This is a genomic window from Mesorhizobium sp. Primo-A, assembly GCF_003997175.1.
Classification (GTDB): domain Bacteria; phylum Pseudomonadota; class Alphaproteobacteria; order Rhizobiales; family Rhizobiaceae; genus Mesorhizobium; species Mesorhizobium ciceri.
Genome location: NZ_RZTG01000008.1, coordinates 56500 through 111596, shown reverse-complemented (window position 1 = coordinate 111596; position 55097 = coordinate 56500). Strand labels below are relative to the sequence as shown.

At 62.9% G+C, this 55097-nt stretch carries 56 protein-coding genes, 1 other RNA gene and 1 pseudogene (2 of these 58 only partly in view); 41 read left to right on the top strand and 17 right to left on the bottom strand.

Going from position 1 to position 55097, the window contains the following annotated elements; genetic code table 11:
• On the top strand, positions 1–1187 hold the 3' portion of the coding sequence (locus EOC83_RS16075) for a chloride channel protein (protein WP_013531013.1). The gene continues 616 nt to the left of window position 1, outside the view; 1187 of the gene's 1803 nt are visible here — the last part of the coding sequence; its start codon lies off the left edge, out of view; it ends in the stop codon at positions 1185–1187.
• On the opposite strand, the gene EOC83_RS16070 is transcribed toward EOC83_RS16075, so the two are convergent.
• From EOC83_RS16070 to EOC83_RS16055, 4 genes are all read right to left on the bottom strand, one after another.
• On the bottom strand, positions 1184–1408 hold the full coding sequence (locus tag EOC83_RS16070; RefSeq protein ID WP_013531014.1) for a ribbon-helix-helix domain-containing protein: 225 nt from the start codon (positions 1406–1408) through the stop codon (positions 1184–1186). The genes EOC83_RS16075 and EOC83_RS16070 overlap by 4 nt on opposite strands.
• A complete protein-coding gene (locus EOC83_RS16065; protein ID WP_024501426.1) occupies positions 1405–1602 on the bottom strand; it encodes a DUF4169 family protein in 198 nt (65 codons plus the stop codon). Before EOC83_RS16065 ends, EOC83_RS16070 begins: the two co-directional genes overlap by 4 nt.
• Positions 1603–1618: 16 nt before the next feature.
• Positions 1619–2155, bottom strand: a complete 537-nt coding sequence (locus EOC83_RS16060; RefSeq protein ID WP_013531016.1) for an SspB family protein — start codon at positions 2153–2155, stop codon at positions 1619–1621.
• Between the two features lie 118 nt (positions 2156–2273).
• Positions 2274–2963 carry a TetR/AcrR family transcriptional regulator gene (locus EOC83_RS16055; RefSeq protein ID WP_013531017.1) on the bottom strand — a complete coding sequence of 230 codons (690 nt, stop codon included), beginning with the start codon at positions 2961–2963 and terminating at the stop codon, positions 2274–2276.
• Positions 2964–3151: 188 nt separating this feature from the next.
• Between EOC83_RS16055 and EOC83_RS16050 the strand changes: the two genes are divergently transcribed.
• Together EOC83_RS16050 and EOC83_RS16045 are read left to right on the top strand one after the other, a co-directional pair.
• Entirely contained in the window at positions 3152–4357 is a 1206-nt protein-coding gene (locus EOC83_RS16050) for a multidrug effflux MFS transporter (protein ID WP_063168284.1), read from the top strand.
• A gap of 297 nt (positions 4358–4654) precedes the next feature.
• On the top strand, positions 4655–6439 hold the full coding sequence (locus EOC83_RS16045) for an acetolactate synthase 3 large subunit (RefSeq protein WP_063168283.1): 1785 nt from the start codon (positions 4655–4657) through the stop codon (positions 6437–6439).
• Positions 6440–6503: 64 nt separating this feature from the next.
• On the opposite strand, the gene EOC83_RS16040 is transcribed toward EOC83_RS16045, so the two are convergent.
• Together EOC83_RS16040 and ssrA are read right to left on the bottom strand one after the other, a co-directional pair.
• Positions 6504–7055: an AAA family ATPase gene (locus tag EOC83_RS16040; protein WP_199489657.1), complete on the bottom strand. Its 552-nt coding sequence runs from the start codon at positions 7053–7055 to the stop codon at positions 6504–6506.
• Between the two features lie 86 nt (positions 7056–7141).
• Positions 7142–7501: a transfer-messenger RNA gene (gene ssrA, locus EOC83_RS16035) on the bottom strand.
• Between the two features lie 170 nt (positions 7502–7671).
• Between ssrA and EOC83_RS16030 the strand changes: the two genes are divergently transcribed.
• On the top strand, positions 7672–7983 hold the full coding sequence (locus tag EOC83_RS16030; protein WP_013531020.1) for a DUF2853 family protein: 312 nt from the start codon (positions 7672–7674) through the stop codon (positions 7981–7983).
• A 160-nt stretch (positions 7984–8143) separates the two neighbouring features.
• The gene (locus EOC83_RS16025; RefSeq protein ID WP_024501420.1) at positions 8144–8938 is read left to right on the top strand and encodes a thymidylate synthase; all 795 of its coding nucleotides are present in this window, start codon (positions 8144–8146) and stop codon (positions 8936–8938) included.
• Between the two features lie 11 nt (positions 8939–8949).
• On the opposite strand, the gene EOC83_RS16020 is transcribed toward EOC83_RS16025, so the two are convergent.
• On the bottom strand, positions 8950–9159 hold the full coding sequence (locus tag EOC83_RS16020; protein WP_024501417.1) for a molybdopterin-binding protein: 210 nt from the start codon (positions 9157–9159) through the stop codon (positions 8950–8952).
• A 161-nt stretch (positions 9160–9320) separates the two neighbouring features.
• Here EOC83_RS16020 and modA point away from each other — a divergent pair, with 161 nt between their 5' ends.
• The 4 genes from modA (at position 9321) to EOC83_RS16000 (ending at position 12366) form a co-directional block, all read left to right on the top strand.
• Positions 9321–10115: a molybdate ABC transporter substrate-binding protein gene (gene modA, locus EOC83_RS16015; protein WP_063168281.1), complete on the top strand. Its 795-nt coding sequence runs from the start codon at positions 9321–9323 to the stop codon at positions 10113–10115.
• A 15-nt stretch (positions 10116–10130) separates the two neighbouring features.
• Positions 10131–10835, top strand: a complete 705-nt coding sequence (modB, locus tag EOC83_RS16010) for a molybdate ABC transporter permease subunit (protein ID WP_063168280.1) — start codon at positions 10131–10133, stop codon at positions 10833–10835.
• Positions 10832–11944: a molybdenum ABC transporter ATP-binding protein gene (modC, locus tag EOC83_RS16005; protein ID WP_063168279.1), complete on the top strand. Its 1113-nt coding sequence runs from the start codon at positions 10832–10834 to the stop codon at positions 11942–11944. The genes modB and modC overlap by 4 nt, the downstream gene beginning before the upstream one ends.
• Positions 11945–12024: 80 nt before the next feature.
• Positions 12025–12366: a winged helix-turn-helix domain-containing protein gene (locus tag EOC83_RS16000; protein ID WP_063168278.1), complete on the top strand. Its 342-nt coding sequence runs from the start codon at positions 12025–12027 to the stop codon at positions 12364–12366.
• 126 nt (positions 12367–12492) lie between these two features.
• On the opposite strand, the gene cobF is transcribed toward EOC83_RS16000, so the two are convergent.
• Positions 12493–13269, bottom strand: coding sequence for a precorrin-6A synthase (deacetylating) (cobF, locus tag EOC83_RS15995; protein ID WP_013531027.1), 777 nt, complete (start codon positions 13267–13269; stop codon positions 12493–12495).
• Positions 13270–13473: 204 nt separating this feature from the next.
• On the opposite strand from cobF, the gene EOC83_RS15985 reads away from it, so the two are divergent.
• From EOC83_RS15985 to EOC83_RS15960, 6 genes are all read left to right on the top strand, one after another.
• Positions 13474–14475, top strand: a complete 1002-nt coding sequence (locus EOC83_RS15985; protein ID WP_063168277.1) for a DUF4424 domain-containing protein — start codon at positions 13474–13476, stop codon at positions 14473–14475.
• Entirely contained in the window at positions 14475–14993 is a 519-nt protein-coding gene (locus tag EOC83_RS15980; RefSeq protein ID WP_013531029.1) for a dihydrofolate reductase, read from the top strand. Before EOC83_RS15985 ends, EOC83_RS15980 begins: the two co-directional genes overlap by 1 nt.
• Positions 14994–15162: 169 nt before the next feature.
• Positions 15163–16281, top strand: coding sequence for an FtsH protease activity modulator HflK (gene hflK / locus EOC83_RS15975; protein ID WP_013531030.1), 1119 nt, complete (start codon positions 15163–15165; stop codon positions 16279–16281).
• Positions 16281–17249 carry a protease modulator HflC gene (locus EOC83_RS15970; RefSeq protein WP_063168276.1) on the top strand — a complete coding sequence of 323 codons (969 nt, stop codon included), beginning with the start codon at positions 16281–16283 and terminating at the stop codon, positions 17247–17249. Before hflK ends, EOC83_RS15970 begins: the two co-directional genes overlap by 1 nt.
• Positions 17250–17255: 6 nt before the next feature.
• Positions 17256–17444, top strand: a complete 189-nt coding sequence (locus EOC83_RS15965; protein WP_013531032.1) for a DUF2065 domain-containing protein — start codon at positions 17256–17258, stop codon at positions 17442–17444.
• 127 nt (positions 17445–17571) lie between these two features.
• A complete protein-coding gene (locus EOC83_RS15960; protein WP_013531033.1) occupies positions 17572–19086 on the top strand; it encodes a DegQ family serine endoprotease in 1515 nt (504 codons plus the stop codon).
• 43 nt (positions 19087–19129) lie between these two features.
• Here EOC83_RS15960 and EOC83_RS15955 read toward each other — a convergent pair whose 3' ends face one another.
• Both EOC83_RS15955 and serB read right to left on the bottom strand, forming a co-directional pair.
• Complete coding sequence (locus EOC83_RS15955) at positions 19130–19702, bottom strand: GNAT family N-acetyltransferase (protein ID WP_063168275.1); 573 nt, start codon at positions 19700–19702, stop codon at positions 19130–19132.
• On the bottom strand, positions 19699–20586 hold the full coding sequence (gene serB / locus EOC83_RS15950; protein WP_082826478.1) for a phosphoserine phosphatase SerB: 888 nt from the start codon (positions 20584–20586) through the stop codon (positions 19699–19701). Before serB ends, EOC83_RS15955 begins: the two co-directional genes overlap by 4 nt.
• Between serB and miaA the strand changes: the two genes are divergently transcribed.
• Together miaA and EOC83_RS15940 are read left to right on the top strand one after the other, a co-directional pair.
• Complete coding sequence (gene miaA, locus EOC83_RS15945; RefSeq protein ID WP_063168274.1) at positions 20576–21544, top strand: tRNA (adenosine(37)-N6)-dimethylallyltransferase MiaA; 969 nt, start codon at positions 20576–20578, stop codon at positions 21542–21544. The two genes, serB and miaA, sit on opposite strands and share 11 nt — an antisense overlap.
• Positions 21545–21649: 105 nt before the next feature.
• Positions 21650–22441 carry a GGDEF domain-containing protein gene (locus EOC83_RS15940; protein WP_013531037.1) on the top strand — a complete coding sequence of 264 codons (792 nt, stop codon included), beginning with the start codon at positions 21650–21652 and terminating at the stop codon, positions 22439–22441.
• A gap of 217 nt (positions 22442–22658) precedes the next feature.
• Here the strand turns inward: EOC83_RS15940 and EOC83_RS15930 are convergent, their stop codons facing one another.
• Positions 22659–24488, bottom strand: a complete 1830-nt coding sequence (locus EOC83_RS15930) for an ATP-binding protein (RefSeq protein ID WP_024501408.1) — start codon at positions 24486–24488, stop codon at positions 22659–22661.
• Between the two features lie 154 nt (positions 24489–24642).
• Here EOC83_RS15930 and EOC83_RS15925 point away from each other — a divergent pair, with 154 nt between their 5' ends.
• Genes EOC83_RS15925 through EOC83_RS15915 form a run of 3 tightly spaced genes read left to right on the top strand, consistent with a single transcriptional unit; the run spans position 24643 to position 26091 of the window.
• The gene (locus tag EOC83_RS15925) at positions 24643–25206 is read left to right on the top strand and encodes an XRE family transcriptional regulator (RefSeq protein WP_027160588.1); all 564 of its coding nucleotides are present in this window, start codon (positions 24643–24645) and stop codon (positions 25204–25206) included.
• A gap of 4 nt (positions 25207–25210) precedes the next feature.
• On the top strand, positions 25211–25519 hold the full coding sequence (locus tag EOC83_RS15920) for a hypothetical protein (protein WP_013531040.1): 309 nt from the start codon (positions 25211–25213) through the stop codon (positions 25517–25519).
• A gap of 44 nt (positions 25520–25563) precedes the next feature.
• Positions 25564–26091, top strand: a complete 528-nt coding sequence (locus tag EOC83_RS15915; protein ID WP_127325963.1) for a GNAT family N-acetyltransferase — start codon at positions 25564–25566, stop codon at positions 26089–26091.
• A gap of 4 nt (positions 26092–26095) precedes the next feature.
• On the opposite strand, the gene EOC83_RS15910 is transcribed toward EOC83_RS15915, so the two are convergent.
• Complete coding sequence (locus EOC83_RS15910; RefSeq protein WP_024501405.1) at positions 26096–26971, bottom strand: LysR family transcriptional regulator; 876 nt, start codon at positions 26969–26971, stop codon at positions 26096–26098.
• Positions 26972–27092: 121 nt separating this feature from the next.
• On the opposite strand from EOC83_RS15910, the gene EOC83_RS15905 reads away from it, so the two are divergent.
• Both EOC83_RS15905 and EOC83_RS15900 read left to right on the top strand, forming a co-directional pair.
• Entirely contained in the window at positions 27093–28244 is a 1152-nt protein-coding gene (locus tag EOC83_RS15905) for a gamma-butyrobetaine dioxygenase (protein WP_063168273.1), read from the top strand.
• Complete coding sequence (locus EOC83_RS15900) at positions 28241–28831, top strand: HD domain-containing protein (protein ID WP_063168272.1); 591 nt, start codon at positions 28241–28243, stop codon at positions 28829–28831. The genes EOC83_RS15905 and EOC83_RS15900 overlap by 4 nt, the downstream gene beginning before the upstream one ends.
• A gap of 71 nt (positions 28832–28902) precedes the next feature.
• On the opposite strand, the gene EOC83_RS15895 is transcribed toward EOC83_RS15900, so the two are convergent.
• Positions 28903–30705 (bottom strand): NAD(P)/FAD-dependent oxidoreductase, encoded by a 1803-nt coding sequence (locus EOC83_RS15895; protein ID WP_063168271.1) that lies wholly within the window; start codon positions 30703–30705, stop codon positions 28903–28905.
• A 420-nt stretch (positions 30706–31125) separates the two neighbouring features.
• Here EOC83_RS15895 and EOC83_RS15890 point away from each other — a divergent pair, with 420 nt between their 5' ends.
• The 11 genes and pseudogenes from EOC83_RS15890 to EOC83_RS15840 all read left to right on the top strand — a co-directional run bounded on the left by EOC83_RS15890 (position 31126) and on the right by EOC83_RS15840 (position 44374).
• Positions 31126–32307, top strand: a complete 1182-nt coding sequence (locus EOC83_RS15890) for a DUF6600 domain-containing protein (RefSeq protein ID WP_063168270.1) — start codon at positions 31126–31128, stop codon at positions 32305–32307.
• A 257-nt stretch (positions 32308–32564) separates the two neighbouring features.
• Positions 32565–34346, top strand: coding sequence for an acetolactate synthase 3 large subunit (locus EOC83_RS15885; protein WP_082826477.1), 1782 nt, complete (start codon positions 32565–32567; stop codon positions 34344–34346).
• A gap of 85 nt (positions 34347–34431) precedes the next feature.
• Complete coding sequence (gene ilvN, locus EOC83_RS15880; RefSeq protein ID WP_013531048.1) at positions 34432–35004, top strand: acetolactate synthase small subunit; 573 nt, start codon at positions 34432–34434, stop codon at positions 35002–35004.
• 132 nt (positions 35005–35136) lie between these two features.
• A complete protein-coding gene (locus EOC83_RS15875; RefSeq protein WP_024501399.1) occupies positions 35137–35733 on the top strand; it encodes a LysE family translocator in 597 nt (198 codons plus the stop codon).
• 247 nt (positions 35734–35980) lie between these two features.
• Positions 35981–37255: an efflux RND transporter periplasmic adaptor subunit gene (locus tag EOC83_RS15870; protein WP_063168269.1), complete on the top strand. Its 1275-nt coding sequence runs from the start codon at positions 35981–35983 to the stop codon at positions 37253–37255.
• Complete coding sequence (locus EOC83_RS15865; protein WP_063168268.1) at positions 37252–40413, top strand: efflux RND transporter permease subunit; 3162 nt, start codon at positions 37252–37254, stop codon at positions 40411–40413. The genes EOC83_RS15870 and EOC83_RS15865 overlap by 4 nt, the downstream gene beginning before the upstream one ends.
• A 79-nt stretch (positions 40414–40492) precedes the next feature.
• The gene (gene nthA, locus EOC83_RS15860) at positions 40493–41098 is read left to right on the top strand and encodes a nitrile hydratase subunit alpha (RefSeq protein ID WP_063168267.1); all 606 of its coding nucleotides are present in this window, start codon (positions 40493–40495) and stop codon (positions 41096–41098) included.
• On the top strand, positions 41095–41754 hold the full coding sequence (gene nthB, locus EOC83_RS15855; RefSeq protein WP_063168266.1) for a nitrile hydratase subunit beta: 660 nt from the start codon (positions 41095–41097) through the stop codon (positions 41752–41754). Before nthA ends, nthB begins: the two co-directional genes overlap by 4 nt.
• Entirely contained in the window at positions 41741–42082 is a 342-nt protein-coding gene (locus EOC83_RS15850; RefSeq protein WP_063168265.1) for a nitrile hydratase accessory protein, read from the top strand. Before nthB ends, EOC83_RS15850 begins: the two co-directional genes overlap by 14 nt.
• Positions 42083–42197: 115 nt before the next feature.
• Positions 42198–43094: pseudogene (gene fusA, locus EOC83_RS15845) on the top strand (elongation factor G); the annotation flags it as partial.
• Positions 43095–43246: 152 nt separating this feature from the next.
• On the top strand, positions 43247–44374 hold the full coding sequence (locus tag EOC83_RS15840; RefSeq protein ID WP_063168263.1) for an ATP-dependent RecD-like DNA helicase: 1128 nt from the start codon (positions 43247–43249) through the stop codon (positions 44372–44374).
• On the opposite strand, the gene EOC83_RS15835 is transcribed toward EOC83_RS15840, so the two are convergent.
• Positions 44367–44789: an STAS/SEC14 domain-containing protein gene (locus EOC83_RS15835; RefSeq protein WP_013531056.1), complete on the bottom strand. Its 423-nt coding sequence runs from the start codon at positions 44787–44789 to the stop codon at positions 44367–44369. The genes EOC83_RS15840 and EOC83_RS15835 overlap by 8 nt on opposite strands.
• A 134-nt stretch (positions 44790–44923) precedes the next feature.
• Here EOC83_RS15835 and EOC83_RS15830 point away from each other — a divergent pair, with 134 nt between their 5' ends.
• Positions 44924–45664, top strand: coding sequence for a pyridoxine 5'-phosphate synthase (locus EOC83_RS15830; RefSeq protein ID WP_063168262.1), 741 nt, complete (start codon positions 44924–44926; stop codon positions 45662–45664).
• 104 nt (positions 45665–45768) lie between these two features.
• Positions 45769–47688, top strand: a complete 1920-nt coding sequence (locus tag EOC83_RS15825) for a potassium transporter Kup (protein WP_063168261.1) — start codon at positions 45769–45771, stop codon at positions 47686–47688.
• A 185-nt stretch (positions 47689–47873) separates the two neighbouring features.
• Here EOC83_RS15825 and EOC83_RS15820 read toward each other — a convergent pair whose 3' ends face one another.
• A complete protein-coding gene (locus EOC83_RS15820) occupies positions 47874–48767 on the bottom strand; it encodes an SDR family oxidoreductase (RefSeq protein ID WP_063168260.1) in 894 nt (297 codons plus the stop codon).
• 135 nt (positions 48768–48902) lie between these two features.
• On the opposite strand from EOC83_RS15820, the gene EOC83_RS15815 reads away from it, so the two are divergent.
• Both EOC83_RS15815 and EOC83_RS15810 read left to right on the top strand, forming a co-directional pair.
• Positions 48903–49313: a helix-turn-helix domain-containing protein gene (locus tag EOC83_RS15815; protein ID WP_063168259.1), complete on the top strand. Its 411-nt coding sequence runs from the start codon at positions 48903–48905 to the stop codon at positions 49311–49313.
• A gap of 44 nt (positions 49314–49357) precedes the next feature.
• Positions 49358–50653, top strand: a complete 1296-nt coding sequence (locus EOC83_RS15810; protein WP_082826476.1) for an NAD(P)/FAD-dependent oxidoreductase — start codon at positions 49358–49360, stop codon at positions 50651–50653.
• On the opposite strand, the gene EOC83_RS15805 is transcribed toward EOC83_RS15810, so the two are convergent.
• On the bottom strand, positions 50601–51347 hold the full coding sequence (locus EOC83_RS15805) for a glutathione S-transferase family protein (RefSeq protein ID WP_063168258.1): 747 nt from the start codon (positions 51345–51347) through the stop codon (positions 50601–50603). The genes EOC83_RS15810 and EOC83_RS15805 overlap by 53 nt on opposite strands.
• A 99-nt stretch (positions 51348–51446) precedes the next feature.
• Here EOC83_RS15805 and EOC83_RS15800 point away from each other — a divergent pair, with 99 nt between their 5' ends.
• From EOC83_RS15800 to ilvC, 3 genes are all read left to right on the top strand, one after another.
• A complete protein-coding gene (locus EOC83_RS15800) occupies positions 51447–51905 on the top strand; it encodes a MarR family transcriptional regulator (protein WP_063168257.1) in 459 nt (152 codons plus the stop codon).
• A 118-nt stretch (positions 51906–52023) separates the two neighbouring features.
• Positions 52024–52737: a TetR/AcrR family transcriptional regulator gene (locus tag EOC83_RS15795; RefSeq protein WP_244514306.1), complete on the top strand. Its 714-nt coding sequence runs from the start codon at positions 52024–52026 to the stop codon at positions 52735–52737.
• A 100-nt stretch (positions 52738–52837) separates the two neighbouring features.
• Positions 52838–53857, top strand: coding sequence for a ketol-acid reductoisomerase (gene ilvC / locus EOC83_RS15790; protein ID WP_013531065.1), 1020 nt, complete (start codon positions 52838–52840; stop codon positions 53855–53857).
• Positions 53858–53964: 107 nt separating this feature from the next.
• Here the strand turns inward: ilvC and EOC83_RS15785 are convergent, their stop codons facing one another.
• Positions 53965–54531 carry a BA14K family protein gene (locus EOC83_RS15785; RefSeq protein WP_013531066.1) on the bottom strand — a complete coding sequence of 189 codons (567 nt, stop codon included), beginning with the start codon at positions 54529–54531 and terminating at the stop codon, positions 53965–53967.
• A gap of 189 nt (positions 54532–54720) precedes the next feature.
• Here EOC83_RS15785 and EOC83_RS15780 point away from each other — a divergent pair, with 189 nt between their 5' ends.
• Positions 54721–55097, top strand: the beginning of a protein-coding gene (locus tag EOC83_RS15780; RefSeq protein ID WP_013531067.1) for an endonuclease/exonuclease/phosphatase family protein. The gene runs 736 nt beyond the window's last position; the window shows 377 of its 1113 coding nt (coding positions 1–377); the start codon lies at positions 54721–54723; its stop codon lies beyond the right edge, outside the window.

Here is a 55097-nt window from a genome sequence, read left to right as displayed (position 1 = left end):
TGGCGGTCGCGGCTGTTATCGCCGAGGTCGAGCGCACCATGCTGCATCTGCCCGGGCCGATCTTTCCGTTTCAGGGCGGCATGGAGGTGTCTTTTGTCGGCCTTGCCGGCTGGGTGGCGATCGGCGTTTGTGCAGGACTTCTGTCGGGACTGCTGACGCAGATGGTCTATGCCTGCGAGGACGGTTTTCAGAAGCTGCCGATCCACTGGATGTGGTGGCCGATGCTTGGCGGCCTGGTGGTCGGCATAGGCGGGCTGATCGAACCGCACGCGCTCGGTGTCGGCTATGACAACATCACCGACATGCTGGATGGCCGCACCGTCGCGACGGCGGCACTCCTGCTGCTGGTGGTCAAGGCGATCATCTGGTCGGTAGCGCTCGGCTCGGGAACGTCGGGAGGTGTGCTGGCGCCGCTGTTGATCATGGGCGGGGCTATGGGCGCTGTGCTCGCCGGCGTTCTGCCTGCCGCGGATCCGGGTTTCTGGGCGCTGCTGGCAATGGCCGCCACCATGGGCGGCACGATGCGCGCGCCGCTGACCGCCACGTTCTTCGCCGTCGAACTGACCGGCAACACACATATGCTGGTGCCGCTGATTGCCGCCTGCGCCGCGGCGCATGCCGTGACCGTGCTTCTGATGAAGCGTTCGATCCTGACCGAAAAGATCGCCAGAAGGGGACACCATCTGGTTCGCGAATACCGTGTCGACCCTTTCGCCCTGACCAGGGTGCGCGAGGTGATGACGTCGCAGGTCGAAAGCGTGCCGGCGACGATGACGCTGCATGGCGCAGCAGCGTTCCTGACGGCGCCGGAAACACGGCATCCGAGTTTCCCGGTGGTCGACGAGAACGGTCAGGTGCTGGGCCTCATCGATCCGCCGGCGATCTTGCGCTGGAGACGCGCCGGCACGCACCGCACCACCACGCTTGGCGCGTTGCTGGCCGGCAGCAAGGTGACGCTGGCCTATCCGGACGAATATCTCGAAGGCCTCTCCGACAAGCTGCTGATGGCCAACGTCTCCCATCTGCCCGTCGTCACTCGCGAAGGCTCGTTGCTGGTCGGCTATGTCGGCTGGAAGGATCTGATGCGCGTGCGGTCCAGGAAACAGGCCGAGGAGCGCGAGCGTTCGACCTTGCTTGGCTTTGGCACCAGACGCAGGAAAAAGGACGACGCGGTCGAAAGCCTTTAGATGCTCTCTCCTCGCTTCGCCCACTCCAGCACATGGAGCCTCAACGCCGAGGACAGGTTGGTGTCGCGGGGCCGCGTCTCGTCGACTTCGGCGACAAGAGCAGCGAGCGTCAGCTCCCTGGTCGCCGCGATCGCGACGAGGTCGTCATAGAAGGGCTTTTCAAGCGAGTAGCTGGTGCGGTGGCCGCGAATGGTCACCGAACGCTTTTCGACCGGGCTCATTGACGGCCGGGGTCGCCGGGCTTTTCACGACGATGCCCGGCAACGAATTTTTCGCTCTTGTCGGCGGCGACGCGGTCGCGTTCCTTTTCGGCCTTGGAGCGGCCGTGCAGCGCGCGGTTCTGTTCGGCGGCGCGCAGCTTTTCGTCCCGCGCCTTTTGCTTGCGGGCCTGGCGGAGATTGACGATTTCGGCCACGGCGTAAGTCGCCGGCCTATTTCTTGCGGAAGGCGTCGAGCGAGACCACTTCGGCGCCCTTGGTGGCGGCGTCCGCGGCCGCGGGCTTCTTCTCCGCCTCCGCGGCGGCCTTCTTCTCGGCCTTCGGCTTTTTCTCGGAGACGATGGTCAACGGCTCCGGAGTTGGCGCAGCCGGTTCATCGGCTGCCGCACCATCCGTCTTGACGTCGAATTCGAGTTCGAAATTGACCGAGGGATCGTAGAAGCCGCGCACGGCCGAGAACGGGATTTCGAGTTTTTCCGGCACATCGGAGAAGGACAGGCCAACCTCGAAGCCGGTATCGGTCACCTTCAGGTCCCAATACTGGAACTGAATGACGATGGTCATCTGCTCGGGATAGCGCTCGCGCAGCCGCGAAGACACGCGTACGCCCGGCGCGCCGGTCAGGAAGGTGATGAAGAAGTGGTGGTTGCCGGGGAGGCCGGTGCGCGCGACCTCGGCCAGGACCTTGCGCATGACGCCGCGCAACGCCTCCTGGGCCAGAATGTCGTAGCGGATGTGGTCGTCGGCCATGTGGCGGTCGGGTTCCGTTGAATCGTCCGCATAGCTGTAATCAAGCTTGAGCGCGGCGTAAACCGCATATAGATCACCCTCGCGCGGAAGCGAAGACTATTGCCAGCGATTTGATCGCTCAGGCGCTGGCGAGCGCGCTTTGCTTTTCGGACGATGCCGCGGAGCGGCGCTTGCCGAAGGCGCGCAGGAAGGTACGCACGCCATTGGTCGCAGATTGCAGCACCTCGTCCTCGCGCGGCGAGCCGCCAAGCATGAACGTGGTCTGCAGTTCGGCATTGACGAGGCCAAGGAACTGGCGTGCCGCCACGTCCGGGTCCTCGATCGTGAGATAGCCGCCATAGGCGAGGCGGGCGAAGCGGGCGGCGATTGCCGGCCATGTCCTGCCCGGTCCCTGTTCGCGCCATTCGGCAAACAGTTCGGGATAGCGCTCGCCTTCGGTCTGGATCAGCTTGCGCAGGAATTTTCCATCGCGGTTGCAGATGCAATTCTGATTCAAACGCACCGCAAAGCCGATCAGGTCGGCTTCGAGATCCCCCGGCTGATCGGGGAAGGTGGCAATGGTGGCGAAGATGCCGGCATTGCAACGTTCGGTCAGATCACGGACCACAGCGACGAACAGTTTTTCCTTGTCGCCGTGATGGTTGTAGATGGTCTGGCGCGAGACGCCGGCTTCGGCGGCGATCAGGTCGATATTGGCGCCGGCGAAACCTTCGCGGCAAAACACGGTGGCGGCGGAGTCGACGATCGACAGGCGCTTGGCCTCATGACCGCGTGGCGGGAAAATGTCAGGAGAAACGTGCAGCTTCATAAAAAACTATATAGAGGTGATTGACGATTTAGACAAGAGTGTCTAAATTTGTGGACACAAGATTAAGAGATTTCGCATGAGAGAGACGAACAGAACTCGCTCTCGATGTGTCGGAATCTCACGGGATGGAACGTCCTAGGTTAGACGCCGCCTGGCGGCGGCAACCAGATTTGAAAGAAGCCTCTATCATGAGTCCCAAATTCCTCCGCATCGCGGTCGTGCTCGGCTTGTTGTCCGCCATCGGCCCGTTCGCCATCGACATGTATCTGCCCGCGCTGCCGTCGATCGGCGCCGATCTGCATGCCGGCACCGCTGCCGTGCAGATGAGCCTGTTGATCTTCTTCCTGTCGATGGGCTTTGGCCAGATCGTCGTCGGGCCGATCTCCGACATGGTCGGCCGCAAGCTGCCGCTCTACGGCGGCCTTGCGCTGTTCATGGTCGGCGGCATCGGTTCGGCAATGGCGCCGACCATCGAATGGCTGATCGCTTTCCGCTTCCTGCAGGGGCTTGGCGCCAGCGCCGGCATGGCCGTTCCGCGCGCCATCGTGCGCGACCTGCATACCGGCAATGAGGCTGCCAAGCTGATGTCCTTGCTGATGCTGGTATTTTCGGTGTCGCCGATCCTGGCGCCGCTGACCGGCAGCGTGATCATCGAGAATTTCGGCTGGCGTGCCGTGTTCTGGACGGTGACGGGCGCGGCTCTGCTGGCCACCATCCTTCTGGCGACCTCGCTCAAGGAGACGCGGCCGGTGGAAGATCGCGCCGGGTCCTCCTTCGGCACCGCGCTGTCGGCCTACCGCTTCCTGATGGGCGACCGTAACTTCCTCGGCCTCACGGCGATTGCCGGCTTCGGCATTGCCAGCTTCTTCGTCTATCTGTCGAGCTCGTCGTTCATCCTGATCGACCATTACGGCCTGTCGCCTTCGGTCTACAGCGTGTTCTTCTCGATCAACGCGGTCGCCTTCATCGGCATGTCGCAGATGACGGGGCTGCTGGCCGAGCGCTTCGGCCTGAGGCGCGTGGTGCGCGTTGCGGTGACCGGCTATGCCACGACGATGGTGGTGCTGTTCGCGGTGATGGCGACGGGCATCGACCGGCTCGACGTGATGGCGGCGCTGCTGTTCGTCGGCTACGGCTTCCTTGGTCTGGTCATTCCGACCACGTCGGTGCTGGCCATGGAAGAGCATGGCCAGATTGCCGGCACGGCGTCAGCGCTGATGGGCACGCTGCATTTCGCCATCGGCGCACTGGCCATGGGTGTTGCCGGCGTGTTCTTCGACGGTACGCCGCTGCCGATGGTGGCCGGCATCACGCTCTGCGCGGTGATTTCCTTCACGCTGGCCAAGGTCACGCTCGGCCGCTCTCGCGAGGCCGTCGAGGCGCCGGCCGAGTAGTAGACTTTCGATGAGAACGAAGGGGCCGGCTCATGCCGGCCTCTTTGCCATTGGGCGCGGACAGTTCCGTCCGAAAGGCGTTGACGACGCCCGGTTTCGGCTGTAGCAGCGATGGTCATGATGATCGCAACGGCTCTCGTGGTGGTAGGAAAGCGCATGGGCAGGATGGTGTAACCATCCGGCGATAGCCACCCATGCGCGGTAAACAGGCTCCTGACGGGGCCTTTTTTTATGCCCGAAATCCGGGCGATGCCCCGTCAATCATCCTCATCACGCAATACACCACGGATCAGAACCATGACGGGCGAGAACCCTATTCAAACCGCGAGCAAGCGCATGACAGGCGCGGAGATCGTTCTCCATGCACTCAGAGACAATGGCGTAGAGCATGTCTTCGGCTATCCTGGCGCCGCCTTGCTGCCGATCTACGACGAGATATTCCAACAGGATGACATCAAGCATATCCTCGTGCGCCATGAGCAAGGTGCGGGCCATGCCGCCGAAGGCTATGCACGGTCTACGGGCAAGGTCGGCGTCATGCTCGTCACATCCGGTCCAGGCACGACAAATGCGGTAACGCCACTGCAGGATGCGCTTATGGATTCGGTGCCGATCGTCTGCCTGACAGGACAGGTGCCGACAACGCTGATCGGCTCCGATGCCTTTCAGGAATGCGACACGGTCGGCATTACGCGGCCCTGCACCAAGCACAATTCGTTGGTCAAGGACGTCAACGAACTGGCGTCAACGATCCACAGGGCTTTTCACATCGCCAAGTCCGGACGACCGGGACCTGTCCTCGTCGACATGCCAAAGGACGTCCTGTTTGCCACCGGCGTGTACACGCCGCCCTCGGATGCTGCTGCACTGAAGAGCTGTCGGCCGACGGTGGAGAGCGACATCAACGAGATCGGCAAGGCGATAGAGTTGATGGCCAATGCCCGTCGTCCAGTCATTTATACCGGCGGTGGCATCGTCAATTCCGGCATGGAGGCATCGAGACTGCTGCGGGAGCTTGTCGAACTGACTGATTTCCCGATCACCTCGACCCTCATGGGGCTTGGCGCATATCCGGCATCCGGCAAGAACTGGCTGAAAATGGTCGGCCTGCACGGATCGTACGAAGCGAACATGGCCATGCATGAGTGCGACGTTATGCTCTGCATCGGCGCCCGCTTTGACGATCGCGTGACTTCGCGCGTGGAGGCTTTTTCACCGAGCTCAAGGAAGATCCATGTCGATATCGATCCGTCCTCGATCAACAAGACCGTCCGTGCCGACGTCGGCATTCAGGGCGATGCCGGCAAGGTGGTGGACAGCCTGGTTCGCTCATGGCGTGCGCTGCCGCAAAACCCTGACAGAAGACGCCTCGACGAATGGTGGAAACAGATCGCGCGCTGGCGCGGGCGCAACTCCTTCTCTTACGAAATGAGCAACGAGGTGATCATGCCGCAATACGCGGTCGAGCGTCTCTACGCGCTGACGAAGGATCGCGACACCTACATTACGACCGAAGTTGGCCAGCATCAGATGTGGGCGGCCCAGTTCTACGGTTTCGAAAAGCCGCGTCGCTGGATGACGTCGGGCGGCCTTGGTACGATGGGCTATGGCTTGCCGGCGGCATTGGGCGTGCAGATCGCGCACCCGGAAAGCCTTGTCATCGATATTGCCGGCGACGCATCTGTCCAGATGACGATGAAAGAGATGTCGGCGGCGGTTCAGTACAATGCGCCTATCAAGATATTCATCTTGAACAACTCTTACATGGGCATGGTTCGCCAGTGGCAGCAAATGCTTCACGGAAACCGCCTGGCGCATTCCTATTCCGAAACTTTGCCCGATTTCGTCAAACTGGCTGAAGCGTTCGGTGCGGTCGGCATACGTTGTGAGAAGCCGGCCGACCTCGATGATGCGATTCAGGAAATGATCGATGTAAACCGGCCGGTGCTCTTCGACTGCCGTGTTGCCGAACTCGCCAATTGCCTTCCGATGATCCGGACGGGCAGAGCCCATAATGAGATGCTCTTGCCCGGCGAGACCTTCGCCAGTGCAACCGATGAGATCGGCCAGGGACTGGTATAGACCCCAGAGCGGGATGCATTCGAATTGAATAGTGCATCCCGCTCGATTGCGTCCGACTTCAAGGCTACACCCCGGTTTGCGCCAGCACGAAGCGCAGCCGCGCCTCGACGGGGGCCAGCGGCAACGGAACCATCTCATAGCCCAGTTCCGTATAGACGCCGACCAGCGCATGGTGGGTACGCTCGGCCTCGTCGAGCGTATGCCTGCGCTCTTTGTCCTGCGCGAAGATCTCCGGCCAAAGCGGGGCGACGAAGACGCGCCGATGATAGCGGAAGCGCTCTGCGGCAGCGTGGGCGTGTTCGGGTATCGGCAGGCCGCTCAGGCTGAGATAGCCGAGCGTGTCCGGAACGCCTCGATCGAAAAAAACAGGACGCCCGGTCTGTTCTAGCGCAATTTGATACGAGCGCATCTCCCATGACAGCATCAACTCGGCAAACAGGGCGCGATCGTGCCAGGGCAAAGCGGGTCCGCCAATGGCGGACTGGTCGCGGATAATACCACGCCCGGCTTCGACCGAGGCGGCAAAGCCTGCCCGGCGCAGGGCTTCGATCAAGGTGGTCTTGCCGGAGCCGGGACCGCCGGTCAGCACAAAAAAGCGATCGGAATCGTTTTGCATGTTTTGTCCATGGAGAGGGAGCACGCGGCAGGGCGCGTTCGCGGCGGAACTGCCGTCGCGCATGCTGGATATCCGAGGAGGGGAGAAGTGGAGGTTTCTGTTGCCAGGTACCTCCGAACCCCGCCTAGAAGTGCGAACCTCTAGGGCTTGATTTGAAGCTATCGCACCGCTTACGCGGCGAGACGTGCTTCCGCATAGTTGTCATTTGCAACTACAGGTTTAGCCCGATGACGGTGGTACCATGCCGGGCAAAAGTACGATCTTTACACCTTCGTCGATCCTATTTCGCCCCCAGCAAAAACCGCTCTGTCGTCAACAGCGGCTTTTGGTGGAGGCGCCGGGTACCGCCCCCGGGTCCGAACGGCTTATTTCATCGCCCATTTATCGCCATAGTCGGTCAAGCCGACAAACCGAATATAGGGGGCGATCGCAGGAAATGAAAGGCCGCAATGGCACTTTGTCCCCGTGTCAAAACCGCAAGTCCGAAGGGTTGACTTGAGCGCGGTCTCAACCGAAGCTTTGCCCCGGTGAGGAGTTACCGACATAGCGCACAAGTTGCAGCAGCGCGCCACAGCCCTCATCGATCGGATCCGTGGCGCCGACGAGGGGAATTTTGATGGCCGACTATCTTGCAGACGTGAAGAAATACGATGCCTCGGCGAGTGCCGACGTGGTCGACAAAATCGTGAAGCATCTTGGCATTGCGCTTCGGAACCGCGATTCCTCGCTGGTGTCTTGCACCGATCCGAAGGAACTGGAGCGCGTCAAGGCTGGCTGGGTTGCCAAGAAGCTCGGCATATCGGACGACAGCAAGGCCGACGCTTCGATCGAGAAGGTCTGCAAGGCGATGGCCGCCGACAACACCAAGAACCGGGTTACCTTCTACTACCTGGTTGCCAAGGACCTGGGTAAACTCGGCTCCCTCTGACGGCCGCGCTTCAATTCGCCGGGCTGGCGCGGTCCATGCGCCAGCCGGTGATGTTGTTGGGGACTGACTGGCTTCGGGCATAGCTTGCGCGCTGCTTTGTGGTGTTCGATCGCCCGTCTGTCAGTTATGATGGCTGGACAACCGAATCGAGCCGGAACCGATGCGCCAGTATCTCGACCTCCTGCAGCACGTGCTGGACAACGGCGCCGACCGCGGCGACCGCACCGGCACCGGAACGCGCTCCGTCTTCGGCTACCAGATGCGTTTCGACCTGGCGCGCGGCTTTCCCGTCACCACAACCAAGAAGCTGCATCTCAAGTCGATCATCCATGAGCTTCTGTGGTTCCTGGCCGGCGACACCAACATCAAATATCTCACCGACCATGGCGTCTCGATCTGGGACGAATGGGCCGACGAGAATGGCGATCTCGGCCCGGTCTACGGCAAGCAGTGGCGTTCCTGGCCGGACGGCCATGGCGGCTCGATCGACCAGATCGCGAATCTTCTCAAGGAGATACGCAGAAATCCTCAATCGCGGCGGCTGATTGTTTCGGCATGGAACCCAGCCGAGGTGGAAGCGATGGCGCTGCCGCCCTGCCACTGCCTGTTCCAGTTCTATGTTTCGGAAGGGCGGCTTTCCTGCCAACTCTACCAGCGTTCCGCCGATATCTTCCTTGGCGTGCCGTTCAACATCGCGTCCTATGCCCTGCTGACCTTGATGGTGGCGCAGGTGACAGGGCTGAAACCCGGCGATTTCGTCCACACACTTGGCGATGCGCACCTCTACTCGAACCATTTCGAGCAAGCACGCGAACAGCTGCGGCGCACGCCGAGGACGCTGCCGACGATGTGGATCAATCCGGAGGTGAAGGACCTCTTCGCCTTCCGTTTCGAGGATTTCCGGCTGGAAAACTACGTCGCCGACGCGTCGATCAAGGCGCCGATCGCGGTCTAAGGCCGCAAATTTCAGTCGATGCCGACCATCACGTCCGAGGCTTTGACCACGGCATAGGCCTGCTTGCCCTTTTCGAGCTTGAGATCGGCGACGGCCTCGTTGGTGATCGAGGCGGTGACGATGGCGCCGCCGCCAATGTCGATCCTGACATGCGAGGTGGTGGCTCCCTTGACGATCTCGGCGATCGTTCCCTTGAGGACGTTGCGGGCGCTGATCTTCACCGGAGTTTCCTTTCCAAGGTTTCTTTTCCCGGTCTTACCAAAACAATTGGTGTCGTACAGACGCTTTCATGAGGCGCCGGGCCTTCCCTTGTTATATTCATACGGATATATCGGTCAGCAGGCTTCGAGCCGGCCGGATTTCAAACCAGGGAGAGTTTTCCATGACGCGCACAGGTTTTGGATCTAGGGCGATCGCCATTGGCGGTTTGGCTGCGGCGCTGATGGCAGTCGTGCCGGCAGCGCATGCGGAAGACAAGGTGGTGGTGTTTGCCGCAGCCAGCCTCAAGGACGCGCTCGACGCGGTGAACAAGGCCTGCGAGGTCGATGTCGGCGAGGCGGCGACTGTCTCCTATGCCGCGAGCTCGGCGCTGGCCAAGCAGATCGAGGGCGGGGCGCCTGCCGACGTCTTCATCTCGGCCGATCTCGACTGGATGAAATATCTCTCCGACAAGAAGCTGACCAAGCCGGACACCGAAGTGAAGCTGCTCGGCAATCAGATCGTGCTGGTGGCGCCGAAGGACTCGGCGGTCGACACCAGGATCGAGAAGGGTTTCGACCTCGCCAAGCTGATCGGCGACGGCAAGCTCGCCATGGGAGATTTCAAGGCGGTGCCGGCCGGCAAATACGGCAAGGCCGCGCTTGAATCGCTCGGCGTCTGGTCCTCGGTCGAGGGCAAGGTGGCGCAGGCCGAAAACGTGCGCGCGGCGCTGAAACTGGTTTCGACGGGCGAAGCCGCCCTTGGCATTGTCTATGCCACCGACGCGCATGCCGAAAAGGGGGTCAAGGTGATCGGCACCTTCCCGGAGGATTCGCATCCGCCGATCATCTATCCGGTTGCCCAGACCGCCGATTCGAAGGACAAGGATACGCCGGCTTTCCTGAAATGCCTGCAGTCGGCCAAGGCGGCCGCGCTGTTCAAGGATCAGGGATTTACCGTGCTCGCGCCGAGCAACTGAGTTCCAAGGGGCACTATGAACTGGCTGCTGGACCTCACTCCCGACGAATGGAATGCGGTCCGGCTGTCCATCAAGGTGGCAACGGTGGCGATGCTCGCCAGCCTGCCGCCGGGCATCTTGATCGCGCTTCTGCTTGCCCGGGGACAGTTCTGGGGCAAGACGGTTCTCAACGGGCTGGTGCATCTGCCGCTGATCCTGCCGCCGGTGGTGACCGGCTATCTGCTGCTGCTCACCTTCGGCCGGCGCGGTCCGGCCGGTGCCTTCCTGGCCGAGCATTTCGGCATCGTCTTCTCCTTCCGCTGGACAGGTGCGGCGCTGGCTTGCGGCGTCATGGGCTTTCCCCTGATGGTGCGGGCGATCCGGCTGTCGATCGAGGCGGTGGACCGTAGGATGGAAGCGGCGGCGGGAACGCTCGGCGCCAATCCGCTCTGGGTGTTTGCCACCATCACGCTGCCGTTGATCCTGCCCGGGCTGATCGCCGGCGCCATCCTGGCCTTCGCCAAGGCGATGGGCGAGTTCGGCGCCACCATCACCTTCGTTTCCAACATTCCCAATGAGACGCAGACATTGCCGTCGGCGATCTACACCTTCACGCAGGTGCCGGGTGGCGATGAAGGGGCGCTCCGCCTGACGCTGATTTCCATTGTCATCTCCATGGCAGCACTTGTGGCTTCGGAGGTGCTGGCGCGGCGTGTCGGCCGGCGGCTGGACATCGAATGAGCGTTCTCGTCGACATCAGCCATCGGCAGGGCGGTTTCGCCATCGGCGCCCGCTTCGAAAGCGCCGGGCGGCTGACGGCGCTGTTCGGAGCGTCGGGGTCGGGCAAGACGACGCTGATCGGCATGATTGCCGGGCTGATCCGGCCCGACAAGGGACGCATCGAGGTTGACGGCCGTGTGCTGGTCGATACCGGTGCCGGCATTTTCGTGCCGAAGCACAAGCGCCGCATCGGCATGGTGTTCCAGGACGCAAGGCTGTTTCCGCATTTGAGCGTTGCCGGCAATCTTCGCTACGGCCGCTGGTTCACGCCGCCGGCGGAGCGCTACGCCGATATCGATGCCGTCGTCGACCTGCTCGGCATCGGGCCGCTCATGAACAGGCGGCCGGCAAAGCTCTCAGGTGGCGAGAAACAGCGTGTGGCGATCGGCCGGGCATTGCTTGCCAGCCCCAGACTGCTGCTCATGGACGAACCGCTGGCCTCGCTCGACGAGGCGCGCAAGGCCGAAATCCTGCCCTATGTCGAAAGGCTGCGCGACGAGATCAAAATCCCGATCGTCTATGTCAGTCATTCGGTCGCCGAAGTGGCGCGGCTGGCCAGCGACGTGGTGATGCTGGCGCAGGGCAATGTCGTTGCCAGCGGGCCGACCGAGGCGGTGATGCAAAGGCTCGACCTGTTGCCGGCGGAGGAGCGCGGTGAGGGCGGCGCCGTGCTGGACACCAAGGTGCTGCATCACGACGAGAGTTTCGGCATGACCGTGCTCGGCTCGGCTGCGGGCGAGCTCCGGGTGCCACAGCTGGCGATGAAGACAGGTACGCCGGTGCGCATCCGTATCCGCGCCCGCGATGTGATGATCGCCACCGAAAAGCCGAGGGGTCTCAGCGCGCTCAACATCCTGCCGGGAACCATTACCGCGATGAGCCCCGGCGAGGGACCGGCGGTCGAGGTCGGTATCGACTGCAATGGCGCAACCGTGCTTGCCCGCATCACCGAACAGTCGCGGCAGGCGCTGAAGCTTCATCTTGGCGGCAAGGTTTTCGCGGTGATCAAGACGGTGAGCTTCGATCGGGCGAACACCGGCGCCGGCCTGCCCCCCGAGACGGGTGGATGATCCCGCTATGTCTTTTTGGAATAGCGGTTTCGCCAGGGAGCTTCTAGTATGATGTTGGGATGTGACCGCGGAGAGCAAAGATGCCGTCGCTGAGCTTGCGGATAAATCTCGATCCCGACGGGCGCGTCGGGCCGGGCAAGATCAAGCTCCTGGAACAGATCGCCGCCTTCGGCTCCATCTCGGCCGCCGCGCGCGGCATGGAGATGTCCTATAAGCACGCCTGGGACCTGGTCGAGGACATGAACCGGGTATTCGGCAAGCCGCTGGTGGCGGCACAGACCGGCGGCCGCAAGGGCGGCGGCGCACAGTTGACGGCGGTCGGCCTGGCAGTGGTCAGCCGCTTCCGCGCCATCGAGCGCGCGGCGGCGGCCGCGGCAGCGACGCATATGGAGGCGTTGCAGGCGGAGATTGAGGCTGGGTGAGGGAGTAGGGCAGTAGGGCAGTAGGGCAGTAGGGCAGTAGGGCAGTAGGGAGGCATTCGCGTGCTGTCTTCCAACACAAAACGTCATTCACCTACTCCCCTACTGCCTTACTCCCCTATTGCCTTCCTATTCGGGCTTGCGCAGCAAATAGCTGTCCATGATCCAGCCCTTCCGCCGACGAGCTTCCTCTCGAACTTTTTCGATCTTTGCGCCGATGTCACCGATCCTGCCGGAGAGGGTGATCTCGTCTTCCGTTCCGAGATAGGCGCCCCAATGGATGACGACATCCTTGTCGGCCAGCGTGTTGAAGGCGCATTTGCCGTCCAGCAGGACGACCGCGCTGCCGGCATTGTCCGGCATGCCTTCTTCGGTCAGGCGGCGGCCGGTGGTAATGAGGACGGAATCGCCGATGCGGTTCAGCGCCATCTTGTGGCTGGCGGCAAGTGCCTGGACGGCGGTGATGCCGGGGATGACCTCAAGCTCGAACGCCACATCGCCTCGCAGGCGCACGCGCTCAAGGATGCGCAACGCGCTGTCATAGAGCGAAGGGTCGCCCCAGATCAGGAAGGCGCCGCAGCCGTCGCCTGCAATCTCGTCGCGGATCAGGCCTTCGTAAATGGCGGCGATGGCTTCATGCCAGTCATCGACGGTCGAGCGGTAGGAGGGCGCCGGCCCATCTTCTACCGGGAGGTCGCGCACCGGCACGTCGAATTCGACGCGCCGCGACTTCGGATTGGTGACGAAGCGGTCGCAGATCTGACGGCGCAGTTCGGCCAATTCATTTTTTTTCGCGCCCTTGTCGGGAATGAACAGCACATCCGCCTGGTTCAGGCCTGATATGGCCTGAACGGTCATGTGGTCGGGATTGCCGGCGCCGATGCCGATGACGAGAAGCTTGCGCATGGGCGAACTCCTGCCCGATCGGAACCCGTTAGTCCAGACCGCGCTGGCGCGTGTCCAGACCGCGCTGGCGCGTGTCCAGACCGCGCTGGCGCGTGTCCAGACCGCAGTCCATCTCCCTTTGGTGCGTCCGCGGATACGGAAGGGCTTTGAACGCCACATTGAAACGGCTAGGGTCCTGCAGGCATTCCAGCCGAGGGGGCTTCCATGTTGCGATATGTTCTGACCGCCGTGCTGGCCTTGTCGTCCGCACCCGCTTTCGCCAATGATTCGGTTGCCGAACTTGGCACCGGCGGCCTGATCCTGTCGCGCAGCGATGCCGTGGCGATGCAAAGCGAGGACCTTTTCATCTCGCCGGAAAAGGTCACGGTCGACTATGTCTTCCACAACAACACCGATCAGGATGTCCAGGCCATCGTCGCCTTCCCGATGCCCGACATATCGGGCAATCCCGAAGAAATCCCGGCGATTCCTGAAAATCAGAGCGATAATTTCCTCGGTTTCGAGGTGACGATCGACGGTGTCGCCGCAAAGCCGCAGCTCGAGCAGAAGGTGTTGGCGCTCGGCATCGACATCAGCGCTGAGCTGAAGGCGCAAAACGTGCCGTTCTATCCTTTCGGCGATGCGGCGAAGGCGGCGCTGGCGAAGCTGCCGCAAGCGGTTGTCGATGACTGGGTCAACCGCGGCATCATCATCGAGGACACCGGCAGCGACGGCACCGAGACGAGCAAGGTCTACACCCCGTTCTGGCAATTGCGTTCGACCTACTGGTGGCGCTCGACCTTTCCGGCCAACAAGGACGTCCATGTTTCCCACCACTACAGACCGAGCGTCGGCGGCACGTCTTCGGTCAGCTTCTTCTACGACGGCAAATTCCAGGGTCAGTATGCGGCCTACAAGACCCGGTATTGCATGGACGGCACATTCGAAAATGCGGTGCGCAAGGCGGCCAAGGACGACCCTGACGGCTACCCCAAATATTTCGAGAGCCGCATCGCCTATATCCTGACCACCGGCGGCAACTGGGCTACGGGCACGATCGGCAAGTTCAAGCTGACGATCGACAAGGGCAATCCGAAAGCCCTGGTCTCGTTCTGCGGCGACAATGTCAAAAAGACCGGACCGACGACCTTCGAGATGACGGCGGATGATTTCTACCCCGAGCGCGACATCGACATCCTGATCCTCGAGCCGACGGGCGAAAATTGATGCATGTCGCAATCTACGTTGCCATTGCCGAGAACGGCGTGATCGGGCGGGACGGCGGGCTCCCGTGGCGGCTCTCCACCGATCTCAAGCGCTTCAAGGCCGATACGATGGGCAAGCCTATCATCATGGGCCGCAAGACCTATGAGGGCATCGGTCGACCGCTGCCGGGCAGGTTGAACATCGTCGTGACCCGCGACGAGACCTGGCGCGCCGAGGGCGTCGAGGTGGCACATTCGCTCGAAGCCGCGATCCAGCTGGCGACGGTGCGCGGGCGCGGCATGGCCGATGTCGACGAGGTGTGCGTCATCGGCGGCGGCGAAATCTATGCCCAGGCCATGCTGCTGGCCGACCGGCTGCACGTCACCCATGTGCTGGCAGCGGTCGACGGCGACGCGCATTTCCCGCCGATCGATCCCGATTCCTGGCGCATTGTCAGCTCGCAGGACGTCCCAGCCGGGGAAAAGGACAGCCACCCGACGCGCTATTCGGTTTACGAGCGGCGTCGCGAGAGACATTGAACGAAAAAAGAGCCATTGAAGGAAGACAAAGGGTCGCGACTGGACCAAATCGGACGAAGTCGGAAGCGCATCGCGTTGAAAGCGCCCCGTGGCGTGCCTATAGAAGAACAATACTGGATTTTGCGCCGTAATGCCGGCGCTTGAGGGAATTCCAAGCGAAAGGACATTCATGCCCTGGAACGACAAAAGCGGCGGTGGCGGCGGCCCATGGGGTGGCGGCGGCAACAATCAGGGACCCTGGGGGCAGGGTCCAAAAGGACCGAGCGGGCCGCAGGGCTCGCCTCCCGATCTAGAAGACATCATCCGCCGCGGCCAGGACCGGCTGCGGCGCGCTCTTCCGGGCGGCGGCGGCGCGAGCCCGGCTATCTTCGCGCTGATCGCGGCTGCACTTGTGGTGCTGTGGGCGTTCAAGGCGGTTTACACCGTGCAGCCCGATGAGGTCGCGGTCGAACTGCGCTTCGGCAAGCCGAAGACCGAACTGTCGCAGCCTGGCCTGCATTTCCATTGGTGGCCGCTCGAAACCGTCGAGACGGCCAAGATTTCCGAGCAGCTCGTCGATATCGGCGGTGGCGGCGCGACAAGTGGCAATACGTCCGGGCTGATGCTTACCGGCGACCAGAACATCGTCAACGTCCAGTTCTCCGTGGCCTATCAGGTCTCCGACCCGCGCGCGTATCTGTTCGATGTGTCCGATCCCGACGGCATGCTGCGGCAGGTTGCCGAAAGCGCCATGCGTGAAGCCGTCGGCCGCCGGCCGGCGCAGGACATCTTCCGCGACGACCGCCAGGGCATTGCCGCCTCGGTGCGTGAGATCATCCAGACGACGCTGGACGGCTACAAGGCCGGTCTCAACGTCAACGCCGTCTCGATCGAGGATGCGGCACCGCCACGCGAAGTGGCCGATGCGTTCGACGAGGTGCAGCGCGCCGAGCAGGACGAGGACAAGTTCGTCGAGCAGGCCAACCAGTACTCCAATCAGAAGCTCGGGCAGGCGCGCGGCGAGGCCGCACAGATCCGCGAAGACGCGGCCGCCTACAAGAACCGGGTCGTGCAGGAAGCCGAGGGTGAGGCGCAGCGCTTCATCTCGGTCTATGACGAATATGCCAAGGCGCCCGATGTAACGCGCAAGCGCCTCTACCTGGAAACCATGGAGAAGGTTCTGAAGGATTCGAGCAAGGTCATCGTCGAGCAGGGCAACGGGCAAGGGGTCGTTCCCTATCTGCCGCTGCCGGCATTGCAGCCGAAAGCGCCGGCACCGGCCGCCCCCGTTACGGGAGGTAACCAGTGATGGCCAACCGTCTTCCCATCATCGTCGTCGCAGCAGCGGTTATCCTGTTCCTGCTCTATTCGTCGGTCTTCGTGGTCAATGCGCGCCAGCAGGCGCTGGTGCTCAGGTTCGGTGAGATCGTCGACGTCAAGAGCGAACCCGGCATCTACTTCAAGGCGCCGTTCTCGTTCTTCGACGCCGACACCGTGCAGCTGATCGAGAACCGGGTGCTGCGCTTCGATCTCGACAACATTCGCGTCCAGGTCTCGGGCGGCAAGTTCTATGAGGTCGATGCCTTCATCGCCTATCGCATCTCGGATCCGCGGGTCTTCCGCGCCGCGGTGTCCGGTCAGATCGAACTGGCCGAGGCCCGGCTCAGGACGCGTCTCGACGCTGCCTTGCGCCGTGTCTATGGTCTGCGTGATTTCGAGGCAGCACTCTCCGAAGAGCGCGGCGTGATGATGCGCGAGGTCCGCGACCAGCTCAGGCCCGATGCCACATCGCTCGGCCTGCAGATCGAGGATGTCCGCATTCGCCGCACCGATCTCACGGCCGAGGTCTCGCAGCAGACCTTCGACCGCATGAAGGCGGAACGCCTTGCGGAAGCTGCCCGGCTGAGGGCGCGCGGCAATGAGGCGGCACAGCGCATCACCGCCCGCGCCGATCGCGAAGTGGTCGAGATCGTCGCCGAAGCCCAAAAAGAGTCGGAAATCCTGCGCGGCGAGGGCGAGGCCCAGCGCAGCGCCACCTTCGCGGGAGCCTATCAGCGCGATCCGGCTTTCTTCGACTTCTACCGGTCGATGAATGCCTATGGCACGGCGCTGGACAACACCGGAACGACGATGGTGCTGTCGCCGAACTCGGAGTTCTTCCGCTTCTTCCGCAATCCCGACGGCAGCGAGGGATCGGCAAAGCCGGCTTCGCCTGCGCCAAACGCTCCGGCGACGGCACCCGCCGCGCCGGCGGCACAGCCCAGCACCGGCCAGTAGCGGCCGGTGCAGGATTTTCTTGCCGCCATGGGCCTCGTCCTCGTCATAGAGGGTCTGGTCTATGGCGGCTTTCCCGGCCTGGCCAGGAAGCTTGCCACCGAAGTGCTGTCGCTGCCCGAGAACGCGCTGCGGATTGCCGGGCTGGCGGCGATCGCGATCGGCGTCGGCATCGTCTGGCTGGTACGAGGCGCATGAGGGCGGCGATGATTTATCCTCTGCCGATAGTCATAGCCGCAAACGTGCCGTATTTTTTGCCAACATGGCGTGACGCGGCGTTTTCGTCGAAGCGCTTTTCTTTTCAAGAATACCGGGAGGCTTCTCGATGACATCCAATACAATTTTGCGCGCGGCGCGGCGGACATTCATCGCCGGCGCGGCGGCACTTCTTGTCAGCGCCGTCGCTGTCCCGTCCTTCACGGCGCCGACATTTGCCGCCGATGGGCCCGCTTCGGTCGCCGATCTGGCGCAAGGCCTGCTCGGCGCGGTGGTCAACATATCGACCTCGCAGACGGTCAAGGGTACCGAAGGCCCGGGCGCGGTGCCGATGCCGCAATTGCCCGAGGGTTCGCCCTTCCAGGATTTCTTCGACGATTTCTTCAAGAACCGCGGCGGTGACAAGGACAACGGCTCGCAGAAGGTGCAGTCGCTGGGCTCCGGCTTCGTCATCGATGCCGAGCAAGGCATCGTCGTCACCAACAACCATGTCATTGCCGATGCCGACGACATCGAGGTCAATTTCTCCGATGGCGTCACCTTGAAGGCGACGCTGGTCGGCACCGACACCAAGACCGATGTCGCCGTGCTCAAGGTCGATCCGAAAGGCCACAAGCTGACGGCGGTAAAGTTCGGCGATTCCACCAAGATGCGCGTCGGCGACTGGGTGATGGCGATCGGCAATCCGTTCGGCCTCGGCGGCACGGTGACGGTCGGCATCGTCTCGGCCCGCAACCGCGACATCAATTCCGGCCCCTATGACGACTTCATCCAGACCGATGCCGCGATCAACCGCGGCAATTCCGGCGGACCGCTGTTCAACAGCGCGGGCGAAGTCATCGGCATCAACACGGCGATCATCTCGCCATCCGGCGGCTCGATCGGCATCGGCTTCTCCATCCCGTCGCAGCTCGCGTCCGGTGTCGTCGACCAGTTGCGCCAGTTCGGCGAGACGCGGCGCGGCTGGCTCGGCGTGCGCATCCAGCCGGTGACCGACGACATCGCCGAAAGCCTCGGCATGGCGACCGCAAAGGGTGCGCTGGTTGCCGGCGTGATCAAGGGCGGCCCGGTCGACAATGGCACGATCCAGGCCGGCGACGTCATCATCAAGTTCGACGGCAAGGATATCCATGAGATGCGCGACCTGCCACGTGTCGTCGCCGAAAGCCCTGTCGGCAAGGCGGTCGACGTGCTGATCGTGCGCAAGGGCGTTGAACAGACGGTGAAAGTGACCCTCGGCCGGCTCGAGGATGGCGAGAAGGCCGCCAACGCCGAGGAGGGCAACACCGATCAGGACAAGGGCGACAAGGCTCCGGCCGTTTCCACTGCTTCGGTGCTCGGCATGACGGTCGGCGAACTGAACGACGAGACACGCAAGAAGTTCAGCATTGCGGCCGATGTTTCGGGCGTCGTCATCACCGACGTCACCAAGGACTCGGCCGCCGCCGAACGCGGCATCCAGCCCGGCGAGGTGATCACCGAGATCGCACAGGAATCGGTTGCTACCCCCAAGGACGTCATGGACCGGATCGGCGCCTTGAAGGAACAGGGGCGCAAGAATGCGCTCTTGATGCTGGCCTCGAAGACCGGCGAGCTCAGGTTCGTGACGATCAGGATGGACTGAGGTCCGGAAGATCGACAACACGACAACACTGAAAAAAGGGCGGCTAGCGAGCTGCCCTTTTTCTTGCCTGCCAGTCCTGGCGCGACAGTCTGTAGAGGACATGCCGTTTGAGATGCGGATGGCTGTCGGGAATGCTGGGGTGGTCGAAATCGGCGGATGGATCCGCGCTCATGCCGAGGCGTTGCATGACGGCGGTGGAGCGGCGGTTGGCCGCGACGGCGAATGACACGATTTCATCGAGGCCAAGCGTCTCGAAGCCGTAGGCCAGCCACGCATCGGCTGCCTCGGTGACATAGCCTTTGCCCCAGAACTCAGGTGCCAGCCGCCAGCCGATCTCGATGGTGCCGGCTGGCAGGGATGGCACATGATCGGTGTCGAGGAGACCGATGAAGCCGATGCATTCACCGGTGGCGGTGATCTCGGCGGCAGCAAAACCGTATCCGTCCTTCGTGGTCCAGGCCCGGAGCTCGTCCATCTTGGCATCCGCCTGGGCGCGGTCACGGCGGAATGGAAAGAACTCCATCACCCGGTCGTCGGAGTTGATGCGGTGGAACAGGTCGCGGTCGCGATCCTCCCAGTTGCGCAGGATCAGGCGCTCGGTACGCATTGGTTTCATTGCACAAAGTCCTCCTGCCTGTAGCCCTGAATATAGAGCAGCGCGGTCAGGTCGCCATGATCGATGCGGACCTTGGCCTGTGCCGCCACCGTCGGCTTAGCGTGAAGCGCGACACCGGTACCGGCAAGGCGGATCATGTCGAGATCATTGGCGCCGTCACCGACGGCAATGGCGTCGGCGGGCGTCAGGCCGAGGCGCGCTGAAATTTCGATCAGCGCGTCGGCCTTGGCGGCGCGGCCGAGGATCGGTTCGCCGACCAGGCCGGTGAAGCGCCCGTCCTGCTCGAGCAGGCGATTGGCGCGGTTCTCCTGGAAGCCGAGCATTGCGGCGATTCGCGTCGTGAACACCTCGAACCCGCCAGACACGAGTGCCGTCCAGGCACCGTTGGCGCGCATGGTCCGGACCAGAACACGGCCGCCCGAGGCCAGCGTCAGGCGATTGGCGACGATGCGATCGACCACGGTGGCGTCGAGGCCCTTCAGCAACGCCACCCGCTCGCGCAAAGCCGGTTCGAAGGCGATCTCGCCATTCATGGATCGCGCGGTAATCGTGGCAACATGATCCTTGACGCCGATCTCGTCGGCCAGCTCGTCGATGCATTCCTGGTCGATCATGGTCGAATCCATGTCGGCGATCAGGATTTTCTTGCGGCGGGTTTCTGCTTCTTGGACGATCACGTCGACCGACTCGCTGGCGAGTGCCGTGCGCAAGACGGCACTCGTAGCGGCCGCGTCGGCTGCCTCAGGCAGGACGAGATCGCAGGCGATACCTTCGGCCAGCCAGACAACAGCGCTTGCGCCGACCGACCGTGAGGCCATATTCGCAAGCGACAGCGACAAAGCGCGCTCAATGGGACGGGAAACAAGCGTGGCGATGAGCGGCATGGAACATTCCGGCGGGCAGGCGGGCAAGGGCCGCGTGAAGAACGCGATCCTGATAGCCGGGCCGACCGCCAGCGGCAAGTCGGCGCTTGCGCTCGATCTGGCCGAGCGCAGGGGTGGCGTGATCGTCAATACGGATTCCATGCAGGGCTATTCGGTGCTCGACGTGCTGACCGCCCGGCCGGAGGCGGCCGACCTCGCCCGCGCACCGCATTTCCTCTACGGCCATGTCCATCCGGCGACACCCTATTCCACCGGCGCCTGGCTGCGCGACGTGATGAAACTGATCGACGACGGCACATTCTCCGAACGGACAGCGATTTTTGTCGGCGGCACCGGGCTCTATTTTCGCGCATTAGCCGAGGGCATTTCGGAAATGCCCGACATTCCGCAACGGGTCCGCGACCGTTGGCGCTATGAATTGAAGGAGCAGGGCGCCGTCAAGCTGCACAGCCTGCTGCTGCGCGAGGATTCGGCGGCCGCCATGATGCTCAAGCCAACCGACAGCCAGCGCATCGTGCGGGCATTGGAGGTTCTCGATGCGTCTGGCCGTTCGATCCTGGAATGGCAGGCAGAGCGCGGCCAGCCGCTCATCGACAGGCAAAGCGCGCGTTTCCTGGTGATCGAGCCGGATCGGGCGGCGTTGGTCGGACGCATCGACAAACGCTTCGACCAAATGCTGGACAAGGGCGCGCTGGACGAGGTCAAGCGGCTTGCGGCACTTGGCCTCGATCCCGAATTGCCGGCGATGAAAGCGATCGGCGTTCGCGAACTGCAGGCGGCGATGGCCGGAGGGATTGGCTTTCCCGAGGCAATCGAACGCGCCAAGATCGCGACCAGGCAATATTCCAAGCGGCAAACCACCTGGTTCAGGCATCAATTGGGGCCGGAATGGCTGAGGTTGCACCCCGGTGATGATCTGGAAACCACGATCTCAGCGCTTGCTTCCGATGCAACCTGAAAAGTTTACCTGCAAGGAAAGGTTCCCGTTGTGGTTGTCCAAATTAACCCTCCGTAAGCCCGCCCATGCCATAAGGTCGATGGGCACTTTTCCAACGGGGAGCAGATGCGTTTCCACAAGGCGGAATCAGCGTTTTTCGTCTTTATATTCGTGATCCTGGCCGCCGGCCTGGTGACGCTGCATGCTTATGGACTTCTGCAGTCCTTCGCCGACGAGTTGCATACGGCTTCGGGTCTGGACAAGGTCATCTATCTCAACAAGCTCTTGTTCGCGACCGGCGTGCTCCTGGCCACCGCGCTGTTCTTCGGCATTTTCTTCATCTATCCGCTGATTCGAAAACAGGCGACGGAGGAGGGCAAGCTGCGCGCCATGACGGTCTCGCTCAGCGCGCGGTCGGAAACACTCGAGCATGCGGCGCTGACCGACGGCCTGACCGGCATGCAGAACCGGCGCTATTTCGATGATGCGCTGAAGGAGTATCTCGAGGAGTTCCGGCGCATCGAAAAGCCTGTCGGGCTGATGATCCTCGATCTCGACCATTTCAAGCAGGTCAACGACACCCATGGCCATGACGTCGGCGACGAAGTGCTCAAGGCCGTCGCAAGCTGTCTCAAGGATATGACGCGCTACCACGATGTGGTGGCGCGATTGGGCGGCGAGGAGTTCGCCGTGGTCACGCCCAACATGGACGCCGAGCTTCTGGGCAAGTTTGCCGAGCGCATCCGCAAGGCGATCGCCAACATGTCGGTGCTGTCGGGCAATGTCCGCCTCAAGATCACCACCAGCGTCGGGCTAGCCGTCTGGGACCGCAAGGAAACAGCGGAAGAGTTCTATCGCCGCGCCGACCGCCAGCTTTACGAGGCGAAGAGGCAAGGCCGCAACCGCGTCTGCGCCTAAAATCCCGTCCCTGAATTCGTGAGGCTGGCCGTCTGGCGCCGTTTTCTGCGCTTCCGATGCTCACGGACTCAAATGTCCGCTCCGCTTCGGTTCTCGAAAACAGCACCACCCGACTCAGCCTGACGAATTCCCTGACGGGATTTACCCAAGCGGTCCAGGCAGGGCGCGAGCTTAGCGCGGCTTCTCAATCGGCCGGCAGAACAGCCGGGTCGCAAGCTCAATCGTTTTGCGGGCGCAGGCCGAAGGTTGCGGGCTTGAGGCCGTAGCGCATGTCGAAATCGTCGTCCGATGGCGGGCGTGCGGCGGGTGGCTTGCGGTAGTCGGGGTCGCCGGCCTGGCGGCCTGAATCCACGACCTCGGCGAAGGCCATCGCCTGCTGCGTCGATTTCGGCACGTTGCGCAATCGTTCCACGATCGCCACCAGATCGACATCGTCGCCCGGCTTCGACGTGGCCTCTTCGCGTTTGGCGGTGCCGGGGAGCAGGTGGCTCGGCAGCTTTTCGAACTTCAGCCGCATGGTCGTCGCCACGCCTTCGCCGAAGGCGATGGCTTCGCGCTGGCCCATCGAGGACAGGAAGGCAAGCGTCGAGGCGGAAGAGTCGGCAATCGCCGAGCGGATGATCGCCTGGTCCTGCTCATTGGCAAGCCGCATGGCGAAGAAGGTCGAGCATTGCGACAGGATGGTCGGGTCGAGCTCGCCGGGGCGCTGGGTGACGACGCCGAGATAGCAGCCATATTTGCGGCCTTCCTTGGCAATGCGCGACAGCGCATGCCTGGTCGGCGCGAATCCGAGACGCGGGTCGGCCGGCATATAGCGGTGCGCCTCTTCGCACAAAAACAGAAGCTGCAGCTTGCCTTCGCTCCATAGAGCGAGATCGAAGGCCAGGCGCGCCAGCACCGAACAGACGGAATTGACCACTTCGGACGGCATGCCGGCCATCTCGAAGCAGGTCACGGGACGGCCATGATGCGGCACGCGGAAGATGTTGCCGATCGTCTCGTGGATGGTGTCCTCGATCAGGCGCGAGTTGAACATGAAGCGATAACGTGGATCGGCCGCCGCCGATTCGATGCGCGTCTTCAGCGATTTGAGCGTCGGGCGATCGGTCTTGCTTTCGAGCATGCCCATGCGCTCATCGATCTGCTTCAGCAGGTCGGCGATGCGGTAAGGCACTGGCGTATCGGCGGTCAGCGCATCGCTGCCGCGCCTGATATAGGAGCCCGAATTCGGGTTGCGGTAGAGATTCTTGGCGGCCGGGATCAGGTCGCGCAAGGCATCGATTTCTTCCGGCTCGGTCTCGCGGCCCCGGAACAGCACCTCGGCGAATTCCTCCAGCGTGAACATCCAGAACGGAAGATCCAAGGTTTTGGAATCGACCCTGACGCAGTATTCGGGCAGCGATGCCGCGAACTCGTTGTGCGGGTCGAGGATCAGGATGCGCAGATCCGGCCGTGCCGCGATCGACTTGCGCAGCAGCAGCGAAACGGCGGTGGATTTGCCGACGCCGGTCGTGCCGACAATGGCGAAGTGACGCGCCAGCGTATCGTCGATAGCGATGTTGGCGGCGATCGTCTCGTCCTGCGCGAGCGTGCCGATCGTGATCGAATGACGCCCGGCAAGGTCATAGACCGCCTGCAGGTCGCGGGTGCGGATGCGATGCGCAACGGCGCCGATATGCGGATAGGTGGTGATGCCGCGGTCGAAGACCGGTCTGGCGCCGGGCTCCGCACCGTCACGGACTTCGCCGATCAACTCGATGCTGACCTCGATGGCGTTCTGGCCCTCATTGCTCCAGGCGCGGTCCGACTTGCCGATCGCGTAGACAAGGCCGACGGTTCGCGTCGATCCGAGATTGATGGAAATCATCTTGCCGACTGTCCACAGGCCGGTCACCGCGCCGTCGGCATCGTCCGCATAGGCGCTGATGGTGGCGCGAGCGCCGTCGCATTGCACGACATTGCCGAGGATGCGCTTGTCGTTCTGCTCGGTCTGGCGGCGCTCCTGCGAGGTCGGTTCCCCCACGGAGGCTTCGCGTTCGACATACATGGACAGGCCAATCCCCATTTCCCTGGAGAGTCGATCCTACCCGAATGGGGTTAAGGCCCGATGAGGTCGGATGGTGTAGAGAGCATTAAGGGGCCTGTGAAAATTGTCGCAAGGCGGCTCTTCTCCGGCGTCAATATTTCACTATAATAGACATATGGATGATATAGCGAACGAAATTTCCTCGACGATAGGCCGCAGGATACACGCCGAAAGGGTCATGCGTGACTGGTCCCTGGCCGAACTGGCGGAGCATTCCGGCGTCTCGAAGGCGATGCTCAGCACGATCGAGCGAGGCAAGACCAGCCCGACGGCGGCGCTTCTGGTGCGCATCGCGTCGGCCTTCGGCATGACGCTGTCGACCTTGATCGCGCGCGCCGAGCTGCAGGGCGGCGGGCTGCTGCGCGAGGCCGACCAGCCGGTATGGCGCGATCCCGATACCGGCTATGTCAGGCGGCATCTTTCGCCGGCTGGCGATATGCCGCTGGAACTGATCAAGGTGCATCTGCCGGCGGGCGCCAGGGTCAGTTTTCCGGCTGCTTCATACGCCTTCATCAAGCAGCAGATATGGCTGATTTCCGGGCGGCTCGAATTCATCGAAGGCGATATGGCGCACAAGCTCGAGCCCGGCGACTGCCTGGCGCTTGGGGCGCCGTCGGACTGCACCTTCCATGCCCTGGAGCCCGGCGCCGACTATCTGGTCGCCCTGGTCAGAGGCTGACACAATGGCAAAGAGACCAAAGCGCTCCCACAATGGGGGGCCGCCTCTCGATGAGTACAAGGGCCCGCCATGGGGCACGGGCGATCCCTATATCTTCCTGGCCTGGCAGGCAGCGCACGCCAAGGCGTGGAAGGCGCCGAGCCACGAGGTCATGCTGTTGCGCATGGACAGAGCCGAGCGGCTTGGCCTGACCTACGAGGAGTACACGCTCGAGATTCTCGAGCGCGGGCGGCACCTCGGGCACGAAGATGCCGACCGCATCAGCGCCATCAAGGCGGCGCGAAAGCGTCGCCGCGCGCGCCATCTGGAGTGACGGCAATGCGCCCGCTTCTATCGCAATCACAGGATATCCCGCACATGAACTCGATCGAGATCGCAACCCTGACCCCGGCTGCCGAGACGCAGGACGGGCTGGCCGAATTGCTGGTCGCAACGGTGGCGGCAGGCGGTTCGGTCAGCTTCATGCATCCGTTGGCGCCGCAGGCGGCGGGGGGTTTCTGGGAGAAATCGCTGGCCGCGGCGGCAAGGGGCGAAAGAGCGATGCTTGGCGCCTGGGACGGCAAAAACCTGGTCGGCACCGTGACCTTGCTGCCCGACTGTCCGCCCAACCAGCCGCACCGGGCCGAGATCGCCAAGCTGATGACACGCACAGACTACCGGGGCAGGGGCGTGGGAACGCGCCTGATGCGGGCCGCCGAGAGCCTTGCGGTGGAGAAGGGCCGCACGCTGCTGGTTCTGGACACGGCAACCGAGGAGGGCGCCTCAGGCCTCTATGAGCGGTTGGGCTTCACGCTGGCCGGTGAGATACCGGACTATGCCCTGAAGCCGCATGGCGGGCTGACCGGCACGCTGATCTACTGGAAGCGGATCGGGCAAATCTCGTAACCAATCATGCCGGCGCGGAGAGGCGCGACAGCAACCACTGGCGGAAATCCTGCTCGGCGCCGGTTAGGCGCGCTGTCGACGCCTTGGTCAGAAAATGGCCCGATGTGCTGGAGAGTTCGAAGTCGGAAAGCCTGACCAGCGTCTTGCTGTCGAGCGCCGCATCGACCAGCGGCCGCGAGCCCAAAAGCACGCCGGCGCCGGCCTTGGCCGCTTCCATGGCGGCAACGAAGCTGTCGAAGCGGTGCGATCGCCTGGGATGGCCGGCCAGCCTGGCGGCAGCGAACCATTCCGCCCACATCTCGCGCGCGCCGGCAACCAGAAGCAGCGGCAAGGAGGTCCAGTCTGCGTCGCCGACCAGACCCGGAGCCGCCACCGGCACAAGCCGCTCGGCGGTCAGCCTGTCGGCTTCGCGGCCGGGGAAGGATCCGTTGCCGAAACGGATATCGAGCACCGAGCCTGGCAGGTCGTAATCGGTAGGGCGATGGATCGTCACCAGGTCGAGCTGGATGCGCGGCAGTGCCTTCGCGAGATCGGGCAGCGCCGGAACCAGCATCAGCAAGGCAAAGGAAATCGGCGCCCGGATGGTCACGGTCTGGACGGCGCGCGGCTCGAACAGTTCCGCGGTGCTGTTGCCGATGGTGGCGAAGGCCGACTGGATGTGGGGGAGGTAGGCTGCCCCCTCCGGCGACAGGGCGACGCCGCGCGCCAGCCGCGAAAACAAACGTGTCTTCAGCCGCTCCTCGAGAAAGCGGATGTGCTGGCTGACGGCCGCCTGGGTGAGGCCAAGCTCGGCTGCCGCCGCGGTGAAATTCGACAGCCGCGCCGCAGCCTCGAAACTGCGCAGCCAGTCGAGCGGCGGCAGGGGTGTGGTTCGAGACATTAGTATATCGTGGTCATTGGCCAAAAAAGGATAATTTGAATTATGCCTCTCGCGCGATCAACATGCAATCGAAACCCTGCGGATCAGCTGCGGGGGACGCAATGGACAGGAACGGATCTCCATGCTCACCCAGGCGCTGATCGGCGACGAAGGTAGAACAATCGAACTTGGCTGGAAGGACGGGTCGCGCAGCCGCTTTCACGCCATGTGGCTGCGCGACAATGCGCTGGACGACAAGACGCGCAGCGCCGGCAATGGCCAACGGCTGATCACCATCCTCGACATTCCCGCCGACACCAGGATCGGCGCGGCATCGCTCAAGGGCGGCGCCCTGGAAGTCAGCTTCGTGCCGGAGCAGAAAACAGTGAGTTTCCCGGCGGCATGGCTGAGTGCCAATGCCTATGATCGTGACGCGGCCCGCCAGCCCGGCTGGACAGACGAGGCCACCGTGCGATGGACCAAGGCCTCGATGCAGAATTCGGTGCCGCGCGCCGGCTATGCTGCGGCCAGCCATGATCGCGCTGTGCTGGGGCAATGGCTGTCGGCGGTGAAAGCCTATGGCTTTGCGGTGATGGACGATCTGCCGGCCGAATCCGGAGCGCTGTGCAAGGTGTCCGATCTGTTCGGCTATATCAGGGAGACCAATTACGGCCGCTGGTTCGAAGTGCGCGCCGAGGTCAATCCGAGCAATCTCGCCTACACCAATCTCGGGCTCCAGGCGCATACCGACAATCCCTATCGCGACCCCGTGCCGACGCTGCAGATCCTGTCCTGCATCGAGAATACGGTTGAGGGCGGCGAATCCAGCGTCGTCGACGGGTTTGCCGTCGCGGCTGCGCTGCAGGCTGAGAACCCGGAAGGCTTCCGGCTGCTGAGCTCATGCCCGGCGCGCTTCGAATATGCCGGCTCTTCCGGTGTGCGGCTGCAGGCGAAGCGGCCGATGATCGAGCTCGGGCCCGATGGCGAGCTGATCTGCATCCGCTTCAACAACCGCTCGCTGGCGCCGACGGTCGACGTGCCCTTCGCCGACATGGAGGCGTACTACGCCGCCTACCGCCGGTTCGCCGAACTGATCGAGGATCCATCCTTCGAAGTGACGTTCAAGCTCGAAGCGGGGCAGGCTTTCATCGTCGACAACACGCGCGTCATGCACGCCCGCAAGGCGTTTTCCGGAACCGGCAAGCGCTGGCTGCAGGGCTGTTACGCCGACAAGGATGGCCTGCTGTCGACGCTCGCGTCGATAGAACACGGGTTCAAGGAGGCGGCGGAATGAGCGGCCAGGATTTGAACGCGGACAATATCGTCGAATTCATTGCCGACATCTTCGAGCGCCGGGGTGCGGAATCCTACCTCGGCGAACCCGTCACCATGTCGGAGCACATGCTGCAGGGCGCCTGGTTCGCCGAAAAGGACGGCGCGCCGGACGAGCTGGTGGCGGCGGCGCTGCTGCACGACATTGGCCATTACACCAGCGAGTTCGGCACCTATTCGCCCGAGGATGTCGAGGACAAGCATCATGACGAAGCCGGCGGCGAAGTGCTGGCGCCGTTCTTTCCACCTGTCATCGTCGAATGCGTCAGGCTGCATGTCGCCGCCAAGCGCTATCTCTGCGCCACCGATCCGACCTATTTCGGCAGGCTGTCGCCGGCCTCGGTGCATACGCTGTCGCTGCAGGGCGGGCCGATGAATGCCGAGGAGGTGGCCGAGTTCCGCAAGAACCCGTTCCATGAGGAAGCGGTCCGGGTCCGCATCTGGGACGAGAGCGGCAAGATTGCCAACATGAAGACGCGGACGTTTCGCGATTACGTGCCGCTGTTGCAGCGGGTGGTGACGCAGTTCGCGGCGGGTAAGCCGGCGTAATTCCCTCAAAGGAAGGAGGCAGGGTGCAAGCCCTGCCTTCTTTCTTCCGGCTTCGCCGGAATCGCGCTCGCCTACCCCTTGTGATGCACCTGCTGCAGCCCGTAGACCGGCGTCGCCAAGCCGGCCTGCCTGGCCTTCAGCTGCAGCGCCAGGAATTGTGAATAGTGGCGTGACTGGTGCAGGTTGCCGCCGTGAAACCACAGCGCTTCCTGCTGTGTAGGCTTCCACATGTTGCGCAACTCGCCTTCCCAGGGGCCGGGATCCTTGGTGGTGTTCGAGCCGAGGCCCCAGCATTTGCCGACCTTGTCGGCGGTTTCGCGCGATATCAGATCGGCGGCCCAGCCGTTCATCGAGCCGTAGCCGGTGGCGTAGACGATGAGGTCCGCAGGCAGTTCCGACCCGTCGCTGAGCAGGACCGAGTGCTGCTTGATCTCTTCGACGTCGACGCCACTCTTCAGCTTGATCGAACCATCGATGACCAACTGCGATGCGCCAACATCGATGTAATAGCCAGAGCCGCGCCTGAGGTACTTCATGAACAGGCCGGACTCGTCGTCGCCCCAGTCGAGCATGAAACCGGCCTTTTCCAGTCCCTTGTAGAATGCCGCATCGCGTTTCTTCATCTCGGCATAGGCCGGGATCTGGAACTCGTGCAGGATCTTGTAGGGCAGCGAAGCGAAGATGAGATCGGCCTTGGCGGTGGTGATGCCATTCTGCAGCGCCTGCTCCGAATAGAGCGAACCCAGTCCGATTTCCATCAACGTGTCGGACCTGGAGATATGGGTACTCGAGCGCTGCACCATGGTCACGTCGGCGCCGGCTTCCCAAAGTGCGGCAGCGATGTCATGGGCGGAATTGTTGGATCCGATGACAACGGCCTTTTTGCCGGCATAGGCGTCGGGACCCGGATGCTTCGACGAGTGGTGCTGATCGCCCCTGAAGGTCTCCATGCCCTTGAATTTCGGCAGATTGGCTTTGCCGGACTGTCCGGTCGCCAGCACCAGTTGCTTCGGCTTCAGCGTGATGTCCTTGCCGTCACGGTGGACGACAACGGTCCATTCCTTCGTCTTGTCGTCATAGGAAGCGCTTTTGGCCTCGGTCGAGGACCAGTAATTCAGCTCCATTACCTTGGTGTACATTTCCAGCCAGTCGCCGATCTTGTCCTTGGGCGAGAAGACCGGCCAGTTCTTGGGGAAATCGATATAGGGCAGATGGTCGTACCAGACCGGGTCATGCAGGCAGAGCGACTTGTAGCGCTTGCGCCAGCTGTCGCCGGCACGCTCGTTCTTCTCGATGATGATGGTCGGCACGCCAAGCTGCCGCAGCCGCGCGCCGAGCGCGATACCGCCCTGGCCGCCACCGATGATCACCGTATAGGGCTGCGTCTTGAAGCCGAGCTCGGCGGCTTCCCTCTCGCGCTCTTCCTTCCATGTCGGACGGTTCTTGCCCGAGCCGTGCCTGGCGCCCATCGGCCGCGCGAAGCCTGCCGGCTCCTCGTGGCCTTTCAGTTCGGCCATGGTGGTCAGCAGCGTCCAGATCTTGCCGTTCTTCAGCCTGATATGGCCGAAGCCGCGTGCCGCCTCCGTCTCGAAGCTGATCCAGCCCTCGATCAGTTCGCCGCTCTCGGTCGCGTCCTCGCCCTTGGCGATGGCGAAGTGCGATGGCCTGGTGTTCGACAACTGGCTTTTCAGCATGTCGCGGACCTGGTCGCGGCCTTCCATGGTCTTGATGTTCCAGGTGAAGGTAACGAGGTCGCGCCAGTAGCAATCTTCTTGAAAGCAATCGACCGCCTTCTCGATGTCATCGGCAGCAAGCGCGGCGCCGAACTGGTCGAGTACGTCAGACAGTTTCTTGCTAGAGGGCTTGTCGAGCATCAGGTTTCCTCCCGTGAAATCCAGATCGTCATGGTGATGGCTCCGACGGGCTTGCCGCCGGACGATCAAGTATCGTCAGAGATGGCGGCCCTCGTCACGCCCCACCATAGTTTCCAGCGGTTTCAATGGTTTATTCGCAAAATGGGATCACCCGGCGGTTTCGCAATCGCCCGGGCGCCGGAAACGACCGTCCCATTTGTGAATGCCGCGCCGGTCGCGCAAAGTTGATGGTCAAATGCCGCAATGCGGTCACCGGGGCCGATGACAACCGATCGGTGAGAAGCCGGGAAGCGGTGGCGGGCAGCAGGGCGGTTCCCGGGATTTTCTGGATGCGGAACTCTGGAGCCCGTTATGATTATCATATCCTTTTTCCAAGCGTCTTCACGCCACTCTCTCGGCCGGCGTGGACGTGCTGCAGCAATGGCCGCGGTCATGGCCTTGAGTGCGACGCTGACCGGCCCGCTGATGCTGCCCGGAACACAGGCGCATGCGGCGGAAATTTCCGTCACCGTCCGCGAAAGGCTTTCGAACTATGGCGGATGGCGAACCTCCAGCCGCTTCGGCGATGTCTGGGTTCCCTCGGTGCATACCCAATGGCGGCCCTACACCGAAGGCAGGTGGGTCTGGACTGACAATGGCTGGTACTGGCAGTCCACCGAGCCATTCGGCGATGTCGTCTATCACTATGGCCGCTGGGCGTATGATCCCGATTTCGGCTGGGTGTGGATCGCCGGCGATCAATGGGCGCCAGCCTGGGTGGTCTGGCGTCAGGGCGGCAATGATGTCGGCTGGGCTCCGGCGCCGCCCGACGTCGGTGCCGCCTTCGACGACGCCTGGTGGTGTTTCGTGCCGGTGGCGGCGATCGGCGCGGTGGATCTGGTCAGGGTGGTGCGGCCGGTTCAGGAGAACGTCGTCATCGTGCGCAACACGACATTCATCAACCAGACGGTCGTGGTCAACAATGCGCCACGCGTGCGGCTTGGCAACCAGGTGGTTGCAATCAATGCCGGACCCCGGCTGCAGCAACTCCCGAAGCCCGTCATGGAATCGATCAAGGCGGCAAAACTGGTTCCTCCGCTCAAAGGCGTGTTTGCCAGTGCACGTCTCGATGCTTCCAGGGGCGCCGAAATCAAGAAGCTTGCCGGCAATGCAATGCCTGCCGCCAAGGCGGCCAATGGGAACGGGCAAATCGTGGCGGGCCATGGCCCCAAGATTGCGAGCGGCGACAAGGCCACGTCTCCGAGCGCTGTGACAGCGAGCAATCCAGCCGTCGTGAAGCCTGGCAACACTGTGCGCAAGCGGATGGCCGCCGGCAACGGCGCGAAGGCCGATGCGCTCAAGCTGCATGCCGACAGGACCGCGGGCGATGGACGTATCGTCGTCAAATCGTCGGCCAAACCGGGTTCGGCCAAGCCGGTCTCGGGGCAGCGTCCTGCACGCGGTGCCGGACAACAGAAGCCGCATCAGCAGGCGATGGCAATGCACATGCCCCAGCACCATGGCCCGGCAAGGGTGGCACCTCACCATCCGCCAGCGAAGATGCAGGCGAGGAAGGTGTCCAGATGCGATCCGCGCGTTTCCCGCTGCAAGGCGCCGCGCTGATCGCCTCAATCGCGCCGGCACGCTGTGCGCGCCGGCGCGATTTTTCCCGTTGACAGGTCGCCTTGCCCGCCCTTAGTGTCCGCCACCATGAAAACAGCACTCATTCTCGTAGGAAAGCGCGTGGGCAAGGCGGTGTAACCGCCGGGCGAAAACCCCCCATGCGCAAGACACAGGCTCCCTCGGGGGCCTTTTTTATTGCCTGAAACACGACTAAACGACCAGCAAACGCCCAATGGCGACAGTACGGGACCAGACCGATGAGCAACGGACAGAACGAGCGGCGCGAGATGACGGGCGCCGAAATGGTGGTGCAGGCGCTGAAGGACAATGGCGTCAAGCATGTCTTCGGCTATCCCGGCGGCGCTGTCCTTCCGATCTATGACGAGATTTTTCAGCAAGACGAGGTCGAGCACATACTGGTGCGCCATGAGCAGGGCGCCGGCCATGCGGCGGAAGGCTATGCGCGTTCGACCGGTAAGGCCGGCGTGATGCTGGTGACCTCCGGCCCGGGCGCCACCAATGCGGTGACGCCGCTGCAGGACGCGTTGATGGATTCGATCCCGCTGGTCTGCCTGACCGGGCAGGTGCCGACCTCGCTGATCGGCTCGGACGCTTTTCAGGAATGCGATACGGTCGGCATCACGCGCCCCTGCACCAAGCACAACTGGCTGGTGAAGGACGTCAACGAGCTCGCCGCCACCATCCACGAGGCCTTTCATGTCGCGACCACCGGCCGTCCCGGTCCGGTCGTCGTCGACATCCCGAAGGATGTGCAGTTCGCCAAGGGATTCTATGTCCCGCCGCAGATCGCGCCACGCACCAGCTACCAGCCAAAGGTCCAGGGCGACCTGGAGAAGATCAAGGCGGCGGTCGAGTTGATGGCGGGCGCCAAGAAGCCGATCATCTACAGCGGCGGCGGCGTCATCAACTCCGGCCCGGAAGCGAGCCATCTGTTGCGCGAACTGGTCGATCTCACCGGTTTCCCGATCACCTCGACGCTGATGGGCCTCGGCGCCTATCCGGCATCGGGCAAGAACTGGATGGGCATGCTCGGCATGCACGGCACCTATGAAGCCAACATGGCCATGCATGATTGCGACGTGATGATCTGCATCGGCGCGCGCTTCGACGACCGCATCACCGGCCGGCTGACCGCCTTCTCGCCGAACTCGAAGAAGATCCACATCGACATCGATCCGTCGTCGATCAACAAGAACGTCCACACCGAGGTGCCGATCATCGGCGATGTCGGCCGGGTGCTGGAGGATATGGTGCGGCTGTGGCGGGCGAGCGCCAAGGCCGACAAGAAGGCGCTCTACCCCTGGTGGGAGCAGATCGCCAAATGGCGTGCGCGCGACTCGCTCGCCTACAAGATGAACAACGACGTGATCATGCCGCAATACGCCATCGAGCGGCTCTACGAACTGACCAAGGGCATGGACACCTACATCACCACCGAGGTCGGCCAGCACCAGATGTGGGCGGCGCAGCACTATCGTTTCGAGAAGCCGAACCGCTGGATGACGTCGGGCGGGCTGGGCACGATGGGTTATGGCCTGCCGGCAGCACTCGGCGTGCAGATCGCGCATCCCGACGCTTTGGTCATCGACATTGCCGGCGACGCCTCGGTGCAGATGACGATGCAGGAGATGAGCGCGGCGGTGCAGCACAATGCGCCGATCAAGATCTTCATCCTCAACAACCAGTATATGGGCATGGTGCGGCAGTGGCAGCAGTTGCTGCACGGCAACCGGCTGTCGCATTCCTATACCGAGGCGATGCCGGACTTCGTCAAGCTGGCCGAGGCCTATGGCGGCCACGGCATTCGCTGCGAAAAGCCGGACGAGCTGGACGACGCGATCAAGGAGATGATCTCGGTCAGGAAGCCGGTGCTGTTCGATTGCCGCGTGGCGACGCTCGCCAACTGCTTCCCGATGATCCCGTCGGGCAAGGCGCATAACGAGATGCTGTTGCCCGACGAGGCGACCGACGAGGCGGTGGCCAATGCCATCGACGCCAAGGGCAGGGAACTGGTGTAGCCGGCAGAACCAAGGCAGGGCTGTCGCGAGAAAGCCCTGCGCAAACAAAGAATTAGCTCAAGAGCTTGAAATCGAGATTCATGTCATGAACGCACAGCTACAACCGACCGGTTCGGCCTATTTTATCGCCAAGGAAACGGAAAAGCCGGAAAACCACACGCTTTCCGTGCTGGTCGACAATGAGCCGGGCGTGCTTGCCCGGGTCATCGGCCTATTTTCCGGGCGCGGCTACAACATCGAGAGCCTGACCGTCTCCGAGACCGAGCATGAAAAACACCTGTCGCGCATCACCATCGTGACGCGCGGCACGCCGCATGTGCTGGAGCAGATCAAGCACCAGCTGGAGCGCATCGTGCCGGTGCACCGCGTCGTCGACCTGACCGTGCGTTCGCATGAATCCGGCCAGGAGCGGCCGCTGGAACGCGAACTGGCGCTGGTCAAGGTCGCCGGCATCGGCGAGGCCCGGGTCGAGGCGCTGCGGCTGGCCGATGCGTTCCGCGCCAGCGTCATCGACGCCAACACCGAGCATTTCATCTTCGAGATCACCGGCAAGGGCTCCAAGATCGATCAGTTCATCGCCATCATGAAGCCGCTCGGCCTGGTCGAAATCTGCCGCACCGGCGTGGCGGCGTTGAACCGCGGCCCGCAGGCGATGTAGGCCTTCGGTGCTGGCGCCGGGCGCGCCAGCCAGCTTCCACAGTGAGGCTTCTGGCCCCGCTGTGGGCCGTCCGTGGGCCTTTGCGGGTTGCCTAGAAAAGACAACGATCCTGACTTGTCGGGGAGGATATCCATGTCGCTTGACGCTTTCCTTGCCCTGCTTGTCTACGCCTTGGTGACTTCGATCACGCCGGGGCCGAACAATCTCATGCTTCTGGCATCGGGCGTGAATTTCGGCATCGTCAGAACCGTTCCGCACATGCTTGGCATCAGCATGGGTTTCCTCGTGCTGCTGCTTGCCGTCGGTCTTGGCCTTGGCGCTGTGTTGACGGCGTTTCCGGCGCTGCATACCGCGCTCAAGATCGCCGGCGGCGCCTATCTTTTGTACCTCGCCTGGAAGATCGCCATGTCGCGCACGCTGACCGGCAAGGGCGAGACGAAGGCGCGGCCGATGCGCTTCATCGAGGCGGCTGCATTCCAGTGGGTCAATCCCAAGGCGTGGGTGATGGCGATCACCGCCATGGCCGTCTATGCCAATGCCGAGCACCCGTTCCTGTCGGTGGTGTTGATCGCTGTGGCCTTCACCATCGTCAATTTGCCGAGCGTCTCGGTGTGGGCTGGGTTCGGCACCGCGCTGCGCGGTTTCCTGTCGGACCCGGTACGGCTGAAATGGTTCAACATCGCCATGGGCGTGCTGCTGGCGGCGACGCTTTGGCCGATGCTCAAATAGGTCGAGACGCGCACATTCTGGTCGTCTCAGGCCGGAAGGCGATGGCTCGCAAGCCGTCGGATGGGGATTCAGCCCGTGTTGCACATCCATTGTGCAGTGCACATTAAATCTTCGTAATGCCGTGTTTTGGCCCTTTTCCGACAAAGGCGCGTCCTATCTATTCGGCGAAATCGCGGCAACGGGCCGTGATTTGCGCTAGAGTAGAACCATCGGACCACGACGTGTCGGGTGGAGAGGGCCTTTGACCATGCGTGGAAAAGTCGTTCTTTCGTTGCTTGCCGTCGCCTGTGCGGGCGCGGCCTGGCTCTATGTGTCTCCGGACGCGCTGAGCAAGGCTCAGCAGCTCATCGGCGCAAAGCAGGTCGCTGCCGCGGACAAATCGGCAACCGGCAAGCCGGCAGCGGGCGACAAGGCGGCAGGTGGCGGCGGTGCCGCCCGCTCGGCTTCCATCCTCTCGGCCGTCGCCTCGACAGCCGATTTCCCGATCCGGCGTTATGCGATCGGCTTCGTCTCGTCTCCCGCCGTCGTCAACATCAACGCGCGGGTGTCCAGCCAGATCGTCTCGATCGACGTCAAGGATGGGCAGATGGTCAGGGTCGGCGACGTTCTGTTCTCGCTCGATGACCGGGCGCTGAAGGCGCAGCTTGCCAAGGATCAAGCGGCGCTCGCCAAGGATCAGGCGATGCTCGCCAGCTCGCAGTCCGATCTCCAGCGCGCCAAGGATCTGGTTGCCAAGCAGGCCGGCACGCAGCAGACCTACGACCAGGCCGTCGCCGCGCAGAAGGCTGCCGCTGCGACCGTTGACGCCGACAAGGCGACAATCGACGCCGACAATGTCCAGCTTGGCTTCGCCACGATCACGGCGCCGATTTCCGGCAGGCTGGGTGCGGTCAGCGTCGCCGTCGGCGATCTCGTCACCGTCAGCAATGGCAACAGCAGCACGGCGACCCCGCTGGTGACCATCACCCAGATGGACCCGCTGCAGGTCAACTTCAATCTGCCGGAAAGCAATCTCGCCCTGCTGCACAAGGCGCTTGCCAATCCGCAGCAGGGCGCGGTGACACTGACCAAGGATGGTGACGCGACGCCGATCGGCAAGGGCACGCTCGATTTCGTCGACTCCAGCGTCGACACTGCGTCGGGCACTATCGCGACGCGGGCAAGTATTCCCAATGCCGACCTTTCGCTATGGCCCGGCCAGTATGTGAATGTCGTGCTCGACGCCGGCATCATGCCGCAGATGACATCGGTTCCTACCGTCGCCGTGCAGCCAAGCCAGAAGGGCCCTTTCGTCTATGTGGTCAAGCCGGACAACACGGTCGAGATGCGGCCGGTGCAGGTGGCGCTGACCGAAGGCGACAACAGCGCCATCAGCCAGGGGCTGAAAAGCGGTGAGAAGGTTGTCACCGAGGGCCAGACACGGCTGAAGGACGGCGCCGCGGTGCATGAAGGCAAGACCACGGCGGGTGCCGCTGCGCCCAAGGTGGCCGAGGCGACCAGCGCCGGCGAGGCCGCCCAATGATCTCCGAATTCTGCATACGCCGGCCCGTCGCCACCCTTCTGATGTCGTTCGCCCTCGTGCTGGGCGGGCTGTTCGCCTACAAGTTCCTGCCGGTGGCCGCACTGCCCAGCGCCGAATTCCCGGTGGTCAACGTCTCGGCCTCGCTGCCCGGCGCCTCGCCGGAAACCATGGCGACATCGGTGGCGACGCCGCTGATCAAGCAGTTCGCCACCATCGCCGGCATCGATTCGATCTCGACCACCAATTCGCTTGGCCAGACTTCGATCGCCATCCAGTTCGTGCTCAACCGAGACATCGACGCGGCGGCGGCCGACGTGCAGGCGGCGATCGCGCGCACGCAGAAATCATTGCCGCCGCAGATGACGGCGCCGCCGAGCTATCGCAAGGTCAATCCGGCCGACGCGCCGATCCTTTTGATGTCGCTGGTCAGCGACACGGTTCCGCTGACCGACCTCGATGCGTTCGCGGAAAACGTCATCTCGCCGTCGCTGTCGACCATCGACGGCGTGGCGCAGGTCTCGATCTTCGGCCAGCAGAAATACGCGGTGCGCATCCAGATCGACCCGACCGCGCTTGCCGCACGCGGCATCTCGATCGATCAGCTGCAGGCGGCGGTTGCCTCGGCCAACAGCAACACGCCGCTCGGCGTGCTCCAGAACGACAAGCAGCAGCTCACCATCACCGCCAACACGCAGCTGACCGACGCCGCCGGTTTCTCCAACATCATCATCGCCACCAAGAACGGTCACCCGGTACGGCTGGGCGAGGTGACCCGCGTGGTCGATTCGGTGCAGACGACCACGACCGCAAGTTGGTACGATGGCACCCGCGCGATCATCATGGCCGTGCAGCGCCAGCCCGACGCCAACACTGTCGACGTCGTCGACAAGGTCAAGGCGATGCTGCCGTCCTTCAAGGACCAGATGCCGGCCGCCGCCGACATCAAGTTGCTTAACGACCGCTCCAGTTCGATCCGGCAGGCGGTCAGCGACGTGCAGTTCACGCTGCTGCTCACCATTGCCCTGGTCATCATGGTGATCTTCGTGTTCCTGCGCCGGGTGACGGCGACAATCATCCCGGCCGTGGCGGTGCCGATCTCGCTGATCGCCACGCTCGGCGCGATGTTCCTGTTCGGCTTTTCCATCGACAACATCTCGCTGATGGGCCTGACGCTGGCGGTCGGCCTCGTCGTTGACGACGCCATCGTGATGCTTGAAAACATCTTCCGCCACATGGAGGAGGACGGGCTGTCGGCCTTCGACGCCTCGCTGAAGGGCGCGCGCGAAATCGGCTTCACCATCATCTCGATCTCGATCTCGCTGGTGGCGGTTTTCATCCCCGTGCTGCTGATGGGCGGCGTCATCGGGCGCATCTTCAACGAGTTCGCCGTGGTGGTGACGGTCGCCATCCTGGCGTCGATGTTCGTGTCGCTGACGCTGACGCCGATGCTGTGCTCGCGGCTGCTGTCGGTGACCAAAGCCGACCGCGACAAGCATGGCCCCGGTCACAAGCAGGACCTCGTCACGCGCGGCTACGACAGGGTCTTGAGCTTCTGCCTGCGGCACACCTTCCTGGTGTTCCTCGTCTTCGTCGGCACCGCGGCAGCGTCGGTGTGGCTGATCCAGATCTCGCCGAAGGGCTTCTTCCCGCAAGAGGATATCGGCCAGATATCGGTGACCACCATTGCCCGCCAGGACATCTCGTTCGACGCCATGTCCAGGCTGCAAGGGCAGGTCGCCAGCGTCTTCTCGCATTCGCCCTATGTCGACCATGTGGCGTGGTCGGCGGGCAGCGGCAACAACGCGCTCAACCAGGGGCAGCTCTTCGTCCAGCTCAAGGGCAAGGACCAGCGCCCCGATATCGAGAAGGTGCTTGCGGATCTGCGCAAGCAACTGGCCCGCGTGGCGGGCATCGAGACCTACATGCAGCCGGTGCAGAATTTGAGGCTGGGCTCGCGGTCGTCCGCAAGCGCCTACCAGCTCGTGGTTCAGGGCCTTGATACCGGCCTCACCGATATTTGGGCGCAGAAACTGAACGACGCGATGGCGGCCGACCATGCGAACTTCACCGACGTCACCAGCGACCTGCAGAACAATGCGCTGCAGGCGACGCTGGTGGTGGATCGCGACAAGGCCGCCCAACTCGGTATCGATACCGACACGTTGCGCTCCGCCCTCTATGGCGGGTTCGGCACCGACCAGGTTTCGACCATCTTCGGTTCGGCCGACAGCTATGAAGTCATCACCGAGCTCGATCCCAAGATCGAGTGGTCGCCCGAGCGGATGCTGGCCATCCAGATGAGGACGGCGAGCGGCAGTCTTGTTCCGCTCGGCGCCTTCGCCCGCGTCGATCGCACGGCCGGCGCCCTGACCGTCAACCAGCTCGGCCAGCTTCCAGCCGTGACCATCTCCTACAATCTGCCGCAGGGCGTGGCGCTGGGCGACAGCGTGACGCGCATCAATGCGCTGAAAGAGCAGATCGGCATGCCGACGGTGATCTCGACGACCTTTGCCGGCACGGCCAAGACCTTCCAGGATTCGCTGGCCAACCAGGGTTTTCTGGTCGGCGGCGCAATCCTGACCATCTACATCGTGCTCGGCATCCTCTACGAAAGCTTCATCCACCCGCTGACCATCCTCACCGGCCTGCCATCGGCCGTACTGGGAGCGGTCGTTGCGCTGCGCTTCGCCGGCATGGATCTGTCGGTCATCGCGGTGATCGGCATCCTGATGCTGATCGGCATCGTCAAGAAGAACGGCATCATGATGGTCGATGTCGCGCTTGAGTTGCGACGAGAAGGCATGTCGGCGACCGAGTCGATCCACAAGGCCTGCCTGATGCGCTTCAGGCCGATCATGATGACGACGCTGGCGGCACTCATGGGCACGTTCCCGATTGCGCTCGGCACCGGCGCCAGCGCCGAACTGCGCCAGCCGCTGGGCGTTGCCGTTGTCGGCGGCCTGCTTGCCTCGCAGGCACTGACCCTGTTCGTGACGCCGGTGATCTATGTCTACATGGAGAATTTCTCGGGCTGGCTGGTCGGGCTTTGGTCGAAGCGCAAGGGCGAGCCGGGTCCGGTCGAAACTGTCGACCAGCTCTCGCTGTTCAAGGCGAGGGAAGACATGCAGCCCGAACCGCAGCGGGCGGCCGCCGAATGATGTGACAGGGCCAGTGCATGTGCCGCTGGCCCAAGGCGTTGCGCTTGCGGTGGCACCACCGGAACCGTAATTTGTCGCCATGTCCCACGATCATCATCACGATAACGAACTTGATCCGTTTGCCGCCCGCGTGCGTGCGCTGGAGACGATCCTCGCCCAGAAGGGTCTGATCGATCCGGCCGCGATCGACGTCATCGTCGACACCTACGAGACGAAGATCGGGCCGCGCAACGGCGCCAGGGTGGTGGCCAAGGCCTGGAGCGATCCTGCCTTTGCCGATTGGCTGAAGCGCGACGCGACGGCGGCGATCGCATCGCTGAGCTATACCGGCCGCCAGGGCGAGCACATGCAGGCGGTGTTCAACACGCAGGATACCCATAATCTCGTCGTCTGCACACTGTGCTCCTGCTATCCGTGGTCGGTGCTTGGCCTGCCGCCGGTCTGGTACAAGGCGCCGCCCTATCGTTCGCGCGCGGTGATCGATCCGCGCGGCGTGCTGGAAGAGTTCGGGCTGACGCTGCCGGCGGACAAGAAAATCCGCGTCTGGGATTCCACTGCCGAGCTGCGCTATCTCGTCGTGCCGATGCGGCCCGAGGGTACCGAGGGCTGGAGCGAGGAGCGGCTGGCGGAGCTGGTGAGCCGCGATGCGATGATCGGCACCGGCCTGGCGGAACAGCCGGCATGAACGGGCCGCAGGATCTCGGCGGACAGATGGGTTTCGGCCCGGTCGCGCCGGAAAAGGACGAACCTTACTTCCATGCCGCCTGGGAAAGGCGGGCGCTCGGCGTGACGCTGACTGCCGGCGCCATGGGCGCCTGGAACATCGACGAGAGCCGGCATGCACGGGAATCGCTGCATCCGGCTGTCTACTATTCATCGAGCTACTACGAGATATGGATCAAGGCGCTGGAGGTGCTGTTAAAGCGCCATGGCTTCGTCAGCCAGCGCGATCTCGAAGCGGGCAAGGCAGTCGATCCAGCAGCGACTCCCAAGAGGGTGCTGAAGGCGGAAAACGTGCCCGCGGTGTTGGCCAAGGGCAGCCCTTGCGACCGGCCGGTGGCGCAAGCGGCGCGGTTCAAGGCGGGCGACGCCGTGCGGACCAAAAACTTCAACCCGACCGGCCACACGCGGCTGCCGCGCTACGCACGCGGCAAGCACGGCGTGATCGAGGCGGTGCACGACGGTTTTGTTTTTCCCGACAGCAACGCGCATGGACACGGCGAAAATCCGCAATGGGTCTACACCGTGGTTTTCGAAGGATCGGAGATCTGGGGCGAGGGGGCCGACCCGACGCTACGCGTGTCGATAGACGCCTGGGAGAGCTATCTTGAGCCGGCGTGAAGAACTGCCGCCAGGTTTCGACGAGCCGGTGTTCGCCGAGCCGTGGCAGGCCGAGGCCTTCGCCATGACGGTGGCGCTGCACGACAAGGGCCTGTTTTCGTGGAGCGAGTGGGCGCAGGCGCTGTCGAGCGAAGTGAAAAGACCGGGCGCCGCAGCGGACGGCCATGATTATTACGAACATTGGCTGGCGGCGCTGGAAAGCCTGCTTGCCTCGAAGGGACTGGCCGCCAAGGCCGATGTCGACGCGATGGCTGAGGCCTGGGAGCGCGCGGCACATGCCACCCCGCACGGCAAGCCGATCCTGCTGGAGAACGATCCTGGACCCTGACAGCAGGCTGCGAGCAGCCAGGCCAAAAAGATCAGTTTAGTCTTCCGTTATCTCAGTCCGGATTTCGCTCCTGCACTCAGTTGCAAATATTGGGGCCACCAGCGACCATATCCCCATGATGGAAAAGCCTGCCGCGCCCTGGCCTTTGCTGCAAATCGCGATCGAGCCGAAATCGAAGGCCGATCAGGAGCGGCTGCGTATCGCCTTGGCGAAGCTGGCGGACGAGGATGCTTTCTTCCGCGTCATGCAAGACGAGGAATCGGGCCAGACCATTATCGCCTTCATGGACGAACTCCACCTCGACATCATCATTGACCACCTGCGTCGCGAGTCCCAGGTCGATGTGAATATTGGTTCTCCACAAGTGGCCTATCGCGAGACGATCACCCGTACGCACAAGCAGGACTTCACGCACAAGAGGCAGTCCGGCGGCACCGGTCAGTTCGCCCGCGTCAAGATCATGTTCGAGCCGAACGCGGACAGCGCGGACTCCGTGTTCGAGTCCAGGATCGTCGGTGGTGCGCTTCATGGCGAATACATTGCGGGCGTCGAAAAGGGGCTGCGCAGCATATTGTCCTCAGGTCCATTTGCGGGCTTCCCGATGATCGGCGTCAAGGCGGTGCTGATGGATGGCGCTTTTCACGATACCGATTCCTCGGCTCTGGCTTTCGAGATCGCCGGCCGCGCCTGCTTTCGCGAAGCCGCGCCACGCCTCGGCGTGCAGTTGCTCGAGCCGATCATGAAGGTCGAAGTAATGACTTCAGCAACCCATGTCGGCAACGTCATCGCCGAACTGCAAAGCCGCCGTGGCCAGATCCTGAGTCGGGAAATCCGCGGCGTGGTCGTCGTCGTCAACGCGACAGTGCCGCTTAGAAATATGTCCAAGCTGGAGGATGCACTCCGGTCCTGTTCGAACGGGCAGGCACGGTTGAGCGTCAGCTATGCCGGATACGCTCCCGTTCCGCTACCACCCGACGACCGCGACCCGCGGGCCGCCATGGCCATTGCCTGAATTTCGCTTCCAGCCGACGTGGTCGATTGTTCCCTTTACGTTCTTGTCTGTGCCTGATAGCCTGACCCGTCGGCGGCACTTAAGCGTCCCGGCGCATCGATGATGATGGCGGCTGTCTTGTCTTTCCCTTGCGAATCCGGTCTCTCGCGCTGATGGAATTCTCTCCCCAACAGGACGAGGCGCTGCAAGCGGTCGCCCGCTGGCTGAAGATCGGCCAGCCGCAGCTGTTCCGGCTGTTCGGCTATGCCGGCACCGGCAAGACGACGCTGGCGCGCTATTTCGCCGAGCATGTCGACGGCCAGGTGCAGTTCGCCGCCTTCACCGGCAAGGCCGCGCAGGTGCTGCGCTCCAAGGGCGCGGTCAATGCGCGTACCATCCATTCGCTGATCTACCGGCCGAAAGGCGAGGAATCGGTGTCGGACGAAATCACCGGCAAGACGTCGATGTCGCCGACTTTTTCGCTCAACCGGCAGAGCCCGATCTCGCGGGCCAAGCTGGTCGTCATCGACGAATGTTCGATGGTCGACGAGCAACTCGGCCGCGACCTGATGAGTTTCGGCACGCCGATCCTGGTGCTTGGCGACCCCGGCCAGTTGCCGCCGATCTCGGGCGGCGGCTTCTTCACCGACCACGAGCCGGATTTTCTGCTCACCGAAATCCACCGGCAGGCGCGCGACAACCCGATCCTGCGGCTGGCGCTCGATGTGCGCGAGGGCCGCGAGTTCATGCGTGGCGACTATGGCACGGCGCAGGTGATCGGCAAGGAAGACGTTACCCAGGAACTGGTGCTGAAGGCGGACCAGGTGCTGGTCGGCACCAATCGCACGCGGCGCCGCTACAATCAGCGGCTGCGCGAGCTCAAGGGCTTCAACGCCGACTATCCGCAGGCCGGCGACAAGCTCGTCTGCCTGCGCAACGATCCGGCAAAGGGCCTGCTCAACGGCTCGCTGTGGAAGGTGATGACATCGTCGCGCGAGACGGTGAAGCCCGGCATCAACCTTCTGGTGTCGCCGGAAGAGGACGATCCGGATCGCGGCGTCGCCAAGATCAAGCTGCTCAAGGCGGCGTTCGAGGATCCGGACGCCGATATCCCCTGGCAGCAGAAGAAGCGCTTCGACGATTTCGACTATGGCTACGCGCTGACCGTGCACAAGGCGCAGGGCTCACAGTGGAACGAGATCGTGCTGTTCGATGAAAGCTGGGCCTTCAAGGAAACCCGCCAGCGCTGGCTCTACACCGCCATCACGCGGGCGGCCGAGCGGCTGACGATCGTCAGGTAGGGGCGCCGGATGCTGTTGCCCCGATAGGCTGTGCGGCAAGCCATTGCCAGGCGGCAGCCTCGTCCTCCGTCCTGAAATGCCTGATTTCGATGGGTGGTGAGGACGGCAGAAAGCGTTGTGCGTCCGCTATCCAGTCCGGTTCGCCGATCGTCGCGCAACGGTCGACATGTTCCAATGCATGAATGGCGCCCTGCTTCAGGGTCTCGTCAGCGATGTCGGCCCAGTCGACGCCGTCGTGGTCGACGAGGCGCACCAGCACATCGACGCGCGGATGCAGGGCGTAGGCTGCCTCCAGCAATCCGAAAAGATTTTCACCATCGGCCGCGGAAACGTGCCCGACGACATCGATGGCGAAAAGGTCGTCACGGCTGGTCTCGATACGGCGGATTGCCGGCACCTCATCAAGAAAATTCATCGGCGCTACCTTTCCCCGCTGGTTCATCAGGCTTGGAACACCCGAAACCCCCAGTCTGTTCCCACCAAAGGCATTACTGTTCCCGTCAAAGGCATTATAGGTGGGCGCGTCTAACGATTTCCGAGGCCACCCGCATGCCTGCAAAGCTCTCCGTCAACCTCAATGCCATCGCCATGCTGCGCAACCGGCGCGACCTGCCGTGGCCAAGCGTCACCGGCCTCGGCCGCATTGCGCTGGCGGCCGGAGCGCACGGGCTGACAGTGCATCCACGCCCCGACGAGCGGCACACAAGACTCTCCGATGTGCCTGAGATCCGGTCGCTGATCGACGACGAGTTTCCGGGCGCGGAATTCAACATCGAGGGCTATCCGACCGAGGATTTCCTGCTGCTTGTGGAAAAGCATCAGCCTGAACAGGTGACCTTGGTGCCGGACGATCCGGCCCAGGCGACATCGGACCATGGCTGGAACTTCGCAACCCAGGCCGCGTTCCTCACACCAATCGTCAAGCGCCTGAAGAAGGGGGGCTTTCGCGTGTCGCTGTTTTCCGATCCGGATCCCGATTGGGTGGCGGCCGCGCGCGACACCGGCGCCGACCGCATCGAGCTCTATACAGGTCCATATGGCAGCTATCACACAGATTCCGCCAAAGCCGCCAAAGAGCTGGAAAGGCTGGGAAAAACCGCTGACGCCGCGCTTGCCGCCGGGCTGCAGGTCAATGCCGGGCACGATCTGGTGGTCGGCAACCTGCCGGCGCTGGTCAAGCGCATTCCGGCATTGGCCGAAGTGTCGATCGGACATGGGTTGACAGCCGACGCGTTGGAGTATGGCATGGCCGGTACGGTGGGTCGGTTCCTCAAGGCCTGCGGATGGTAGCGATGGGCAGCCTCGCATGGCAGGCATGGCAGCCATTACGCGACGGCACTTGATATTGCATCGCAGCAAGCGTAGAGCACCGCGCGCTTATCGGAGTGTCGTCCATGGCCCTTACCAATACTGGTAGTGAGGCAGAACCCGTCGAACAATCGAGCCATTCGGAAGTCGAACAGCACAGCACCAAGGTTCTGATGCTGGGCGCGCTCGGTGTCGTCTATGGGGATATCGGCACCAGTCCGATCTACGCCTTTCGCGAGGCGCTGGTGGCATCTTCCGGCGGACAGGTGGCCGACCGCGGTGACATCCTCGGCGTTTTGTCGCTGATCATCTGGTCGCTGACCATCATCGTCACCATCAAATACATCATGTTCGTGCTGCGGGCGAACAACCGCGGCGAGGGCGGCGTGCTGTCGCTGATGGCGCTGGCGCGCGGCAGTTTCCCCAAGCGCTCGGCGCTGATGCTCGGCATCGGCATCGTCGGGGCGTCGCTTTTCTTCGGCGACGCCGTCATCACGCCGGCGATTTCGGTGCTGTCGGCGGTCGAAGGCATGAACGTCGTCACGCCGACCTTCCAGCCTTATGTCGTGCCGCTGACACTGGTCATTCTCGCCATAGTGTTCGCGGTGCAACGTTTCGGCACGGGCGGCGTGGGATTGGTCTTCGGTCCCGTGACGGCGGTGTGGTTCCTGGCGATCGGCCTTTCCGGCCTCAACCACATCATCGCCGATCCGGAAATCCTGTGGGCGATCAGCCCGCACTACATCGTCGCCTTCCTGATCAATTCGCCCGATGTCGCTTTCGTCACCATCGGCGCCATCTTCCTCGCGGTCACCGGCGCGGAAGCGCTCTATGCCGATCTCGGCCATTTCGGCCGCAAGCCGATCGTGCTCGCCTGGCTGTGGGTCGTGTTTCCGTGCCTGCTGCTCAATTATGCCGGGCAGGGCGCTTTCGTGCTGGCCAAGAACGGCGTCGTCGGCCATCCGTTCTTCGAAATGAATGAAGGCTGGACGCTGATCCCGATGGTCGTGCTGGCGACCGCCGCCACGGTCATCGCCAGCCAGGCGGTGATCTCGGGCGCCTTCTCGTTGACCAGGCAGGCGGTGCAGCTCAACATGCTGCCGCGCCTGGAAATTCTGCATACGTCGGAGAAACAGTCCGGCCAGATCTACATGCCGCGCGTCAACCTGCTGCTGGCGCTGGTGGTGATGATGCTGGTGGTGGGCTTCGGCGAGTCCAGCAGGCTGGCATCGGCCTACGGCATCTCGGTGACCGGCAACATGCTGGTGACCACGGTGCTGTTGTTTGTGGTCATGACGCGGATCTGGAAATGGAAGCTGTGGCTGGCGGTCTCGCTGACGGCGCTGTTCGGCTTCATCGACGTCGGTTTCTTTGCCTCCAACATCGTCAAGGTGTTTGAGGGCGGCTGGGCATCGCTGGCCGTTGCCTTCACCATCGTGCTGGCCATGTGGACCTGGGTGCGCGGCAGCCGCTATCTGTTCGACAAGACCCGCCGCAACGAGATCCCGCTCGATTTCCTCGCCGGCAATCTGTTGAAGAAGAAGCCGCAGCTGGTGTCAGGCACCGCCGTGTTCCTGACCAGCGATCCGCTCAGCGCGCCAACCGCACTGATGCACAGCCTGAAGCACTACAAGGTGCTGCATGAGCAGAACGTCATCCTTTCAGTGGTGACCGCGCCGCAGCCGGTGGTGCCCGACAGCGACCGGGTCAAAATGGAGACGGTCAACGAGCTGTTCATGCGGGTAACGCTGACCTTCGGCTACATGGAGCAGCCCAACATCCCGCGCGCGCTGGCGATCTGCCGCAAGCAGGGCTGGAAATTCGACATCATGACGACTTCGTTCTTCCTGTCGCGGCGTTCGCTCAAGGCCTCGCCCAATTCCGGCATGCCGGTGTGGCAGGACCGGCTGTTCATCGGCCTGGCGCGCACGGCGGCCGACGCGACGGAGTATTTCCAAATCCCGACCGGGCGCGTGGTGGAGATCGGCACTCAGGTGGCCATCTAGGACATGCCGATATTCAGGTGAGGCCGGCCTGCGAACGGCAGGTTCCTGCGCTTCCGGTACTCACGGACCAAGTGTCCGCTCCGTTCCGGTTCTCGGAACCCACATTCTCGGTCCAGCCTGACCTGAATCTCGACATGTCCTGGCGAATGAGCTGTGTCTTGCGGCACAGTCCATGTCACTCCGCTTCAACCGGCCAGCGCGGCCTTGTTCGCCTCGAGGAACTGCTTCAGCGTTTTTGGCTTGCGGCCGGAAAGCGTCTCGATCGCGTCGGTCACCATGGCGATGCGGCCGGAGCGCGTGTTGACGTCGAAGGACACGATGACTTCAGCAAAATCCTCGGGAACGCCGGATGCCTTTACCCCTTCGGTGAGCGCTTCATCCGGAACCTGCACGACATCGAGCGACTTGCCGGTGACCTCGCTTACCAGGGCGGCAATCTCTGCCGTGGTGTAGGCGTGCGGACCGGTCAAGGTGTAGGTCTTGCTTTCGTTTGAAGCGCCAGCGAGGCTGGCGGCGATCGCCGCTGCCATGTCGTCGCGCGCACCGTGGGCAATGCGCCCGTCGCCGGCCGACGTGTACCATTTTCCCGAGGCGATCGCGTGCGGCAGGGCCATGAACAGGTTCTCCTGGTACCAGCCGTTGCGGAAGATCGTGTAGGGGATGCCGCTCGCCTTGATCGCCTGCTCGGTGCTGTAGTGGTCATCGGCAAACAGGACCGGCGATACCGGCTCCGGATTGGGCATCGAGGTGTAGAGCAGATGCGAAATGCCGGCGTTTTTGGCCGCGGCGACGGCATTTTCGTGCTGCTTCAGGCGCCTGCCGCTTTTGAGATCGAGATCGCCGGTCGAAATAATCAGCACCTTGTCGGCGCCTTTGAATGCGGTTTCCAGCGATGCCGCGTCGTTGAAGTCGGCGGCCCTGACAACGACGCCGCGCAGCGCCAGATCGGCCACGCTTTCCGGATTGCGTGTGGCGGCGATGATGTTTGCCGGTGGAACTTTGTGCTTGTCCAGGAGATATTGGATGACGCCGTGGCCGAGCTGGCCGGAAGCGCCGGTGACGAGAAGGGTTTCGCTCATGGAAGGTCCTGACATTGCGCCGCTAAGGCGGTTCGAGTGGCAGTCTCAAAAAGAGACCAGCACTAAAATAGGAATTGACCTGGTGCCGTAAAGAAGGCAGTTTTTCGGGAGGTAGGCACACGCAGGGAACCAGCCATGGACGGCAAGGTCATCAATCTGAAATCGAAGTTGGAGGTCTATAAGGCCATCTCAGGCGGCGGCAATATTGCCAATTGTCCGGTTCGCGAGGTCATTCAAGGGGTGAGCGGCAAATGGAGATCGCTGCTGATGATGGCGCTGGCTGAAAAACCCTATCGCTTCGGTGAGTTGCGGCGCCTTGTGCCCGACATTTCGCAACGCATGCTGACCCAGACGCTGTACGATCTTCTGCGCGATGGCTATGTGCATCGTGAGGTGTTCCCGACCAAACCACCAAGCGTCGAATACAGCCTGACCGATCTCGGGCGCTCTATGTTCGGCGCCTTTCATCAATTGATTCTGTGGGCCGAACTCAACCATGATGCGGTGCGCGCAGCGCGCGCCGATTTTGATGCGTCCCAGGCTTGAACGGCCGCCAAGGCCCAGGCTTGAACGACCGCTAAAGCCCCACGGTGCGGCTTGATTTCGCCGGGCTGCTGAAGGATTGTCCCGGCCAGTTCGGCTTTGGGGGCATTGGCATTTCCTACGACATCGCAATAGCAGGCGCCGGGCCGGCGGGACTGGCCATGGCGCTCTATCTCAAGCGCGCCGGGCATCGGGTCACGGTCTTTGAACGCTTCGATGAGCCGAAGCCGGTCGGCTCCGGGCTGATCCTGCAGCCGACAGGGCTGACGGTGCTGGCCGATCTTGGCCTGCTCGACGACATGCTGGCGCTGGGCAGCCGCATCGACCGCCTGCATGGCGCCGATGCCACCACAGGCCGTACCGTGCTCGATGTCCGCTACGATGCGCAGCGCGGTGGCCGCTTCGGGCTGGCGGTGCACCGGGCGGCCTTGTTCGGCGTGCTCTTCCGCGCCGCCCAACGCGAAGCGATCGCCATCGAAACCGGCGTCGAGATCGAGGCCTTGGAGACGGGCGAACGGACGACGCTGATCTGCGGCAACGGACGAAGGGCGGGGCCGTTCGACCTCGTCATCGACGCCAGCGGTTCGCGCTCGAAACTGCGCGGCGCAAGCGCTGCAGGCGAGCCACGACCGCTCACCTATGGCGCGTTCTGGGCCTCGCTTGGCTGGCGCGGCGACGGTTTCGATGAGCGCGCGCTGCTGCAACGCTACGACAGAGCGAGCGTGATGATCGGCGTGCTGCCGATCGGCCGGCCGCAGCCGGGCGCTGAAAAGATGGCGGCCTTCTTCTGGAGCCTGAAGCCGTCGGACGCCGATGAGGTGCGCGTCCGGGGCCTGGATGCCTGGAAGGAGAGGGTGATCCGGCTGTGGCCGCAGAGCGAGGCGTATGTCAGCCAGATCGACAGTTTCGACCAGCTCTCGCTGGCGCGCTATGGCCACCACACGATGAAGCGGCCGGTTGGGCGGCGGCTGGCCATCATCGGCGACGCGGCGCACTCGACCAGCCCGCAGCTCGGGCAAGGGGCCAATATGGCGCTGCTCGACGCCGCGGCGCTCAGCCATGCGCTGGCGCGGACGGACAGTGTCGAAGCGGCACTTGAAGCCTATGCGAGGGCGCGGCGCTGGCATGTCCGCATCTTCCAGGCGCTGTCGCTGGCGTTCACGCCGTTCTACCAGTCGGATTCGGTGGCGCTGCCCTTCATCCGCGACAGGCTGGTGGCGACGGTGGCAAAAATCCCGCCGGCGCCGCAGTTTCTCGCCTCGATGGTGGCCGGCACCGTAATCGATCCGTTCAAGCGGATAGGACTGGTCGAAGCGCGGTGGCCGGATCGTTTTGGCCAATGAGGCTCGAAAGGTACGATCCCTTTGCCCGCAGGAAGGCATGCAGGCGCTGCGGGTAGTCCGGCGCCACGGCTTGCCTGATCGACGGGCGTTCACTCAACGCCCGGCGCCATGCGCGGACGAGGGGCTTTCGGTCAAGAATGCCGAAATCACCGATCCGGTCGAAGACATCGAGATAGCGGAAGACCGGACCGTAAACGGCGTCGACCAGCGAGAAGTGCTTGCTGGCGAACCAGGGGCCGCCAGGCTCGTCCGCCAACTCGGCTTCGAGACGGTCGAACATGGCGGACAGCGCGCTGGATTCGTCAAGGAAGCCGGCCTCGGTCGATGTTGAATAGAACCGGCTGATGGCATTGAGGGTTGCCGAACCGAACTCGATCCAGGCGCGATGCCGGGCGCGGGCATAGGGATCGGCCGGGTGGAGGGGATTGGCCTGCGTCTCTTCGAGGAATTCCAGGATGACGGCCGATTCGAAGATCACCGTTTCCTCGCCATTCCGCTGCACGCGCAGCAGCGGCACTTTGCCGAGCGGCGAGATCGCCTTGAACCAGTCCGGCTTGTTGGCGAGGTCGATATCGACGCGTTCGAACGGCACGCCCTTTTCGGCCAGCGAAATCGCGGCGCGCTGCACATAGGGGCAGAGGTGATGGCTGACGAGAATGAGCTTGTCGGCGCGTTTGCAGATTTCGTGTTTCATCGGATTGGCTTTCCCTGATTAATGCAATTGCATCTATGTAGATGCATATGCATTGATCGTCAAGCTTGATGCAATTGCATCTATCGTCTAAGGTGCGCCATGACCGAGAAAGCCGCGCCTTCGCCCGAAGCCATCAAGGCCTGGGCTCGCCTGATGCGCGTATCGCGCCAGTTGATGGAGAGCGCCGAAGAGGCGTTGAAGGCCGCCGGTCTGCCCCCACTTGCCTGGTACGACGTGCTGCATGAACTCGCCGAGGCGGGCGAGGGCGGGCTGCGGCCGTTCCAGCTCATCGAGCGCACGCTGTTCGCCCAATACAACATTTCGCGCCTGCTGGCCCGGCTCGAGGCCGATGGGCTCGTCGAGAAACTGCCGGTGGCCGATGACGGCCGTGGCCAGACCATCCGCATCGCGGCCAAGGGGCGAGACATACGCCGCCAGATGTGGGCTGTGTACGGACGCTCGATCGCCGAACTGGTTGGCGCCAAACTGTCGGCGGATGAGCTGACCATGGTCTCGGCACTGCTTGGACGGTTGCGCCATCCGCCAGCCAGCGATTAAGCGAGCCTGTCGCGCCAGCGCCTGTCCATTTTTGCAGATATTTTGCTCTCGTCCTCTTGCGCACGGCCTCGGATCGCGCAATATGCCGAACCGTAACGTACGGTACGGCCTATCGGGAATGCCGACCTTTCGAGAGAAGAGCGTGTTGCACATCGTGCCTGACATCGACACCAGCGAAGCGCTGACAGAGCGGCAGAAGGCCGTGCTCGACGCGGCGTTGCGGCTGCTGGTCGAAGAGGGCGACCAGCTGACCATGACCGCCGTGGCGCGCCGCGCCAGCTGTTCCAAGGAAACGCTCTACAAATGGTTCGGCGACCGCGACGGGCTGCTGACAGCGACGGTGCAATGGCAGGCCTCGAAAGTGCGGGTGGCACCGGTCGACCGCAAGGGGCTCGATCTTGCCTCGCTGACCGCGAGCCTCGAGCGCTTCGCCTCGGATTGGCTCAAGGTGATTTCCAGCGACACGTCGATCGCGCTCAATCGGGTGGCGGTCAGCCATGCGGGCTCCGGCAAGGACAATCTCGGCGCCGTGGTGCTGGAGAACGGCCGCTTCGCATTGGCCAAGCGGCTGAAGCCGGTGCTCGAGGCCGGCCGACGGACCGGGCTTTTGGATTTCGCGGATGCCGAGACGGCGTTTCGCACCTTTTTCGGGCTGGTCGCCCGCGATGTGCAGATCCGTCTGCTGCTCGGCGACCGGCTGGAATTGACTGAGGCGGCGATCGGCGGCGATGCCGCGCGGGCGACGCAGCAGTTTCTCGCTCTTCATGGAGCAACAACCGGCCGCAAGGCCCTAGAGCCGGATGATTTCAGGTCAAGTCGACCTGAAATCTGAATTCGTCTCTAAATCAAGAAGATAGAGCATGATGTCGTCCGAAAACCGCTTCACACTTTTCGGCATCATGCTCTGATTTATAAACGGGAAGGAAGACAAAATGCGCGTCTATTACGATCGTGATGCCGATCTCAATCTGATCAAGGGCAAGAAGGTCGCCATCATCGGCTATGGCAGCCAGGGCAGGGCGCATGCGCTCAACCTCAAGGATTCCGGCGCCAAGGAGATCGCAATCGGCCTCAAGGCCGGCTCGGCAACCGCCAAGAAGGTCGAGGCCGACGGTCTCAAGGTGATGAGCGTGGCGGACGCGGCCAAGTGGGCCGACCTGATGATGATGGCAACGCCGGACGAACTGCAGGCCGACATCTACAAGAACGAGATCGCCCCGAACATCCGCGATGGTGCCGCTATCGCCTTCGCGCACGGCCTCAACGTGCATTTCGGCCTGATCGAGCCGAAGTCGACGGTCGACGTCGTCATGATTGCCCCGAAGGGCCCCGGCCACACGGTGCGCGGCGAATACCAGAAGGGCGGCGGCGTGCCGTGCCTGGTCGCCGTCAACCAGGATGCCTCGGGCAATGCGCTCGACCTGGCCCTGTCCTACGCCTGCGGCGTCGGCGGCGGCCGTTCGGGTATCATCGAGACCAATTTCCGCGAGGAATGCGAGACCGATCTGTTCGGCGAGCAGGTCGTGCTGTGCGGCGGCCTGGTCGAGCTGATCCGGGCCGGTTTCGAGACGCTGGTGGAAGCCGGCTACGCGCCTGAGATGGCCTATTTCGAGTGCCTGCACGAGGTCAAGCTGATCGTCGACCTGATCTATGAAGGCGGCATCGCCAACATGAACTACTCGATCTCGAACACCGCCGAATGGGGCGAATATGTCTCGGGTCCGCGCATCATCACCGCCGAGACCAAGGCCGAGATGAAGCGCGTGCTGAAGGACATCCAGACCGGCAAATTCACCTCGGAGTGGATGCAGGAGTACCGCGCCGGCATGTCCCGCTTCAAGGGCATCCGCCGCAACAATGACAGCCACCAGATCGAGGAAGTCGGCGCCAAGCTGCGCGCGATGATGCCGTGGATTTCCAAAAACAAGCTGGTCGACAAGGCGAAGAACTGAGCGAAATCCACAAGCGCTCGAAAATAGCAGCTTCCATGAACAAGAAACGGCGCCACGTGGCGCCGTTTTTTCATTCTGTCGGTCAGCTCAGCTACAGGGCCAGCCCATCAATAGGGTGAGTAGCACTGCTGGCGCGGGCCGTTGTAGGGCTGGAACGTGTTGTCGTAGGCCCGGTACGACCGGTAGCGGTTGTAGCACCATTGGACATGGGCGCTCGAAAGCCGTCCCGCGCGGTAGTAGCGGCGCGGCGCCGGCCGGTCATAGTAGTCGTAGTTGTTGTACATGCTGCCGAGGCCAAGCCCCAGGCCAAGGCCCAGGATCGCGGCACTCGCGCCATCATCGTAGTAACGGCCGCCGCGATAGTGATGGCGACCATGGCGCCAACGCCAGTTGTCTCCACCATTCCAGTGACCGCCGCCGCCGTGCCAGTGCCGACGGCCGCCGTCCCAATTGCCCGACCGGCGCCATCTCCAATTGTCGTTGTTGAACTGACGGTTGTTGTTGCCGCCCGCCCAGCTGTCGCGGACCGGCGTGACATTCGGCGCCGCGGTGCTGGTGGGAATCGACAGGTCCGGTTGCATGATCGGGCCGGCGGCGGACGGTGCCGTGACGCCGGAGAGGATACCCAGGGCTAGCAGCCCCGATTTGACCGTGGAAGAAAAGAGCGAATTCATTGCACTCTCCAAGAGTTACAGGCCCCACGCCCACCCGAGGAATGGGGCAACAATGGATGTTTGCATCTGAACGGCGGATGAACGGAAAGGTTCCGTCAACCATGACGCGAACGCGCCCAAGACCAATCGATCTCAGATGGTGATCCTGCGCGCTTGTTTTCCGAAGCACTTGCGGGCAAAGGTCATGGCATGTCGCTGCGCCTTGCCACCTTCAATGTCGAGAACCTGATGAACAGGTTCGATTATTCCGGCTATCGCAACCAGCTCAACGAGGATCGAACGCTGGCGCTGTTCGATATCCAGAGCGAGGCGGAATACAGGATGCTGGAGCAGGCCCGCGCCATCGCCCAATCCGACGACACGCGCCAGCTGACGGCGCTGGCAATCGCTGCCACCCGGGCCGACATCATCTGCATGCAGGAGGTCGACAACATCGAGGCGCTGAAGGCCTTCGAATATGGCTATCTGTTCAAGATGGTGGGGCAGGGCTACCGGCAGAAATACACCACATCGGGCAATGATTCACGCGGCATCGACGTTGCCGTGATGATGCGCAATGAGACCGC

What these genes read in the sequence shown, in the direction of transcription:
- EOC83_RS16070 (WP_013531014.1), bottom strand. Translation starts at nt 1,408, where the DNA reads ATGAGCCCGGTCGAAAAGCGTTCGGTGACCATTCGCGGCCACCGCACC.
- EOC83_RS16060 (WP_013531016.1), bottom strand. Translation starts at nt 2,155, where the DNA reads ATGGCCGACGACCACATCCGCTACGACATTCTGGCCCAGGAGGCGTTG.
- EOC83_RS16055 (WP_013531017.1), bottom strand. Translation starts at nt 2,963, where the DNA reads ATGAAGCTGCACGTTTCTCCTGACATTTTCCCGCCACGCGGTCATGAG.
- EOC83_RS16050 (WP_063168284.1), top strand. Translation starts at nt 3,152, where the DNA reads ATGAGTCCCAAATTCCTCCGCATCGCGGTCGTGCTCGGCTTGTTGTCC.
- EOC83_RS16045 (WP_063168283.1), top strand. Translation starts at nt 4,655, where the DNA reads ATGACGGGCGAGAACCCTATTCAAACCGCGAGCAAGCGCATGACAGGC.
- EOC83_RS16040 (WP_199489657.1), bottom strand. Translation starts at nt 7,055, where the DNA reads ATGCAAAACGATTCCGATCGCTTTTTTGTGCTGACCGGCGGTCCCGGC.
- EOC83_RS16030 (WP_013531020.1), top strand. Translation starts at nt 7,672, where the DNA reads ATGGCCGACTATCTTGCAGACGTGAAGAAATACGATGCCTCGGCGAGT.
- EOC83_RS16025 (WP_024501420.1), top strand. Translation starts at nt 8,144, where the DNA reads ATGCGCCAGTATCTCGACCTCCTGCAGCACGTGCTGGACAACGGCGCC.
- modA (WP_063168281.1), top strand. Translation starts at nt 9,321, where the DNA reads ATGACGCGCACAGGTTTTGGATCTAGGGCGATCGCCATTGGCGGTTTG.
- modB (WP_063168280.1), top strand. Translation starts at nt 10,131, where the DNA reads ATGAACTGGCTGCTGGACCTCACTCCCGACGAATGGAATGCGGTCCGG.
- modC (WP_063168279.1), top strand. Translation starts at nt 10,832, where the DNA reads ATGAGCGTTCTCGTCGACATCAGCCATCGGCAGGGCGGTTTCGCCATC.
- EOC83_RS16000 (WP_063168278.1), top strand. Translation starts at nt 12,025, where the DNA reads ATGCCGTCGCTGAGCTTGCGGATAAATCTCGATCCCGACGGGCGCGTC.
- cobF (WP_013531027.1), bottom strand. Translation starts at nt 13,269, where the DNA reads ATGCGCAAGCTTCTCGTCATCGGCATCGGCGCCGGCAATCCCGACCAC.
- EOC83_RS15985 (WP_063168277.1), top strand. Translation starts at nt 13,474, where the DNA reads ATGTTGCGATATGTTCTGACCGCCGTGCTGGCCTTGTCGTCCGCACCC.
- EOC83_RS15980 (WP_013531029.1), top strand. Translation starts at nt 14,475, where the DNA reads ATGCATGTCGCAATCTACGTTGCCATTGCCGAGAACGGCGTGATCGGG.
- hflK (WP_013531030.1), top strand. Translation starts at nt 15,163, where the DNA reads ATGCCCTGGAACGACAAAAGCGGCGGTGGCGGCGGCCCATGGGGTGGC.
- EOC83_RS15970 (WP_063168276.1), top strand. Translation starts at nt 16,281, where the DNA reads ATGGCCAACCGTCTTCCCATCATCGTCGTCGCAGCAGCGGTTATCCTG.
- EOC83_RS15960 (WP_013531033.1), top strand. Translation starts at nt 17,572, where the DNA reads ATGACATCCAATACAATTTTGCGCGCGGCGCGGCGGACATTCATCGCC.
- EOC83_RS15955 (WP_063168275.1), bottom strand. Translation starts at nt 19,702, where the DNA reads ATGAAACCAATGCGTACCGAGCGCCTGATCCTGCGCAACTGGGAGGAT.
- miaA (WP_063168274.1), top strand. Translation starts at nt 20,576, where the DNA reads ATGAGCGGCATGGAACATTCCGGCGGGCAGGCGGGCAAGGGCCGCGTG.
- serB (WP_082826478.1), bottom strand. Translation starts at nt 20,586, where the DNA reads ATGCCGCTCATCGCCACGCTTGTTTCCCGTCCCATTGAGCGCGCTTTG.
- EOC83_RS15940 (WP_013531037.1), top strand. Translation starts at nt 21,650, where the DNA reads ATGCGTTTCCACAAGGCGGAATCAGCGTTTTTCGTCTTTATATTCGTG.
- EOC83_RS15930 (WP_024501408.1), bottom strand. Translation starts at nt 24,488, where the DNA reads ATGTATGTCGAACGCGAAGCCTCCGTGGGGGAACCGACCTCGCAGGAG.
- EOC83_RS15925 (WP_027160588.1), top strand. Translation starts at nt 24,643, where the DNA reads ATGGATGATATAGCGAACGAAATTTCCTCGACGATAGGCCGCAGGATA.
- EOC83_RS15920 (WP_013531040.1), top strand. Translation starts at nt 25,211, where the DNA reads ATGGCAAAGAGACCAAAGCGCTCCCACAATGGGGGGCCGCCTCTCGAT.
- EOC83_RS15915 (WP_127325963.1), top strand. Translation starts at nt 25,564, where the DNA reads ATGAACTCGATCGAGATCGCAACCCTGACCCCGGCTGCCGAGACGCAG.
- EOC83_RS15910 (WP_024501405.1), bottom strand. Translation starts at nt 26,971, where the DNA reads ATGTCTCGAACCACACCCCTGCCGCCGCTCGACTGGCTGCGCAGTTTC.
- EOC83_RS15905 (WP_063168273.1), top strand. Translation starts at nt 27,093, where the DNA reads ATGCTCACCCAGGCGCTGATCGGCGACGAAGGTAGAACAATCGAACTT.
- EOC83_RS15900 (WP_063168272.1), top strand. Translation starts at nt 28,241, where the DNA reads ATGAGCGGCCAGGATTTGAACGCGGACAATATCGTCGAATTCATTGCC.
- EOC83_RS15895 (WP_063168271.1), bottom strand. Translation starts at nt 30,705, where the DNA reads ATGCTCGACAAGCCCTCTAGCAAGAAACTGTCTGACGTACTCGACCAG.
- EOC83_RS15890 (WP_063168270.1), top strand. Translation starts at nt 31,126, where the DNA reads ATGGCCGCGGTCATGGCCTTGAGTGCGACGCTGACCGGCCCGCTGATG.
- EOC83_RS15885 (WP_082826477.1), top strand. Translation starts at nt 32,565, where the DNA reads ATGAGCAACGGACAGAACGAGCGGCGCGAGATGACGGGCGCCGAAATG.
- ilvN (WP_013531048.1), top strand. Translation starts at nt 34,432, where the DNA reads ATGAACGCACAGCTACAACCGACCGGTTCGGCCTATTTTATCGCCAAG.
- EOC83_RS15875 (WP_024501399.1), top strand. Translation starts at nt 35,137, where the DNA reads ATGTCGCTTGACGCTTTCCTTGCCCTGCTTGTCTACGCCTTGGTGACT.
- EOC83_RS15870 (WP_063168269.1), top strand. Translation starts at nt 35,981, where the DNA reads ATGCGTGGAAAAGTCGTTCTTTCGTTGCTTGCCGTCGCCTGTGCGGGC.
- EOC83_RS15865 (WP_063168268.1), top strand. Translation starts at nt 37,252, where the DNA reads ATGATCTCCGAATTCTGCATACGCCGGCCCGTCGCCACCCTTCTGATG.
- nthA (WP_063168267.1), top strand. Translation starts at nt 40,493, where the DNA reads ATGTCCCACGATCATCATCACGATAACGAACTTGATCCGTTTGCCGCC.
- nthB (WP_063168266.1), top strand. Translation starts at nt 41,095, where the DNA reads ATGAACGGGCCGCAGGATCTCGGCGGACAGATGGGTTTCGGCCCGGTC.
- EOC83_RS15840 (WP_063168263.1), top strand. Translation starts at nt 43,247, where the DNA reads ATGGAATTCTCTCCCCAACAGGACGAGGCGCTGCAAGCGGTCGCCCGC.
- EOC83_RS15835 (WP_013531056.1), bottom strand. Translation starts at nt 44,789, where the DNA reads ATGAATTTTCTTGATGAGGTGCCGGCAATCCGCCGTATCGAGACCAGC.
- EOC83_RS15830 (WP_063168262.1), top strand. Translation starts at nt 44,924, where the DNA reads ATGCCTGCAAAGCTCTCCGTCAACCTCAATGCCATCGCCATGCTGCGC.
- EOC83_RS15825 (WP_063168261.1), top strand. Translation starts at nt 45,769, where the DNA reads ATGGCCCTTACCAATACTGGTAGTGAGGCAGAACCCGTCGAACAATCG.
- EOC83_RS15820 (WP_063168260.1), bottom strand. Translation starts at nt 48,767, where the DNA reads ATGAGCGAAACCCTTCTCGTCACCGGCGCTTCCGGCCAGCTCGGCCAC.
- EOC83_RS15815 (WP_063168259.1), top strand. Translation starts at nt 48,903, where the DNA reads ATGGACGGCAAGGTCATCAATCTGAAATCGAAGTTGGAGGTCTATAAG.
- EOC83_RS15805 (WP_063168258.1), bottom strand. Translation starts at nt 51,347, where the DNA reads ATGAAACACGAAATCTGCAAACGCGCCGACAAGCTCATTCTCGTCAGC.
- EOC83_RS15800 (WP_063168257.1), top strand. Translation starts at nt 51,447, where the DNA reads ATGACCGAGAAAGCCGCGCCTTCGCCCGAAGCCATCAAGGCCTGGGCT.
- EOC83_RS15795 (WP_244514306.1), top strand. Translation starts at nt 52,024, where the DNA reads ATGCCGACCTTTCGAGAGAAGAGCGTGTTGCACATCGTGCCTGACATC.
- ilvC (WP_013531065.1), top strand. Translation starts at nt 52,838, where the DNA reads ATGCGCGTCTATTACGATCGTGATGCCGATCTCAATCTGATCAAGGGC.
- EOC83_RS15785 (WP_013531066.1), bottom strand. Translation starts at nt 54,531, where the DNA reads ATGAATTCGCTCTTTTCTTCCACGGTCAAATCGGGGCTGCTAGCCCTG.